Annotated in this window: 53 protein-coding genes and 2 pseudogenes (1 of these 55 only partly in view); 31 read left to right on the top strand and 24 right to left on the bottom strand. The window is 67.9% G+C overall.

What is annotated here, in order from left to right; genetic code table 11:
- Positions 1-286 (bottom strand): annotated as a pseudogene (locus KBZ13_RS02725) (photosystem II q(b) protein); the annotation flags it as partial.
- A 169-nt stretch (positions 287-455) separates the two neighbouring features.
- Positions 456-1,841: a YcjF family protein gene (locus KBZ13_RS02730; protein WP_255005916.1), complete on the bottom strand. Its 1,386-nt coding sequence runs from the start codon at positions 1,839-1,841 to the stop codon at positions 456-458.
- A 232-nt stretch (positions 1,842-2,073) separates the two neighbouring features.
- Between KBZ13_RS02730 and KBZ13_RS02735 the strand changes: the two genes are divergently transcribed.
- From KBZ13_RS02735 to KBZ13_RS02750, 4 genes are all read left to right on the top strand, one after another.
- Positions 2,074-2,598, top strand: coding sequence for a hypothetical protein (locus tag KBZ13_RS02735; RefSeq protein WP_255005919.1), 525 nt, complete (start codon positions 2,074-2,076; stop codon positions 2,596-2,598).
- A 15-nt stretch (positions 2,599-2,613) separates the two neighbouring features.
- Positions 2,614-3,315 carry a hypothetical protein gene (locus tag KBZ13_RS02740; protein ID WP_255005920.1) on the top strand — a complete coding sequence of 234 codons (702 nt, stop codon included), beginning with the start codon at positions 2,614-2,616 and terminating at the stop codon, positions 3,313-3,315.
- Positions 3,316-3,318: 3 nt separating this feature from the next.
- Positions 3,319-4,332: a tryptophan--tRNA ligase gene (trpS, locus tag KBZ13_RS02745; RefSeq protein WP_255005921.1), complete on the top strand. Its 1,014-nt coding sequence runs from the start codon at positions 3,319-3,321 to the stop codon at positions 4,330-4,332.
- Between the two features lie 302 nt (positions 4,333-4,634).
- The gene (locus KBZ13_RS02750) at positions 4,635-5,264 is read left to right on the top strand and encodes a glycoside hydrolase family 104 protein (RefSeq protein ID WP_255005923.1); all 630 of its coding nucleotides are present in this window, start codon (positions 4,635-4,637) and stop codon (positions 5,262-5,264) included.
- A 42-nt stretch (positions 5,265-5,306) separates the two neighbouring features.
- On the opposite strand, the gene KBZ13_RS02755 is transcribed toward KBZ13_RS02750, so the two are convergent.
- Positions 5,307-5,687, bottom strand: coding sequence for a DUF2752 domain-containing protein (locus KBZ13_RS02755; RefSeq protein WP_315859593.1), 381 nt, complete (start codon positions 5,685-5,687; stop codon positions 5,307-5,309).
- Positions 5,688-5,868: 181 nt separating this feature from the next.
- On the opposite strand from KBZ13_RS02755, the pseudogene thrS reads away from it, so the two are divergent.
- The 5 genes and pseudogenes from thrS to KBZ13_RS02780 form a co-directional block, all read left to right on the top strand.
- Positions 5,869-7,638: pseudogene (gene thrS, locus KBZ13_RS02760) on the top strand (threonine--tRNA ligase); the annotation flags it as partial.
- Positions 7,639-7,645: 7 nt separating this feature from the next.
- Positions 7,646-8,662, top strand: a complete 1,017-nt coding sequence (gene glk / locus KBZ13_RS02765) for a glucokinase (protein WP_255005924.1) — start codon at positions 7,646-7,648, stop codon at positions 8,660-8,662.
- A 64-nt stretch (positions 8,663-8,726) separates the two neighbouring features.
- On the top strand, positions 8,727-9,677 hold the full coding sequence (thrB, locus tag KBZ13_RS02770) for a homoserine kinase (RefSeq protein WP_255005926.1): 951 nt from the start codon (positions 8,727-8,729) through the stop codon (positions 9,675-9,677).
- A gap of 91 nt (positions 9,678-9,768) precedes the next feature.
- Entirely contained in the window at positions 9,769-11,346 is a 1,578-nt protein-coding gene (locus KBZ13_RS02775) for an NAD(P)H-quinone oxidoreductase subunit 4 (protein WP_255005928.1), read from the top strand.
- 86 nt (positions 11,347-11,432) lie between these two features.
- Complete coding sequence (locus tag KBZ13_RS02780; protein WP_255005929.1) at positions 11,433-13,598, top strand: M3 family metallopeptidase; 2,166 nt, start codon at positions 11,433-11,435, stop codon at positions 13,596-13,598.
- 33 nt (positions 13,599-13,631) lie between these two features.
- Here the strand turns inward: KBZ13_RS02780 and KBZ13_RS02785 are convergent, their stop codons facing one another.
- From KBZ13_RS02785 to KBZ13_RS02805, 5 genes are all read right to left on the bottom strand, one after another.
- Positions 13,632-14,246: an esterase/lipase family protein gene (locus KBZ13_RS02785; protein WP_255005931.1), complete on the bottom strand. Its 615-nt coding sequence runs from the start codon at positions 14,244-14,246 to the stop codon at positions 13,632-13,634.
- Positions 14,246-14,629 (bottom strand): dihydroneopterin aldolase, encoded by a 384-nt coding sequence (locus KBZ13_RS02790; RefSeq protein ID WP_255005932.1) that lies wholly within the window; start codon positions 14,627-14,629, stop codon positions 14,246-14,248. The genes KBZ13_RS02785 and KBZ13_RS02790 overlap by 1 nt, the downstream gene beginning before the upstream one ends.
- The gene (locus tag KBZ13_RS02795; RefSeq protein ID WP_255007102.1) at positions 14,626-15,867 is read right to left on the bottom strand and encodes a glutamate-5-semialdehyde dehydrogenase; all 1,242 of its coding nucleotides are present in this window, start codon (positions 15,865-15,867) and stop codon (positions 14,626-14,628) included. The genes KBZ13_RS02790 and KBZ13_RS02795 overlap by 4 nt, the downstream gene beginning before the upstream one ends.
- 88 nt (positions 15,868-15,955) lie before the next feature.
- On the bottom strand, positions 15,956-16,879 hold the full coding sequence (locus KBZ13_RS02800; protein WP_255005943.1) for an ROK family protein: 924 nt from the start codon (positions 16,877-16,879) through the stop codon (positions 15,956-15,958).
- 9 nt (positions 16,880-16,888) lie between these two features.
- Positions 16,889-21,223, bottom strand: a complete 4,335-nt coding sequence (locus tag KBZ13_RS02805; protein WP_255005956.1) for a translocation/assembly module TamB — start codon at positions 21,221-21,223, stop codon at positions 16,889-16,891.
- 151 nt (positions 21,224-21,374) lie between these two features.
- Here KBZ13_RS02805 and KBZ13_RS02810 point away from each other — a divergent pair, with 151 nt between their 5' ends.
- The 9 genes from KBZ13_RS02810 (at position 21,375) to KBZ13_RS02850 (ending at position 29,919) form a co-directional block, all read left to right on the top strand.
- Positions 21,375-21,857, top strand: a complete 483-nt coding sequence (locus KBZ13_RS02810; protein ID WP_255005958.1) for a Ycf51 family protein — start codon at positions 21,375-21,377, stop codon at positions 21,855-21,857.
- Between the two features lie 16 nt (positions 21,858-21,873).
- Entirely contained in the window at positions 21,874-22,266 is a 393-nt protein-coding gene (locus KBZ13_RS02815) for a DUF4332 domain-containing protein (RefSeq protein WP_255005961.1), read from the top strand.
- 117 nt (positions 22,267-22,383) lie between these two features.
- Positions 22,384-22,659, top strand: a complete 276-nt coding sequence (locus KBZ13_RS02820; RefSeq protein WP_255005962.1) for a hypothetical protein — start codon at positions 22,384-22,386, stop codon at positions 22,657-22,659.
- A complete protein-coding gene (locus tag KBZ13_RS02825; protein ID WP_255005969.1) occupies positions 22,660-24,258 on the top strand; it encodes a CocE/NonD family hydrolase in 1,599 nt (532 codons plus the stop codon).
- Complete coding sequence (locus KBZ13_RS15695; RefSeq protein ID WP_255005971.1) at positions 24,255-24,995, top strand: DUF3887 domain-containing protein; 741 nt, start codon at positions 24,255-24,257, stop codon at positions 24,993-24,995. Before KBZ13_RS02825 ends, KBZ13_RS15695 begins: the two co-directional genes overlap by 4 nt.
- Positions 24,996-25,041: 46 nt before the next feature.
- Positions 25,042-27,354 (top strand): 1,4-alpha-glucan branching protein GlgB, encoded by a 2,313-nt coding sequence (glgB, locus tag KBZ13_RS02835; protein ID WP_255005979.1) that lies wholly within the window; start codon positions 25,042-25,044, stop codon positions 27,352-27,354.
- A 26-nt stretch (positions 27,355-27,380) separates the two neighbouring features.
- On the top strand, positions 27,381-28,439 hold the full coding sequence (hemE, locus tag KBZ13_RS02840) for a uroporphyrinogen decarboxylase (RefSeq protein ID WP_255005981.1): 1,059 nt from the start codon (positions 27,381-27,383) through the stop codon (positions 28,437-28,439).
- On the top strand, positions 28,436-29,461 hold the full coding sequence (locus tag KBZ13_RS02845; protein WP_255005983.1) for an NAD-dependent epimerase/dehydratase family protein: 1,026 nt from the start codon (positions 28,436-28,438) through the stop codon (positions 29,459-29,461). The genes hemE and KBZ13_RS02845 overlap by 4 nt, the downstream gene beginning before the upstream one ends.
- 116 nt (positions 29,462-29,577) lie before the next feature.
- Entirely contained in the window at positions 29,578-29,919 is a 342-nt protein-coding gene (locus KBZ13_RS02850) for a c-type cytochrome (RefSeq protein WP_255005986.1), read from the top strand.
- A gap of 47 nt (positions 29,920-29,966) precedes the next feature.
- On the opposite strand, the gene KBZ13_RS02855 is transcribed toward KBZ13_RS02850, so the two are convergent.
- Positions 29,967-30,197, bottom strand: a complete 231-nt coding sequence (locus KBZ13_RS02855; RefSeq protein ID WP_255005988.1) for a hypothetical protein — start codon at positions 30,195-30,197, stop codon at positions 29,967-29,969.
- 55 nt (positions 30,198-30,252) lie between these two features.
- On the opposite strand from KBZ13_RS02855, the gene KBZ13_RS02860 reads away from it, so the two are divergent.
- The 3 genes from KBZ13_RS02860 (at position 30,253) to KBZ13_RS15700 (ending at position 34,854) form a co-directional block, all read left to right on the top strand.
- Entirely contained in the window at positions 30,253-30,531 is a 279-nt protein-coding gene (locus KBZ13_RS02860) for a hypothetical protein (protein ID WP_255005990.1), read from the top strand.
- Between the two features lie 185 nt (positions 30,532-30,716).
- Positions 30,717-33,335 carry an ATP-dependent chaperone ClpB gene (clpB, locus tag KBZ13_RS02865; protein ID WP_255006001.1) on the top strand — a complete coding sequence of 873 codons (2,619 nt, stop codon included), beginning with the start codon at positions 30,717-30,719 and terminating at the stop codon, positions 33,333-33,335.
- A gap of 4 nt (positions 33,336-33,339) precedes the next feature.
- On the top strand, positions 33,340-34,854 hold the full coding sequence (locus tag KBZ13_RS15700) for an AAA family ATPase (protein WP_255006003.1): 1,515 nt from the start codon (positions 33,340-33,342) through the stop codon (positions 34,852-34,854).
- On the opposite strand, the gene KBZ13_RS02875 is transcribed toward KBZ13_RS15700, so the two are convergent.
- Both KBZ13_RS02875 and KBZ13_RS02880 read right to left on the bottom strand, forming a co-directional pair.
- Positions 34,820-35,122, bottom strand: coding sequence for a 4a-hydroxytetrahydrobiopterin dehydratase (locus tag KBZ13_RS02875; RefSeq protein WP_255006005.1), 303 nt, complete (start codon positions 35,120-35,122; stop codon positions 34,820-34,822). The two genes, KBZ13_RS15700 and KBZ13_RS02875, sit on opposite strands and share 35 nt — an antisense overlap.
- Positions 35,123-35,133: 11 nt before the next feature.
- A complete protein-coding gene (locus KBZ13_RS02880; RefSeq protein ID WP_255006007.1) occupies positions 35,134-35,451 on the bottom strand; it encodes a hypothetical protein in 318 nt (105 codons plus the stop codon).
- 121 nt (positions 35,452-35,572) lie between these two features.
- On the opposite strand from KBZ13_RS02880, the gene KBZ13_RS02885 reads away from it, so the two are divergent.
- Together KBZ13_RS02885 and KBZ13_RS02890 are read left to right on the top strand one after the other, a co-directional pair.
- Positions 35,573-35,812: a hypothetical protein gene (locus KBZ13_RS02885; protein ID WP_255006009.1), complete on the top strand. Its 240-nt coding sequence runs from the start codon at positions 35,573-35,575 to the stop codon at positions 35,810-35,812.
- On the top strand, positions 35,809-36,564 hold the full coding sequence (locus KBZ13_RS02890) for a type 1 glutamine amidotransferase (protein WP_255006011.1): 756 nt from the start codon (positions 35,809-35,811) through the stop codon (positions 36,562-36,564). The genes KBZ13_RS02885 and KBZ13_RS02890 overlap by 4 nt, the downstream gene beginning before the upstream one ends.
- A gap of 27 nt (positions 36,565-36,591) precedes the next feature.
- On the opposite strand, the gene KBZ13_RS02895 is transcribed toward KBZ13_RS02890, so the two are convergent.
- Positions 36,592-37,035, bottom strand: coding sequence for a DUF2721 domain-containing protein (locus tag KBZ13_RS02895; protein ID WP_255006013.1), 444 nt, complete (start codon positions 37,033-37,035; stop codon positions 36,592-36,594).
- 54 nt (positions 37,036-37,089) lie between these two features.
- On the opposite strand from KBZ13_RS02895, the gene KBZ13_RS02900 reads away from it, so the two are divergent.
- Positions 37,090-37,500 (top strand): OsmC family protein, encoded by a 411-nt coding sequence (locus KBZ13_RS02900; RefSeq protein WP_255006016.1) that lies wholly within the window; start codon positions 37,090-37,092, stop codon positions 37,498-37,500.
- Here KBZ13_RS02900 and KBZ13_RS02905 read toward each other — a convergent pair.
- Positions 37,490-37,891, bottom strand: coding sequence for a hypothetical protein (locus KBZ13_RS02905; RefSeq protein WP_255006019.1), 402 nt, complete (start codon positions 37,889-37,891; stop codon positions 37,490-37,492). The genes KBZ13_RS02900 and KBZ13_RS02905 overlap by 11 nt on opposite strands.
- Between KBZ13_RS02905 and KBZ13_RS02910 the strand changes: the two genes are divergently transcribed.
- From KBZ13_RS02910 to KBZ13_RS02925, 4 genes are all read left to right on the top strand, one after another.
- Positions 37,890-39,452, top strand: a complete 1,563-nt coding sequence (locus KBZ13_RS02910; RefSeq protein ID WP_255006020.1) for a carboxypeptidase M32 — start codon at positions 37,890-37,892, stop codon at positions 39,450-39,452. The genes KBZ13_RS02905 and KBZ13_RS02910 overlap by 2 nt on opposite strands.
- A gap of 55 nt (positions 39,453-39,507) precedes the next feature.
- On the top strand, positions 39,508-40,098 hold the full coding sequence (locus tag KBZ13_RS02915; RefSeq protein WP_255006022.1) for an inorganic diphosphatase: 591 nt from the start codon (positions 39,508-39,510) through the stop codon (positions 40,096-40,098).
- A complete protein-coding gene (locus tag KBZ13_RS02920; RefSeq protein WP_255006024.1) occupies positions 40,095-40,733 on the top strand; it encodes a L,D-transpeptidase in 639 nt (212 codons plus the stop codon). The genes KBZ13_RS02915 and KBZ13_RS02920 overlap by 4 nt, the downstream gene beginning before the upstream one ends.
- 154 nt (positions 40,734-40,887) lie before the next feature.
- A complete protein-coding gene (locus KBZ13_RS02925; RefSeq protein WP_255006026.1) occupies positions 40,888-41,061 on the top strand; it encodes a hypothetical protein in 174 nt (57 codons plus the stop codon).
- Here the strand turns inward: KBZ13_RS02925 and KBZ13_RS02930 are convergent.
- The 7 genes from KBZ13_RS02930 to rpoD form a co-directional block, all read right to left on the bottom strand.
- Positions 41,037-43,022 carry a chloride channel protein gene (locus KBZ13_RS02930; RefSeq protein ID WP_255006028.1) on the bottom strand — a complete coding sequence of 662 codons (1,986 nt, stop codon included), beginning with the start codon at positions 43,020-43,022 and terminating at the stop codon, positions 41,037-41,039. The two genes, KBZ13_RS02925 and KBZ13_RS02930, sit on opposite strands and share 25 nt — an antisense overlap.
- 34 nt (positions 43,023-43,056) lie before the next feature.
- Positions 43,057-44,010: a hydroxymethylbilane synthase gene (gene hemC, locus KBZ13_RS02935; RefSeq protein ID WP_255006037.1), complete on the bottom strand. Its 954-nt coding sequence runs from the start codon at positions 44,008-44,010 to the stop codon at positions 43,057-43,059.
- A 70-nt stretch (positions 44,011-44,080) separates the two neighbouring features.
- A complete protein-coding gene (locus tag KBZ13_RS02940; protein WP_255006039.1) occupies positions 44,081-44,488 on the bottom strand; it encodes a DUF1824 family protein in 408 nt (135 codons plus the stop codon).
- On the bottom strand, positions 44,485-45,180 hold the full coding sequence (locus KBZ13_RS02945) for a phosphatase PAP2 family protein (RefSeq protein ID WP_255006041.1): 696 nt from the start codon (positions 45,178-45,180) through the stop codon (positions 44,485-44,487). Before KBZ13_RS02945 ends, KBZ13_RS02940 begins: the two co-directional genes overlap by 4 nt.
- The gene (locus KBZ13_RS02950) at positions 45,177-46,955 is read right to left on the bottom strand and encodes an ArnT family glycosyltransferase (protein WP_255006042.1); all 1,779 of its coding nucleotides are present in this window, start codon (positions 46,953-46,955) and stop codon (positions 45,177-45,179) included. The genes KBZ13_RS02945 and KBZ13_RS02950 overlap by 4 nt, the downstream gene beginning before the upstream one ends.
- Before the next feature lie 75 nt (positions 46,956-47,030).
- Positions 47,031-48,158, bottom strand: a complete 1,128-nt coding sequence (locus tag KBZ13_RS02955; RefSeq protein ID WP_255006043.1) for a glycosyltransferase — start codon at positions 48,156-48,158, stop codon at positions 47,031-47,033.
- 27 nt (positions 48,159-48,185) lie between these two features.
- Positions 48,186-49,670: an RNA polymerase sigma factor RpoD gene (gene rpoD / locus KBZ13_RS02960; RefSeq protein WP_255006045.1), complete on the bottom strand. Its 1,485-nt coding sequence runs from the start codon at positions 49,668-49,670 to the stop codon at positions 48,186-48,188.
- A gap of 413 nt (positions 49,671-50,083) precedes the next feature.
- On the opposite strand from rpoD, the gene priA reads away from it, so the two are divergent.
- Entirely contained in the window at positions 50,084-52,372 is a 2,289-nt protein-coding gene (priA, locus tag KBZ13_RS02965) for a primosomal protein N' (RefSeq protein WP_255006047.1), read from the top strand.
- Here priA and KBZ13_RS02970 read toward each other — a convergent pair.
- The 3 genes from KBZ13_RS02970 to KBZ13_RS02980 are packed head-to-tail and all read right to left on the bottom strand — an operon-like array spanning position 52,369 to position 54,915.
- A complete protein-coding gene (locus tag KBZ13_RS02970; protein WP_255006049.1) occupies positions 52,369-53,472 on the bottom strand; it encodes a DUF3153 domain-containing protein in 1,104 nt (367 codons plus the stop codon). The two genes, priA and KBZ13_RS02970, sit on opposite strands and share 4 nt — an antisense overlap.
- A complete protein-coding gene (gene argB, locus KBZ13_RS02975; protein WP_255006050.1) occupies positions 53,465-54,358 on the bottom strand; it encodes an acetylglutamate kinase in 894 nt (297 codons plus the stop codon). Before argB ends, KBZ13_RS02970 begins: the two co-directional genes overlap by 8 nt.
- On the bottom strand, positions 54,355-54,915 hold the full coding sequence (locus KBZ13_RS02980; protein WP_255006052.1) for a DUF2854 domain-containing protein: 561 nt from the start codon (positions 54,913-54,915) through the stop codon (positions 54,355-54,357). The genes argB and KBZ13_RS02980 overlap by 4 nt, the downstream gene beginning before the upstream one ends.
- A 57-nt stretch (positions 54,916-54,972) precedes the next feature.
- On the opposite strand from KBZ13_RS02980, the gene KBZ13_RS02985 reads away from it, so the two are divergent.
- The gene (locus KBZ13_RS02985) at positions 54,973-55,191 is read left to right on the top strand and encodes a hypothetical protein (protein ID WP_255006054.1); all 219 of its coding nucleotides are present in this window, start codon (positions 54,973-54,975) and stop codon (positions 55,189-55,191) included.
- Between the two features lie 28 nt (positions 55,192-55,219).
- On the opposite strand, the gene KBZ13_RS02990 is transcribed toward KBZ13_RS02985, so the two are convergent.
- Positions 55,220-55,789: a single-stranded DNA-binding protein gene (locus tag KBZ13_RS02990; protein WP_255006056.1), complete on the bottom strand. Its 570-nt coding sequence runs from the start codon at positions 55,787-55,789 to the stop codon at positions 55,220-55,222.
- Between the two features lie 32 nt (positions 55,790-55,821).
- Between KBZ13_RS02990 and KBZ13_RS02995 the strand changes: the two genes are divergently transcribed.
- Positions 55,822-56,139, top strand: partial view of a precorrin-6A/cobalt-precorrin-6A reductase gene (locus KBZ13_RS02995; protein ID WP_255006058.1) — the 5' portion only. The gene runs 525 nt beyond the window's last position; only the first 318 of its 843 coding nucleotides appear in the window; it begins with the start codon at positions 55,822-55,824; the stop codon falls past the right edge of the window.

Consider the following 56,139-nt stretch of genomic DNA (forward strand, 5'->3'; position numbering starts at 1 on the left):
AGATGGGATAGAAGTGCAGGCCGATGGCGTTGCTGGAAGGAACGACAGCGCCGGAGATGATGTTGTTGCCGTAAAGCAGGCTGCCGGCAACGGGCTCACGGATGCCGTCGATGTCGACGGGGGGAGCAGCGATGAAGGCAACGATGAAGCAGGTGGTGGCCGCCAGCAGACAGGGGATCATCAGCACACCGAACCAACCCAGATAGATGCGGTTGTCGGTGGAAGTGACCCACTGGCAGAAGCTTTCCCAGCTTCCAGAGCGGCCGCTGCGGATGGCAGTGGTCATGGGACCTTATGAGGACGGGATGGATGCCGAGGTTTCGCTACCCACAACAGGCAGGGAACATCAGCCTCCAGAGGCTAGGAAACAGTGAACGATCAGCCGAGGACAGGGATACGAAACTTTCAATCCCTTCAAGCAAATTCATGGTTTTATCCGTCAACATTGCAATTCGTTACACGCCCTCGGGAAGGTACGCGGCTGGGCCGCCGCCCCCCTGGCGCAGCCACCAGTCACGGCCCTGTTGCAGAAAAGCGGCCCAATCGAGCCTCTCCGCCTCGGCTGCCCTCGCCACCAGCAGCGGAGCCTGGTGCCGCAATTGCTCCAGATCCGCCGCCTCCACGCCGACGGAAAGAGCAAGCACATCGGCCATCGCATGGCTCACCACCCGGGTCAGATAGGCGGCGCTGAGGGCCTGGATCGCTCCCCCAACCAGCCAGGTGGCGCCATGGAGCTTGATCACCCCGGCCAGGGCCTGGGTGCTCCACTCCACCAATCCCATCGCCAGGGCGGCCTTGGAGAGCTCCAGGGCCGTCTCCTTGAGCTGATCGCTCGACCAGGGGCAGTCCCAGAGTTGGGCCATGTCCCTGAGCATCAGCCCGTTGGCAACGCCAAGCACCAGCAGATCGAGGCTGGGGAGGGGTGCGGCGAACACGCCGGCGGCCACCACCCATTGGGTGCGTTGCTGGAGCTGCTTCCAGTGGCGCCTCCGAACCGCCTCCAGATCCCCCTGGAGCTTGCCGTGAAACTGCTGCAGGCAGCGCAGCTGTGTGGATTCGAGCTGCTGACGGCCGGCTTCCGCCAGGCAGCGCCGCAGGGGTTGCAGAGCCGCAGCGAGCGTCGCCGTTTCGCCATTCCAGAACAGAAGTTGCTTGGCGAGACCCTCCGGCAGCTGGGCCAGCAACTCCTGGCGCAGGGAAGGATCGCCCCCACCGGCCGCCTGCTCCACCAGCAACCAGAGGGGCTGATCCTTCGGTAGCGATTCCAGCCAGCGCAGATCTGCGGCCTGCAGAGGCAGCTCCAGTCGATAGAGGAGTTGGTCGCAGCGCAGAAAAGATTCGGGCCAGCGCCAGTCAGCACTGGCCCGGTCCAAAGGCGCGGTGCCATGGACACGGAGCGGCAGGGATCCCCTCAGGGCGTCTGCCAGAACAGGCAGGCGTGCCGCATCCGGCGGGACAAGACCCACCAGAGCGACCTCCAGGGCGGAGCGCTGCTGCCGTTGACGCAGGGCTTCCAGCGTGCGGCGATGCCCCTCGAGGGCGGGATGCCCTGGGGCCTCCAGCCGAAGGAACTGCTCCAGCAGACCCTCGCAGCGCAGCATCCAGGCCGCAGAGGTGCGGGGCAAGCGCGCCCGGGGCGACTGACGCCGCCTGGAGAGGAGCCACAAGCCGGCGGTGACGGCCCCCAGGGGCACCACCGCCGACAGGTGAAGGTGAAGCGCATCACCGACCACCCAACCCCCCGCCAGCACGCCGGCCAGCGGCCACCAGCGCGGCAGCCGCTCCAACGGGGTCGATCCCGGCGTCGGATCGAGAACCGGCGGGGCGGCGGGAGGTGTCAAGGACGGGCCGCGGATCGGTGCATGTTTAGCTCAGCTCCCACGGGCTGCCCAGGCGTGCGTCAGCTCTGACACCTGCTCGACTCGATGGCTCGGCTGGAAGGCTCCGCCTAAAATCAAAGAATGCAGCAGCTGGGGGCCATGGACGAAGGAGTGTCCTGCGCCGCAGGTCAACGGTCCATGCAGCCCCTCGCACTCGCCCGCGGCAAGAACGGGGGTCACGGTTACGGGATCCATGGTTGACGCAGAGTTCCTATCGGTCCTGCTCCCTTTGGAGCGTCAACGCCAACGGGCCAGCGAGCAGCTGGCGTTGGTGCGACAGGCCGAAGAATTCCATGGTGACCTGCCCGTCCTGGTGCTGGATCGTTGCTGGCTGCGGCTTGATGTGGTGGCGGTGAAGGATCTCGCCGGCCAGCTGCCCCCCGACACCAGTGCCGAGGCCCCTGAACTGGTGCGCTTCCGCCAGCTGCGGGCCGAGGGCGTCGGGGCCCTGGGGGCTGAGCAACGCTGCTGGGATGAATTCGGTCGTCAGGCCTGCCAGGGGGCCCTGCGGCGTTACTGGCACGCCCAGGACAGGGGCAACCACGGCTGGACCCTGGAGCGCTACCTGGCCTTCCTGGCCGCTTACCGCCAGACCTTCGAGGATCCGCAGCGAGCGGCACTGCCCCTGATTGTTCTGGCGCGCCCCGGCGACGGGATGACCCATCGCTTGCTCTGGTTAGGCCAGGCCTCGACCCCCATGCGTCACACTTGCGCCTGAGTGCAGGCTGTGGCAATGGCCGAACAGATCAATTCCGCCCAACCCCAGGACCAGGACCGGCCGGAGGGTGAGCCCCAACCGAGCGGCGAGAACCCTGCTGGCGAGGGCAGCAGTGTCGAGCCCAGTGCTGGAACACGACGTGGTGCAGCACGAATTGTTGGACGGGGCAGTGGAGACCGGGGTGGTGGCGAACGTGGTGGAGCCAGCCGTGAAGCCGGTGGCTTCCGCATCCGCCTGAGCGACAACGAACTGCGGGCGGCCCAGGCCGTGCAGGAGGCCTTCCAGCTGCGCTCCACCGTGGCCGCCCTGGGGCTTTCGATCCGCACCGTCGCCCAGTTGCTCGAGCAGGGCCAGCTCGATGCGTTGGTGGCTCAGCACCACGCCGGCGGCGGCGGTGCCGGTGGCGGCGGTGGAGTTCGAGCCGAGGGTGGCCCGTCGGAGCGCCGCGGACCCCGCCCGGAGCGCTCGGGTGAGGGACGTGGTGAGCGCCCCTCGTCGCGGCCCAATCCTTTCGCGCGGCCCAGCCGCCCAGCCCCCCCCGTGCCGATCCAGAGCGAACCGGCGCCCCCTGAGGCCGAGGAGTCCGCTCCCGAGCTGGCCAGCGATTCAAGCGAGATCCCCAGCACCAGCAGCGAGCCAAGTGAGGCCGTTCAGGCCAGCGAGGCCAGCTCAGAAACCAGCCACGATTCCAACCCCGAGAGCGCCAGCGAGGGCTGAGCGATGGCACGGCCCAGGGTTCTCTCCGGTGTCCAACCCACCGGTGCGCTCCATCTCGGCAACTGGCTGGGGGCGATCCGCAACTGGGTGGAGCTGCAGGATGACCACGACACTTTTTTCTGTGTCGTCGATCTGCACGCGATCACCGTGCCCCACGACCCGGCGCTGCTGGCGGCGGACACCCGCCGCACGGCGGCCCTCTATTTGGCCTGTGGCATCGATCCAGGGCGATCCACCGTCTTCGCCCAGAGCCATGTGAGCGCCCACAGCGAACTCTGCTGGCTGCTCAACTGCGTCACGCCGCTCAACTGGGTGGAGCGGATGATTCAGTTCAAGGAGAAGGCGATCAAGCAGGGCGACAACGTCTCGGTGGGCCTGCTGGATTACCCGGTGCTGATGGCCGCCGACATCCTTCTCTATGACGCCGACCTGGTGCCGGTGGGGGAGGACCAGAAGCAGCACCTGGAACTGGCCCGCGACATCGCCCAACAGCGCATCAACAGCCGTTTCGCCCCTGAGGACGCGCCCTTGCTCAAAGTCCCCGAGCCGCTGATTCTCAAGGCCGGCGCCCGGGTGATGAGCCTCACCGACGGGCGCAGCAAGATGAGCAAGAGCGACCCCAACGAGGGCTCCCGCATCAACCTGCTGGATCCTCCGGAGTTGATTCTCAAGAAGATCAAGCGCGCCAAGACCGATCCGACCATCGGCCTGGTCTTCGACGACCCTGAGCGCCCTGAGGCCGACAACCTGCTGGGGCTCTATGCCCTGCTGGGCGGCCGCAGCCGTGGGCAGGCGGCGGCGGACTGTGCCGCCATGGGGTGGGGAACCTTCAAGCCCCTGCTGGCGGAGCTGGCGGTGGAGGCACTCAGGCCGTTGCAGGAGCGCTACCGCGAGCTGGAGGCTGAGGAGGGCTACATCGATCAGGTGCTGCGCCAGGGCCGCGAGCGGGCCAGCGCCGTGGCTGGGGCCACCCTGGAGCGCGTGCGCGCCGCCCTGGGCTTCCTGCCCGTCGCCTGAGCGAGAGCCACCCAACGGCTTTTTGCGCGATCTACCGCCCTTGGAGCCCTGATCCCGAACCGGGGCAATGATCAGCGCCGCTAATGGTTCAGCCTGAGCAGACAGCCTGGAGCGCTGCTGTTGCGTGGCGGCCGCCAGCGGCGCCGAGCCCCTGCCGTCCCAACGGTCTTGGCCGTGTCTGATCCTGAAGGGCTTGACAACGGCACAGTGCGTCGCATTTGTCCAGTTCGGCTCGAAGGGTCTCGCACCCGGGCTCGCCCAGAGGCCAACGTCTTGGCAACTCTTCCTCTGTCTGGCTGCCCATGCGTCTGTTGCCCCAGCTGCTCTGCTCCTGCGCCCTGGTGCTGGTACCCCTGGTGCCGGCCGCCCACTCCGAACGCCAGAGCCAGGCCAAGCCGTCGGCACCATCCGTGGCGACCGACGCCGCAGAGCGGCCGACCCAGCAGCGCTGGCTGGCGCCCTTCGCCGTGACAGCGGAGCGCAAGGCTCTGCTCAACACGATCCGCTTCGCGGAGGGCACCTGGCGCAATGGCAGCGCCGATGGCTATCGGATGATCTACGGCGGTGAGCTGGTCACCAGCCTCAACGCACACCCCGATCGGGTGGTGGTGCGCCGCTACGCCAGCGCCGCAGCCGGCGCTTACCAGTTCATGCCTGACACCTGGCAGGCCGCAGCGGGATCGTTGAAGCTCAAGGGGTTTGGTCCTGCCAACCAGGACCAGGCGGCCCTCTACCTGGTGAAGCGCAGCGGCGCCCTGGAGGCCATCGACCGCGGCCAGCTCACCCCGGAGCTGATGGCCCGGCTGGCCCCCACCTGGGCCTCGTTTCCCGACCGTTCGGGCGCCAGCGTCTACGGCCAACCCGTGCGCCGCGGGGACGAGCTGGCGCGTTTCTATGCCAGCAACCTGGAGCAGATCCGCGCCACCAGCTGAGACCGGGACGGGCTTGCTGGGGGGCACCCCAGGGCAGCGTCCTCAGCCGGCCGGGAACGAGAAATCGCCAAGCCCATGGGCCCCCAGCAGACGCAGCAGCCAGTAGATCAACAACGCCACGGCCACGGCCAGAGCCAGCCGGCCCCAGCGCCAAGCTGGCAGCGGCCGGCCGAGCAGCCCCTGCACCAGGGCCAACCACAGCCCAGTCGCCACCAGGGGCGGGCCGAAGAGATGCAGCTCCAGCGCCTCCCCCAGGTCCCCGTGCAGGGTGGCCAGGGCTGAACGGGTCAAGAAGCAGGTGGGGCAGGGGACGCCCGTGAGCGCCCGCAGGGGGCAGCCCGGCAGGGGCAAGGGCAGTCCGTGGCTGCGCAGGGCCAACGCCACCATCAGCGCCAGGCTGCTCCAGCCGAGCTGTCGGGTCACAGGAGCGCTCCGGCGGCGCTGGGGAGCAGCGGCTGGTCCCACGGGAGGCTTCAGAGGGGAAAGAACGGGCTCATAGAATGGCTCCTCCTGGGGATCGATGGTGTCAACAGTGCTCGCAGGGACGGTGTCGGACCAGCAAGGCAGCGCCCACCTGCCAGCCAGCATCGACCCGCAGGCCATCGCCCTGCCCAAGACCAGCGAGAGCGACCAGTTGCTGCGCATCCGCCACTCGATGAGCCACGTGCTGGCCATGGCGGTGCAGACCCTTCATCCCAAGGCCCAGGTCACCATCGGACCCTGGACCGAAACGGGCTTCTACTACGACTTCGACAACCCTGAACCCTTCACCGAGGCCGACCTCAAGGCGATCAAGAAGGAGATGGGCAAGATCATCGGCCGCCGCCTGCCCCTGGAGCGGATCGAGGTGAGCCGGGAGGAAGCCGAGCGCCGCATCAGCGCCTTGAACGAGCCCTACAAGCTGGAGATCCTGGCCGGGCTTCAGGAACCGATCACCCTCTACACCCTGGGCAAGGAGTGGTGGGACCTCTGCGCCGGCCCCCACGTGGCCCACACCGGTGAACTGAATCCCAAGGCCTTCGATCTCGAAAGCGTCGCCGGGGCCTACTGGCGCGGCGACGAGACCAAGGCCCAGCTCCAGCGCATCTACGGCACCGCCTGGGAAACGCCCGAGCAGCTGGCCGAACACAAACGCCGCAAGGAAGAAGCTCTGCGCCGCGACCACCGCCGCCTTGGCACCGACCTGAACCTGTTCTCGATCGAGGACGAGGCCGGTGCCGGGCTGGTGTTCTGGCATCCCCGTGGCGCCCGCATGCGCCTGCTGATCGAGGAGTTCTGGCGTGAGGCCCACTTCGAGGCGGGCTACGAGCTGCTCTACACCCCCCACGTGGCCGACCTCAGCCTCTGGAAGACCTCCGGCCACCTGGACTTCTACAAAGAGAGCATGTTCGGCGCGATGGAGGTGGACGAGCGCCAGTTCCAGCTCAGGCCGATGAACTGCCCCTTCCACGTGCTCACCTACGCCAGCACCCTTCGTTCCTACCGGGAGTTGCCGATCCGTTGGGCCGAGCTGGGCACCGTGTACCGCTACGAGCGCCCGGGGGTGATGCACGGGCTGATGCGCGTGCGTGGCTTCACCCAGGACGACGCCCACATTTTCTGCCTGCCGGAACAGATCAGCGACGAGATCCTCGGGGTGCTCAACCTCACCGAGACGATCCTCTCCACCTTCGATTTCCACTCCTATGAGGTGAACCTCTCCACCCGCCCGGAACAATCGATCGGCGAGGACGCCGTGTGGGAGCTGGCCACCCAGGGCCTGATCGATGCCTTGAAGCGCAAGGGCTGGAGCTACAAGATCGATGCAGGTGGTGGCGCCTTTTACGGGCCCAAGATCGACATCAAGATCGAGGATGCGATCGGCCGGATGTGGCAATGCTCCACGATCCAGCTGGATTTCAACCTGCCCGAGCGCTTCGAACTGGAGTACGTGGCCGCCGACGGCCACCGGGCGCGGCCGATCATGATTCACCGGGCGATCTTCGGCTCCCTGGAACGCTTCTTCGGGATCCTGGTGGAGAACTACGCCGGTGATTTCCCCTTCTGGCTGGCGCCCGAGCAGGTGAGGTTGTTGCCGGTCACCGATGAGGTGCTCGGCTACGCCGAATCCCTCCTGAGCCAGCTGAAAGCGGCAGGCGTGCGTGCCAGCCTCGATCGCAGCGGCGAACGCCTGGGCAAGCTGATTCGCAATGGCGAGCAGCAGAAGATCCCCCTGCTCGCTGTGATCGGAACGACCGAGGCCGAAGCCGGGACGTTGAACCTGCGCAGCCGCCGGCAAGGGGATCTGGGCAGCGTGGCGGTGGCCGATCTGCTGAGCGCCGCGATCCACGCCAACGGCCAGCGGGCCGCTGGTCTCCAGCTGGCCAGCGCCTGAGCGTTCCATGGGCACCTTGCTGGCCGGCGACATCGGCGGCACCAAGACACTGCTGGCCCTCTACAGCAGCGGTCCGGGCGGGCTCGTGCAATCCCATGCCCAGCGCTACTCCTCCGCCGACTGGGACGACTTCGCCGCTCTGCTGAACCACTTCCTGGGCGAAGCGGAACAGCGGCACCCTGACCTGGGCCGACCCCGGGTGGCCTGTCTGGCCATCGCCGGCCCCGTGCAGGCCGGGAGGGTGAAGCTGACCAACCTGCCCTGGGACCTGGAGGAAACGGCCCTGGCCAGCAGCACGGGCCTCGAGCGGCTGGAACTGGTGAACGATTTCGCCGTGCTCATCTACGGGCTGCCCCATCTGGAGACCCACCAGCAGGCCGACCTGAGGGTGGGTCAGGCGGTGTTGGGGGCGCCGGTGGCCATCCTCGGCGCGGGAACCGGTCTGGGGGTGGCGATCGGAGCCCAGGGCCCCGGCGGACTGATTGCCCTGGCCAGCGAGGCGGGCCACGCCGACTTCGCCGCCCGCACACCCCAGGAATGGGATCTGAAGCAGTGGCTGCAGGCCGATCTCGGCCTTGAGAGGCTCTCGATTGAGCGCATCGTCAGTGGCACCGGCCTCGGCCATGTGTTCCGCTGGTTTGTGGCCACAGGGCAGCTCCAGGGCCGCCATCCCCTGGCTCCCACCGATCCCGACCTCCAACCCGCCGATCTGCCGGCGGCGGTGGCGGCCGCCGCCGGCCATGGTGATCCCCTCGCCGGCGCCGCCTTGGAGCTCTGGTTGGGGGCCTACGGAGCAGTGGCCGGTGATCTGGCCCTGCAGAGCCTCTGCCGAGGCGGCCTCTGGCTGGGGGGCGGCACCGCCGGCAAATTGCTGAGCCAGCTGCGTTCAGCGGCCTTCTTTGCGCCCTTTCAGGCCAAGGGCCGTCTGGGCACGGTGTTGGAGGCGATCCCCGTCAAGGCCCTGATCGATTCGGAGGCAGGGCTGTTCAGCGCCGCCTGCCGGGCGCGAGCACTGCTGGGGTGAGCCGCTGGCGCACCCATGGGTTGGGCCCGGCGGGTGGGACACTGTGCCGAACAGAACACAGGTCATGACCCGGCCCCAGATCGGCCAGGGGGTTGTGGTGGATGTACCGGCCACCACCGCGAACCTCGGGCCCGGATTCGATTGTCTCGGCGCCGCCCTTGATCTCAACAACCACTTCGAGCTGCGCTGCATCGAAGGAGATGGTGAACACTTCGACCTGATCATCGAAGGCAGCGAAGGATCCCACCTCCGCGGCGGCCCTGACAACCTCGTCTACCGCTCAGCCCAGCGGGTCTGGAAGGAGGCGGGTGAAAAGCCCGTGGCGATCGAAGCACGGGTGCGCCTGGGGGTGCCACCGGCCCGGGGCCTGGGCAGCAGCGCCACGGCGATCGTGGCCGGCCTGATGGGCGCCAATGCCCTGGTGGGGGAACCCTTGAGCAAGGAAAAGCTGCTGGAGCTGGCGATCGACATCGAGGGCCACCCGGACAACGTGGTGCCCTCCCTGCTCGGGGGCCTGTGCATGACCGCCAAGGCCGCTTCGCACCGCTGGCGGGTGGTGCGCTGCGAGTGGTCGGAGCAGGTGATCGCGGTGGTGGCCATCCCCACGATCCGGCTCTCCACCAGCGAGGCCCGGCGGGTGATGCCCAAGCTGATCACAGTCGCCGATGCGGTCACCAATCTGGGGTCGCTCACGCTGCTTCTCCAGGGCCTGCGCACGGGCAACGGCGACCTGATCGCCGACGGCATGCACGACAAGCTGCACGAGCCCTACCGCTGGGGATTGATCCAGGGGGGCCGCCAGGTGCGCGAGGCGGCGATCAAGGCCGGGGCCTGGGGCTGTGTGATCAGCGGCGCCGGCCCCAGTCTTCTGGCCCTGGCCCCCCGCAGCAGCGCCGAGAGTGTCAGCCGGGCCATGGTGCGGACCTGGGAGAGCGAAGGCGTGGCGTCGCGGGGCTCGGTGCTGGCGTTGCAGCAGGAGGGAAGCCGCTGGCACAACCTCCCCGATCGCCCCTGAGCAGGTGTATCTGAGTACAACTACCTAACTGATACATTCAGTGCCCAGTTGCCGGCCCACCCGGCTAAAACCAACCCTTCCGCAGCCCTGAATGGACGCCAATCTGCCCCTGTCGGCCGCGTCCAGCCTCTCTGGAGAAGCGTTTCCCTGGCTCAGCCTGATTGCCCTGCTGCCGGCGGCGGGTGCCCTGCTGATGCCCTTCCTGCCGGGCGATGGCACCGACCCCCGCGGCCCCCGCACCCTTGCCCTGGGGGTGCTGCTGGCCGATCTGCTGCTGATGCTGTGGGTCTTCAGCCAGCAGTTCGACGGCGCTCTCAGCGGCCTGCAACTGGTGGAACGGGTGCCCTGGGTGCCCCTGCTGGGCCTGGAATGGTCCCTGGCGGCCGATGGACTTTCCACTCCTCTGGTGGTCCTCAGTGGTCTGGTCACCCTGCTGGCCGTGGCCGCCAGTTGGAACATCAACCGCAAGACCCAGCTCTACTTCGGTCTGCTCTTGCTCCAGGCCTCAGCGCAGTCGCTGGTGTTCCTCTCCCAGGACTTTCTGCTCTTTTTCCTGGCCTGGGAACTGGAGTTGGTGCCGGTGTACCTGCTGATCGCCATCTGGGGCGGCCAGGCGCGCCAGTACGCCGCCACCAAATTCATCCTCTACACGGCCACGGCATCACTGCTGATCCTGATCAGCGGCCTGGCCCTCGCCCTGGGCGGAGACAGCTACACCCTCAACATGCAGGAGCTCAGCCAGCGCTCCTACGCCGGCAGTTTCGGCCTTCTCTGTTATCTGGGATTCCTGGTGGGCTTCGGTGTGAAACTGCCGATCTTCCCCCTGCACACCTGGCTGCCCGATGCCCACGGTGAGGCCAATGCGCCGGTGTCGATGTTGCTGGCCGGGGTGCTGCTGAAGATGGGCGGCTATGCCCTGCTGCGCTTCAACGTGCAGATGCTGCCCGACGCCCACCTGCAACTGGCGCCGGCCCTGATCGTGCTGGGGATCGTCAACATCGTCTACGGGGCCCTCAACGCCTTCGCCCAGGACAACGTCAAACGAAGGATCGCCTGCAGTTCGGTGAGCCACATGGGCTTCGTGCTGCTCGGGATCGGAGCGGTGGACAGCCTCGGGATGAGTGGAGCGATGCTGCAGATGATCAGCCACGGACTGATCGCCGCCGCGATGTTCTTCGTGACCGGGGTCTTCTACGAGCGCACCAAGACCCTCTCGATTCCCAACATGGGCGGCCTGGCCAAGGTGCTGCCGATCACCTTCGCCTTCTTCCTGACCAGTTCCCTGGCCTCCCTGGCGCTGCCGGGCATGAGTGGGTTCATCAGTGAAATCACGGTGTTCCTGGGCATCACCAGCAACGCCGATTTCACCACCGGATTCCGTGTGATCACCGTTCTGTTGGCGGCGATCGGCCTGGTGCTCACCCCGATCTATCTGCTCTCGATGTGCCGGCGGGTGTTCTTCGGCCCCAGGATTCCTGCCCTGGCGGTGGTCGGTGACATGAGGCCCCGGGAACTGGTGATCGGCCTGAGCCTGCTGGTGCCCACCCTGGTGATCGGCTTCTGGCCCCGGGTGGCGATCGACATCTACGAGGCCACCACCACGGCCCTCTCCTGGGAGCTGGCCAACCACGCCCAGATCGCCCTCGGCCGGATCTCCACCCTGGGCTGAACCGCATCGGGCGTTGAAGCTCCGCTGAAATGGAGTGAATCCGGTCGTTGCTTCCCCGGCACCCGACCAGCCCGATGCTTGCAGCGATGACATCCCGTTCCGAAGTCCCCATTCCCGGCGCCGCCTCTGGGGCGACCACTGCCCCGTTGCTGAAAAGCCACGGACTTCCCGACTTCAGTGCCATCACCGCCACCCAGGTGAATGAGGGCATTCCCCTGCTGCTGGAGGCTCTTGAAGCCGATCTCACCGCCCTGGAGGAGAGCCTCGACACCCGGATGGAGGGCCAGGAGCCCCTGGATTGGCACGACGTGTTCGATCCACTCCATCGCATCGGTGAACGGCTGCGCTGGAGCTGGGGGGTCGTCAGCCACCTCAATGGGGTCTGCAACTCCAGCGAACTGCGGGACGCGCACCAGCGCCAGCAGCCGGCTGTGGTGCGCTTCGGCAACCGTCTGGGCCAGAGCCGGGCCATCTACCTGGCCCTGGCGCTGCTCAAACTTCAAGACAGCGAAGAACCCCTCGATGGCACCCGGCGTCGCATCCTGGAGGCGGAACTGCGGGACATGCGCCTGCGCGGCGTGGGGCTCAAGGGCGAAGAGCAGGAGGCGTTCAATGCGGCCAACCAGGAGCTGGCGGAACTCTCCACCCGCTTCGGCAATCAGCTGCTGGATGCCACCAACGGCTGGTCGCTCACCCTGCGCACCCCTGAGGAGGTGGAGGGCCTGCCCGCCAGCCTTCTGGAGCTGCTGGCCCAGGCCGCCCGCGAGGCCGGTGGCACCGCTGGAGACGGCAGCGAGGCCACGGCCGAGGCCGGCCCCTGGCGCCTCGGGCTGGACTTCCCACGCTTCGGTCCTTTTCTCAAATACAGCCGCCGGCGCGACCTGCGCGAGCAGGCCTACAAGGCCCATGTGAGCCGGGCCGCCAGCGGCGAGCACGACAACAGCCCCGTGCTCGAGCGAATTCTGGAGCTGCGTCAACTCCAGGCCCAGCGCCTGGGTTACGCCAACTGGGCCGAAGTAAGCCTGGCCTCGAAGATGGCCGACTCGGAGGCGTCCGTGGAGGCGCTACTGGAACAGCTGCGGGTCGCGGCCCTGCCGGTGGCCACGGTTGAGCTCAAGGCCCTCGCAGACCTGGCGGCCGCCGAAGGTGCGCCGGAGGCCAGCGATCTCAAGCCCTGGGATGTGAGCCACTGGGCCGAGAGGCTGCGTCAGCGCAGCTTCGATCTCGACAGCGAAGCGCTGCGGCCCTGGTTCCCGCTGCCCCGGGTGCTCGATGGGCTGTTTTCCCTCTGCGGCAGGCTGTTCGGCCTCCAGATCGAGGCCGCCGATGGCGAGGCCCCGATCTGGCATGGCGATGTGCGCTACTTCCGGGTCAGCGATGCGGCCACGAACACGCCCCTGGCGGCCTTCTACCTGGATCCCTACAGCCGGCCCGGCAGCAAGCGGGGCGGCGCCTGGATGGACGATTGCCTGGGGCGCTCGCTCGCCCCGGATGGCACGCCGGTGCTGCCGGTGGCCTACCTGATCTGCAACCAGAGCCCGCCGGTGGGAGACACCCCCAGCCTGATGACCTTCGAGGAGGTGGAGACCCTCTTCCACGAGTTCGGCCATGGGCTGCAGCACATGCTCACCACCGTCGAGCGGCCCCAGGCGGCGGGCATCAACAACGTGGAATGGGATGCGGTCGAGCTGCCCAGCCAGTTCATGGAGAACTGGTGCTACGACCGCGCCACCCTGCTGGGCATGGCCCGCCATTGGCAAACGGGTGAGCCCCTGCCGGAAGACGTCTTCCGCAAGCTCAAGGCCGCCCGCACCTTCATGGGTGGTTGCGCCACCCTGCGCCAGGTGTTCTTTGCCCTCACCGACCTGCGGCTGCACAGCCAGTGGCAGAGCGGCAGCGGCCGCAGCCCCGAGGATCTGCGTCGCGAGATCGCCCTCAGCTCCACGGTGCTGCCGCTGATCCCGGAAGACGCCAGTCTCTGCTCCTTCGGCCACATCTTCGCCGGGGGCTATGCCGCCGGCTACTACTCCTACAAGTGGGCCGAGGTGCTCAGCGCCGATGCCTTCAGCGCTTTCGAGGAGCTGGGCCTGGAGAACGACGACCAGATGCGCGCCACCGGACGACGGTTCCGCGAGACGGTGCTCAGCCTCGGTGGCAGCCGCCATCCCTCGGAGGTCTTCGCCGATTTCAGGGGCCGTGAGCCCAACCCTGAGGCGCTGATCCGCCATTCGGGGCTGCTGGCGACCGCCTGACACCTGTTCAGGGGCTTGACCAGGAGATCCTGCTCAGGGCTCCAGCAGGGCCCTGGTCAGGATCATCACGGCGGACTCCCCACGCACCAGGTTGCGGTGGTTCCAGATCGGCAGGGGATAGGCCTTGCCCACGGGCAACCGCGCCGAGCGACCCGGCACCACCATGTGATCCGTGACGCAGTAGTAGCTGCGGCAGTCGATGCCGGCGAGGGCCGAGGGATCGTCGCCGAGGCGGCGCATCAGCGGGCTGCCCAGCTTCAGATCGGCGATGCCGGCCATCAACCAGGTGGGGCAGAGCTGGGCCGTGAGGGTGCCCTGCTGGGGGCTGCCCACGCTGATGAAGCGACGGGTGCGGGAGGCCCCACCCAGCAGCTGGATCCAGCTGCGGGCAATCACTCCCCCCATCGAGAACCCCAGCAGGTCCACAGGCTGCTCGGCACCAAAGGCGGCTTCAATCGCCTGGCCAAGGGTCTCGGCCAGCTCCAGGATCGGGGTGGCCCCGAGCCGGTGGAGCAGGTGGGGCATCAACAGGGGATCCCTTCGACCATTGAGGCTTTCCACCAGCTGGCGGAAAAGTTGCGGCGAATCCCAGAGGCCGTGCACCAGCACCAGCGGTGGAGCCGCCGATCCGGGCGCAGCAGGCTCCATCAGCGCACCACCCGGCGGAAGCGCTCCACCGCCACCCTGCCATCGAAACCACTCACCGGAGCGCGGCACTTGATCACCTGCACCCGCAGGGGCAGCGGGCCGTAGAGCCGCTCCAGCTCATCCAACGCCCGCTCAGCGAAGTGCTCCAGGGTGAGGCAGCGCAGAGCGGCCGCCAGGGCCTGGAGCGCCGCGATGGCCTGGGCGTAGTCGTAGCTGAGCGAAAGATCGTCGCTGCCGCCAGCGGCGGCCAGGTCCGCCCAGAGGCTGAACTCCAGCTCAAACCACTGACCCAGCTGCCGCTCGGCCTCCAGCACCCCCACATGGGCCCACAGCCGCAGACCACGAACGTGAATGGCATCCGGCTCCGGGCGCTCGGCGTTCACAGGGGCAGGGGCCGGTGGCTGTAGGAGCGGCCACCGCTCCCATAGTCAGCGGCAATCTGGCCGTGGCCCCTGAGCCGGTAGCGGTAGGTGACCAGGCCTTCGAGGCCCACGGGCCCCCGGGGCGGCAGGGTCTGGGTGCTGATGCCCACCTCGGCGCCGAAGCCGTAACGAAAGCCATCGGCAAAGCGGGTGGAGCAGTTGTGATAGACCCCGGCGCTGTCGACGCTGGCCAGAAAACGCTCGGCCCGCTCGGGGTCGCGGGTGCAGATGGCGTCGGTGTGGCGGGAGCCGTGGCAGGCGATGTGGGCCAGGGCCGCTTCCAGGCTGTCCACCACCTTCACCGCAAGGATGAGTTCACCGTATTCGCTGTCCCAGTCAGCGTCGGTCGCCGCCAGGGGCACACCGGCGGCCCTGGCTTCGTCGTCACCCCGCAGCTCCACCCCCGCGGCATGGAGGGCCTCGATGGCCACGGGAAGAAAGATGGCTGCGGCCTGCCGGTGCACCAGCAGGGTCTCGATCGCGTTGCAGGCCGCCGGGTAGTGGGTCTTGCTGTCCACGGCGATGCGCACCGCCGACGCCACGTCCACCTCCCGATCGACGTAGAGGTGACAGATGCCGTCGGCATGGCCCAGCACCGGGATGCGGGTGTGGTCCTGGATGAAACGCACCAGGGCATTGGAGCCCCGGGGGATGATCAGATCGACCAGGCCATCGAGCTTGAGCAGCCCGAGGCTCTCCTCCCTCGAGGTGAGCAGCTCGAGCACCTCCGGCGCCACGGCGCTGGCGGCCAGCCCCTTGCGCAGGGCGCCATGGATCGCCCGGCAACTGGCGTTGGCCTCGCGGCCCCCCTTGAGGATGGCGCCGTTGCCGGAGCGCACGGCCAACGAAGCGATCTGAATCACCGCATCGGGCCGGGCCTCGAAGATCACCCCCACCACCCCTAGGGGCACGGTGACCCGTTCCAGCTCCAGGCCGGTGTCGAGTTCAGTGTGCAGCTGGCGGCGCCCCACCGGATCGGCCAGCTCCGCCACCTGACGCACCCCTTCGATGGCGGTCGCAAGTTTGGGGCCATCCAGCTTGAGGCGGGCCACCAGGGCGGGCACCAGCCCCTCGGCAGCGGCCGCCTCCAGGTCGCGGCGGTTGGCGGCCACGATCGCTTCGGCATCGGCCGCCAGGGCTTCCGCCATGGCCAGCACCGCCGTGCGGCGCTGCTGCCCATCAAGGCGCCCCAGCGCCATGGCGGAACGCCGCACGGCGGCGGCACGCTGCAGCAGTTCAGGGGTGGGATCCGGAACGCTCAAGGCCAGCCAGGTCGTGCGGCATGCATCATCCCAAGCCACCGGGCCCGAAGCGCTCGAGCGCCAGCCAGGCGGCTCCCAGCCGGCCGGCGCCGTTGCCAAGGGCACAGGGCTCAAGGCGCAGACCCTCCCGGCTGACCGCCAGCACCCGTTGCTCCACCTCGGCCCACACCGCCGGCAGGAAATGGCGGCTGGCCCCGCTCAGGCCACCCCCCAGCAGCACCAGCTCCGGGGTGAGCACGTAAAGCAGGGAACTCAGGCCTATGCCCAGAAAGCGTCCGTAGCGGCGCCAGACCTCCAGGGCCTCAGGATCACCGGCTTCGGCGCGGCGATCGAGTTCCTCGGGATCCAGGGGGCTGAGGCGGCCCAGCCCAGCGATGCTGCAGAACTGCTCTAGGGAGCCCCGGTTGCCACTCCGGCAGGGGGGACCTTCGGGATCGACCCCGATCAGTCCAGGCTCGGCCGCCGCCCCGTTGGGACCGGTGAACAGCTTGCCCTCAATCAACACGCCACCGCCCACGCCCGTCCCGAGGGTGAGCAGCAACACGTTGGCCTCACCGCGGGCGGCACCCTGCCAGGCCTCCCCCAGCAGGGCGCAGTTCGCGTCATTGGCCAGGGTGACCCGCCGCCCCAGGCGGGGCTCCAGCCAGGCCGCCAGCGGCACCTCCCGCCAACCTTCGAGATTGATCGCGATCCGCGACACCCGGCCGCCCCGGTCGGTGGGTCCCGGCAGGCCGATGCCCACCCAGGGGGCCAGACGATCGGGATCGAGCTGCTCCACCCCTGCGGCGATCGCCATGGACACGGCCCCGGGCATGGCCGGCTGGGGGGTGGGCAGCTCCAACTCCGCCACGGTCCGACCTGAGCCATCGAAACGGCCGAACTTGATCGCCGTTCCTCCGAGATCGACGCCGATCAGCTGGGGCAGGGGGCGGGGGATGGAAACCGGCAAGGGAGCCACTCAGAAGCGCAGGAAGAGCTGCAGCTGGCTCTTCCAGCGTCCCTGGCTGTCGAGCGATCCCTGCAGACCGAACTTGTCGCTGGCCTGGTAGCGCAGGGTCACCTGGGGGGGCACATCGCTGCGGTTCGGGGCGGCCAGCACCGAGAAGTTGAAACGCTCGCTGAGGTCGAGGCCAATCTCGGAGCCCAGCACCAGCTGGGAGGGCACCCGCCTGGAGCGGTTGCTGGCCAGGGGCCCGTCCACATTAGGAGCAACATAGGTGGGGTAGAGGGCAAAACTCACCCGTTGGCCGAGGGCATCGGTCAAGGTGCCCACGACCGGTGAGAGCAGGGATTGACCCAGCACCGTGGCGAGGGCGGCACCGGCATTGCCTCCGGTGAGGCCCGCCAGGGAGTTGCCGCCGATCAGGGCCACGAGGCGTTCACGCGAGAGCGGCGGCGTGCTGCGCAGTTCGATCGATTCGCCCAGACGATCGGCCGGACCGCTCACTTTTACTACCACCTTCACCAGATTGAGCTGGTCAAGGGCGGAGTCGGTGCGGTTCTGGTTGAAGTCGTAGATGGAAGAGTTGCCGACACCACCGACCGCGGAACCGAGGCTGTCGGAGACGCGGGTGCGCAGGGCCACGTCGAGGTAGGGGATCAGGCCGAGTGACGGCGTGAACACGGCCACGTTCGGAGCATCGGGATCGAGGCTGAAGTTGGTGGTGAACAGCCCAAGCCTTCCGCTCTTGAGCCGCACGACGCCGGTGGCCCGCAGGGAGGCATCCACCGGCCCGTTGAGGGTGAGCAGACCGGCGGTGTTGAAGTTGAGCACATTGGGCACCACCACACGCAGGTCGGGGCCGAACCGCAGCCTCAGCCGATCGAGCCGCAGGAAGGGAAGGTCGGGAACGTTCGCGCTCACGGCCTCCGAGCCGGCGCTCGGCACCTCAGGGCCCAACAGCACCAAGGGTTGCTGGAAGTTCCAGCTCTCCTCGAGCAATTGACTGACACTCACCGGCCGCACCGCCGGGGCGCCCTCCAGCGCTGAGCCGGCGCGCATGGCTCCAGGATCAGGCTTCTCAGGAACAGTTGTGGCCAACTGGCCGGGGCGGATGTTCACCGTGCCCTTGCTCAGCTGGATCTCGCCGCTGAACACGGGCCTCAGCAGGCTGCCCCCCAGCAGCACTTCGCCATCGGCCAGGGCCGTGATCCGAGGCTGGCTGAAGCGCGCCTGGCGCAACTTGATCGTCAGCGGTTTCGGCTGCTCTTCAGGCTCGAACAGGCTGAGTCTGCCGGCGGCCGTGAGGCTGCCTTGGTCCCCCAGCCGCGCCTGAAGCTGCTCAACGTCCAGCGCCTGGAAATCAAACAGCACCGTGGCCTGCAGGTCGCGCACCTCCTGGTCAACCAACTTGAGCTCACCGTTCTGGATGCGCAGAAAGCCATTGGCCACGGGTTTGAGCAGGCTGCCCCGCACGAGCAACTGCAGATCGCCGCTGCCTTTGCGCCACACCAGACCATTCCCCCCCAGGGCGGTCAGGAAGGTCAGGCCATCCCCCCTGCTGGCCAGGCGCAACTGCAGCCCCTCGGCCGTGGGATCGAGCGGAACACGGCCGCTCAGATCAATGCTGTTGCGCGCCTCGCCGACATGGAACGAGAGATCGCCGCTCAAGCCACCGCTCGCCAGCCGCAGCTCCCCACGGGTGAGATTGAGGGGCTCATCGCGGTAACGGGCGTTCTCCAGAGCGAGCGCGAGCTCCAGGCTGGGGGCACCGCCCCCCAGTCGATAGCGACCCTTCAGGCTGAGCCCACCGCGCAGCTCTCCAGGCACTGGGGTGGCGAGCACCAGCAGGCTGAGGGGCAGATGCTCGAGGCTGAAGCGGCCAGGACCCTCCGCCAGGGGACCCTCCAGCCTTGCCACGAAGGGCTCCAGGCCAAGGGCCACGTCCTGGTCAGCCCCATCAAGCCAGAGGTGCCCCTTGGCGGCCAGATCAAGGTTGAGCCGCTGAATCGACGGGCCCGCGATGGTGAGATCCGCATCCACCAGGCCCTTGAGTGGCTTCAGGTTGCCAGTCCGCGGCCGTCCACCGAGCCGCTGCTCGACCGTGGCGAGCCGTTGCTTGGCCAGGTCGAGGGCCAGCAGCTGGTCCGCGACCGTGCCGCCGAAGGTGTCGATCATCAGGTCACCCAGATCGCTGGCGCGGCCCCGGTCGGGCTCAGGTTGACCGCGCCAGAGGGGCCAGGCGGAGGCCAGTTGCTCAAAGAAGGGGCCCGACAGCTGGCGGCCCTCGAAACGGCTCCAGAGGCTGCCGCCCCGCTCACCTCGGATCCGCACGGCCACCTGGCCTCCCCCCTGGGGCAGGGCCTGGCCGGTGAGGTTGTAATGGCGATCGTGGAAGCGGCCCGTGGCCGTGAGCTGCTTGAGGGCCAGGCCGGCCACCGATGGGGACGTCACCCGGGCCTTGCCCTCGATCAGCAGCGGCTGAAGCTCCAGCACTCCCTTCCCCGCCAGGAGGCCGCCCAGGGGCTGGAGGCGTCCCCTGGCGCCGAGGGCCAGGTGGAGCCCGTCGAGGGGGAAGTCCCTGGAGTCCCAGTTGTAACGGCGGGGGCTGCCCTGAAAACGCAGGCGTCCGCGACCACGAACCAGCTGCGCCTCCTTGGGCAGCCAGCGGGGATCCAACAGGGCTGCGATCCTGGCCTCTCCCCCGGACCCCACCTGGGTCAGGGCCAGGTCGCCGCCACCGCCGGTTCGGGCCTTGAGTGTGCCGGCCCAGGTCTGCCAGACCCGCAGGGGGCCGGCGCCGGGCGATTCCACCCTCAGGGCCAGATCCGGGCGTAACTGGTTCAGGGGGCCGCGCAGGTGACCGAAGGCCTGCAGCTCACCCATGAGGTGGGTGCCGAGCAACGGGCTGAGTCGGGCCAGGGCATAGCGCAGATCCAGCGCCAGATCCGCCTCCCCCATACGCAGCCCCCCCTGAGGCGGGGTGCCTCCCGGCGGGGCGGGCGGTCGCCCCCAGCTCAGGGGCATGGTTCCGTGGGCACGCAGGCCAGCACCGGTCAAATCCTTGAGCGTGAGCAGGCCGCCGCTCCAGGCCAGGTCGAAGGCGACTCGATCCAGCAGCGGCGTGCGCGGATGCACCAGCTCGGCCCGCAGCCGGGGCTGATCCCAGCGGCCGCTGGCCGTGGCCACACCCGTCACAGGGGCACCCGTGCCCAAGAGGGTTGGGCCCCAGGCCGTGCGCCGCCAGAGATCGGGCGTCAGGGCCAGCTGCTGGGTGCGCAGGTCGAGCTTGGGCAGAATCTCCCCCCGGACCCGAGCCGTGGCGTCGCCGGAGCGCACCCGCAGGTCGCGCAGGGCCAGCCGGAAGCCCCGGCGGCCATCGAGATCGAGCTTGGCCTGCAGCTGAATCGGATCAGGGGCCAGCGACCGCGCCGCCGGTGGAGCCTGAACGGCCTCAAGGTTGGCGCTGGGGTGCCGCCAGGGTCCGGCCAGGTCCACCGTGCCCCGCCAGCTGCCCAGCCGCCAGGGGGCGCGCGCCATCGCAAGGGTGGTCCCGGAGCAGCTCAGGTCCACCCGACCCGCCTGCAGGACCTCCGGCGCCAGCGACGGCGGGCGCAGGGCGAGATCATCGAAGCGGACCTGGCCGGTGCAGCGGGGCGCCAGCCCACGACCACTGAGCCGCAGCTCCCCACCCACCTGGCCACGGACGGTGCTCGTGAGTCGACGCACCTGCGGCCAGGGCAACAAACGAGAGAGGGGTGCCAGGGCGAGCCGCTGGAAACGCAGTCGAGCCCGCCAGTCGCGGTTCGCCCAGGAGCCAGCGCCGACGAACTGCAGCACGCCCCGATCGGCCAGGCCGGCGTTGCCGCTCAGCTTGAGGCGGCGCCGATGCAGGTTGAGATCCAACCGAGCCGCCAGGCTCGCGGGCACACCGGCGGGCTCGACGCGCACGCTGGCGGGCTCAGCCACGGCGATCGACAGGGCCAGTCGCGGGGGGGATCCTGTTGGCTCCTGGGGGCCAAGCACCCAGTACTGACCACGGGCATTGCGCCGCATCTGGGCCGAGGCGCCCTCCAGGCGCAGGGCCAGCACCGGAACCCCCTGGCGCAGGCTCTCGAGGGGCATCAGGCGGACGATCAACCGCTGGACAAGGACACTGGAGCCGTCCTTGGGTCCAGGAAGGAAGCGGCTTGGACCAACCTCAAAGCCCCAGGGTCGGAGACCCTCGTAGGGGCCCAGGACGAGGGGATGACCCATGGCCCGGCTGACCGGACGCTCGATCCGCGGGCGCCAGAGCTCGTAGAGGCCAGAGGCCAGATGATCGGCGCCCCACCAGGCCCCGGCGAGCCCCAAGAGCCCGATGGCAAGGGGAACGAGGTGGCGACGGGGGCCCCGGTTCGCAACGCCCCCAGGCGATCCATCCCTCTCTAACCCCATCGACCCGTGGCTGTCACCGTCTGGGGCGGGCGCAATATAAAGGGCTCAATCCGCAGCGCCAGACCCCATGACCGCCGACCCACTGCTGCTCAGCGCCGGCCGATGGCTCGGGGTCGCCGGGGGGGTTCTGGCGCTGGTCACCGTGGTGTCCTTTGTTGCCCGTTGGGGGACCCGCTTCCGCCTGGTGGGGATCACCAGCTTCACCCTGCTGCTGGCGTTCTCCTGCGCGGCCTTCGCGATCAGCTACAGCCCGCGCGTTGTGGTGCCCGGGGCCGTGACCGTACCGATCGTGTTTGACAACGGCACCGATCTGGTGGTGGCGGCGGCCCCGTACCAACTGGAGGCCGAAGCCATTGCCCCTACCGTCGAGCAGGTGGCACGGAACCTGCGCGGGAACGCCCGCAACACCGGCAGCGGCCAGGTGCGGGTGCGCCTGCGCCGGATCGAAGCGCTGGAGCCGGGTCTCAGCCGGCCGGTGGTGCTCGCCGAGGCCGTGCGCACCCTGGCCGACGGCACAGTGGAGGTGACCGTCAGCGCCCCTGGAGCCTGAGACAACCCCGAGAGCGATGCTGGAGCTACCGGCCCATTTCCGCGCTGAAGTGCTGCGACTCCAGGCCGATGGCCTCGATGACTGGGCCAGCTTGGCGGGCCTGAGTGACGGCCAGCTCAGGGCGCTGGCGGCCTCCGGCGCCGCCTCGGAACAACGGCTCCGCCGCCTGCGCGGTCAGGCCAGGCTGGTGGTGGAGCTTGAGTTGGCCCCCGCGGAGGCGGCGCTGCTGCTGCACGGGGGCATCGCCAGTGGCCAGGCCCTGGCCGAGGCAACACCGGAGCGACTGCTGCTGCAACTGGGGCGCCTGGAGCGAAGCCTGCTCGGCCCTGGTGTGAACCGGATCGACCAGGCCACCGTGCAGGGCTGGATCCAGCGGGCCCGCCGGGTCACCGGTCGCCCGGGGAACTGACCCTGGCCCCCACGGAGGCGGCAGCGGCGACACTCAAATGGAGTTGTGAGCTTGGGAGGAGGTCCGATGCCAACCGTCACCACCCCCGCACAGGGTCATTCATCTCTTCTGGGTTTGATGCTCCGACGAACGGGTTGGCTTGGTCTGTGGGCCCTCTCGGCCAGCCTCGCCCTGCCGGCACTGGCCGCTTCACCCCTGCTGGAATCGGTGAAACAGAACCCCCAGATCGCACGCAACCTCTGCGGCGAGCTGAGGGGCCTCAACGCCAAGGGCGTGTCGGCCACCTCGCCCCAGGCGGTCGCCCTGGTGGCCAGCCGCCAAGGCCTCAATTCCACGGACGCCGAAATCCTCACCACCTATGTGGTCGGTCTCCACTGCCCCGACGTGCGCTGAGTGGAGGTCGAGGCCGTCGAGGAGCGGCTGATCTGCCCGGACGGGATTGAGCTGGTCGCGCGCGTCTGGAAGCCCAGCGCGCCGGGATCCTGGCCCGTGTTGCTGATGCGCCAGCCCTACGGCCGGGCGATCGCCTCCACCCCCACCTACGCCCACCCCCACTGGTATGCGTCCCAGGGCTACGCGGTGGTGGTGCAGGACGTGCGTGGCTGCGGCGATTCGGGCGGCAGATTCCGGGGCTTTGCCCAGGAGGCCTTCGACAGCAGCTGGACCCTGGCCTGGGCCCGCACGCTGCCCTACGCCAACGGGCGTTTGGGCTGCTACGGCTTCTCCTACCAGGGGCTGACCCAGCTGCTCGGCAACGACGCAGCCGAGCAGCCCGACTGTCTGGCCCCGGCCATGGCGGGGCTCGATGAGCGCCTGCACTGGGCCTGCAGTGGTGGGGCTCACCGCTGGGCCCTTGGCCTGGGCTGGGGCCTGCAGCTGGCGGCCGAGCGCTGCCGGCGGCGCGCTGATGCCGAGGGCTGGCGGGAGATCCGCCGCAGCCTGGAGTCGAAACGTTTCCTGGTGGAGGGCCTGGCCCTGCTCGAGCGCCTGGATCCAGAGTCGATGGTGCTGGGCTGGTTCCGCCACAACCCTCATCAGAGCGAAGGTTGGACGCTGCACCGCCCCCCAGCTGGGCTGATGCGGCGGCCGATGCTGCTGGCCGGCGGCTGGCACGATCCCTTCCTCGATGGGGTGCTCGATCTCCATGGCCGCTCCCTCCTTGAGGGGGGCGCGCCGTTGCTGCGCCTCGGCCCCTGGACCCACCTCGACTGGGGTGGCGGCATCGACCCGTTGCAGCTGGCCTTCTTTGATCACCACCTGCGCGATCGTCCCGCCCCCAGCGAACCCCGGGAGTGGCTGTTCGATTCAGGCACCGGCCACTGGCTGGAGCGATCGCCCCAGCAGTGCCATGGCGGGCCGTGGGGACTGAGTTCCTGTGGCCTGGCTGCCATCGACCCGGAGGAAGGACGCCTGGTGCTTCCAGGAGAAGGTGGCGGCGAGGTCTGCTTCGTGCACGACCCCTGGCGCCCAAGGCCCGCCGAGGGGGGGCATCTGGGCCTGGACGCCGGGCCTCTGGACCGCCGGCACCTGGACCGCCGTAGCGATGGGGCCTGCTTCACCAGCGCACCGCTGGCGGCCGCGCTGGAGCTGCTGGGCCGCCCGGTGCTGGAGCTGGAGCTCGAAGCTGACCAGCCTGGTTTCGACCTCTGCGGAGCCCTCTCCGTTCTGCGCGGCGGCAGCGGGGCGGTGGAGCAACTCTCCACCGGCGTAGCCCGATTCCTGGGCACTGATTGCCTGCGTCGCCAGCGGCGCCGGCTGGAGCTCCAACCCCTGCTGGCCACCCTGGCGGCCGGCGATCGGCTGCGGCTGTCGCTGGCGGCCGCCGCCTGGCCCCAGATCAGCGTGAACCCCGGCACGGGTGCCTGGCCGCTGGGCGCCTGCGGTCCCGATCACCGGGTGATCACCCTGCAGCTCCAGCTCGATTCAGCCCTGCTGGCCCTCGAGCCGATGGCCTCGGGCACACTGGCCCCACTCGTTACGACCCCGCCGTGATCCGACCCGCCCAGTTGATGCGTCCCGCCCTGGCCCTGGCCCTGGGCTTGAGCCTGGGCGGCGGGGCGGCGCTGCTTTCCCTGGCGGCTCCAGCGGCCGCCCAGGGCGGGCCATCGGCCCTGGGGGTGGCGGAGTCCCGCTCTCGGGCCGAAACCTTGCTGGAGGCCCTGCGCCAGCGCAATGGCCAACGCCTCTTCGCCAGCCTTGCCCCGGAGGTGCGCCGATTCACCACCGCCCAGGCGGTGCAGGCACGGATCGACCAGCTGGCCCCGTTCCAGAGCGCTCGGGTGCTGGAGGTGGAAAGCGGCGCTGATGACAGCACGATCAAAGCCGAGCTGATCGCCGGAGAGCAGCGCCGGCCGCTGACCCTGGTGATCGATCCCATGGGGCAGTTGATCGCCTGGCGCTTCGACAGCTCCCAATTGCCGATCGAAAGCCTGGCCAGGAACTTCGTGGCGGAGGTAGCCGCCGGGCAGGTGCTGACCGCCCGCAGCCGACTCTCCCTGCGTCTGCAGGAGGAGTTGCCCCCAGCCACGATCACCGCCCGCTGGCAGGGACTGGAGCGACGGGTGGGCGCCTTCAAGGACATCAAAGGCACCGTGGTGGCCCACGCGGGCGGTGAGCAGCAATTGGTGCTGGTCACGACCCGCTTTGCCCGGCTCACCGACAACCTGTTCGTGATCTTCGACGACAGGAACCGAATCGTGGGGATTGATTTCCCGAACGACGCCCGGTGAGGCGGCACTAGGGCGCCTAACCTCAACCATCGACAGTCCTCACTCCATGGTCCTCAGCCGGCTCGATTCGATCGCGGAGGACGCCCAGCGGCTGGCGGACTGCCGTCACGATGACCCGTTCGCTCTCCTGGGTCCCCACCCCCTGGCTGATGGTTCCTGGGTGGTGCGCGTCTGGATGCCTGAGGCCGAACGGGTGGAACTGCTGCTGGCAGGCCAGCGGCTGCCCCTGGACAACCCCCACCATCCCTGGATCTTCGAAACGGCTCTGGCGGCCGATCCCGGCAGCAGCTACAGGATCTGGGTGCGGCGCGGTGGCATCGAGCACGAGCAGCACGACCCCTGGGCGTTCCGGCAGGAATGGATGGGCGAGGTGGATCACCACCTGTTCAGCGAGGGCAACCACCACCACATCTGGCGGCGCATGGGGGCCCATACGCTCGAGCGCGATTGCATCAGCGGAGTGCAGTTCTGCCTGTGGGCACCCCATGCCCGCAGCGTCGCGCTGCTCGGTGACCTCAACGGCTGGGACGGCCGCCATCACCCCTTTCAAAAGCGACTGGGGGGCTGCTGGGAACTGTTCGTGCCGGGGCTCAAGCCTGGCGATGTCTACAAGTACGAAATCCGCAGCCCAGAGGGGCACTGTTACCAGAAGGCCGACCCCTATGGCTTCCAGCACGAGGTGCGTCCCAGCACAGGCTCGGTGGTCGCCTCCCTGGAGGGATACAACTGGAACGACTTCGGCTGGATGGAGGAGCGCGACCAGCGCGATCCGCTCGATCAACCGATTTCGGTCTACGAACTGCACCTGGGAAGCTGGATGCATGCCGCCGCCGATGCGCCCTTCATCGAGGCCGATGGTCGCGCCCGGCCGGTGGTGCCCGCCGCCGACCTCAAGCCCGGTGCCCGCCTGCTCACCTATCCCGAGCTGGCCGACAAACTCATTCCCTATGTGAAGGCCCGGGGCTTCACCCACATCGAGCTGATGCCGATCAGCGAGCACCCCTTCGATGGCTCCTGGGGCTATCAGGTGACCGGCTGGTACGCCCCCACCAGCCGCTTCGGCACCCCCGACGAATTCCGCGCCTTCGTCGACCGCGCCCACGCCGAAGGCATCGGTGTGATCCTCGACTGGGTGCCGGGCCACTTCCCCAAGGACAGCCATGGCCTGGCCTTCTTCGATGGCGTGCACCTCTATGAGCACGCCGATCCGCGCATCGGCGAGCACAAGGAATGGGGCACGCTGATCTTCAATTACAGCCGCAACGAGGTGCGCAACTTCCTCGTGGCCAATCTTGTCTATTGGTTTGAGCAGTTCCACATCGATGGCATCCGCGTCGATGCGGTGGCCTCGATGCTCTACCGCGACTACCTGCGGCCCGATGGCGAATGGGTCGCCAATGAGCATGGCGGCCGCGAGAACACCGAGGCGGTGCGCTTCCTGCAGCAGGCGAACCACGTGCTGTTCGAGCACTTCCCAGGAGCCCTTTCGATCGCCGAGGAATCCACCACCTGGCCAATGGTCACCCAGCCCACCTCCATCGGCGGCCTGGGATTCAACCTCAAGTGGAACATGGGCTGGATGCACGACATGCTCGATTACTTCGAGCTCGATCCCTGGTTCCGCCAGTTCCACCAGAACAACGTCACCTTCTCAATCTGGTACACCTACACCGAGAACTTCATGCTGGCCCTCAGCCACGATGAAGTGGTGCATGGCAAGAGCCATCTCCTGCACAAGATGCCTGGCGACGACTGGCAAAAATTTGCCAACGTGCGCGCCCTGCTCGCCTACATGTGGACCCATCCGGGCAAGAAGACGATCTTCATGGGCATGGAGTTCGGCCAGCGCAGCGAATGGAACGTCTGGGGTGACCTGCAGTGGGAACTGCTGGAGCACGGCCCCCACCAGGGGCTTCAGCATCTGGTCGACGACCTCAACCGCTTCTACAAGGAGGAGCCTGCCCTCTGGCGCGACGACTTCGATCAGTACGGGTTCCAGTGGATCGATTGCAACGACAACCGTCATTCCGTGATCAGCTTCATGCGGCGGGAGAGCACCACCGGCCGCTGGGTGGTGGTGCTCTGTAACTTCACACCCCAGAGCCACTCCCACTACCGGATTGGGGTGCCGATGGAAGGCTTCTATGAGGAGGCCTTCAACACCGACAGCAGCCGCTACGGCGGCAGCAACCTGGGCAATCTGGGGGGCAAGTACAGCCAGGAATGGGGCATCCACGGCTATGAGCACAGCCTCGATCTCTGCCTGCCGCCCCTGAGCGTTCTGGTGTTGCGCCGCGACGATCGCCGCAGCCAGAGCCTCACCGGCGCTGGCCCAGAAACCGACAGCCCCCTCAGGTAGGTTGCCCGCTGGCATCGCACGTCCCCATGGTCGACTCCCTCCCCCTGCTGCTGCGCGCCGCCCGAGGCGAGCAGGTTGAGCGTCCGCCGGTGTGGATGATGCGCCAGGCGGGCCGTTACATGAAGGTCTACCGCGACCTGCGTGACCGTCATCCGGGCTTCCGGGAGCGTTCGGAGAACCCCGATCTCTCCTATGAGATCTCGATGCAACCCTTCCGGGCCTTCGGGCCCGATGGGGTGATCCTGTTCTCCGACATCCTCACGCCACTGCCTGGCATCGGCATCGATTTCGACATCATCGAGAGCAAGGGCCCGATCATCGAACCCCCCCTGCGCAGCCAGGCCCAGGTGGATGCCCTGCGTCCCCTGGACCCCGCCGAATCCGTGCCCTTCGTCGGTGAGGTGCTGGGGCGACTGCGCCAGAGCGTGGGCAACGAGGCGGCTGTGCTCGGCTTTGTCGGTGCCCCCTGGACCCTGGCGGCCTACGCGGTGGAGGGCAAGAGCAGCAAGAACTACGCCGTGATCAAGGCGATGGCATTCCGTGAGCCGGCGCTGCTGCACCAGCTGCTGGGCCACCTGGCTGAATCGATTGCCACCTACGTCAACTACCAGATCGAGAGCGGTGCCCAGGTGGTGCAGCTGTTCGATTCCTGGGCTGGCCAGCTGAGCCCGATCGACTACGACGTCTTCGCTGCCCCCTATCAGAAGCGGGTGATCGACCAGGTCAAGGCCAAGCACCCAGACACCCCTTTGATCCTCTACATCTCCGGCAGCGCCGGCGTGCTGGAGCGCATGGCTACCACAGGAGTTGACTTCATCTCGCTCGACTGGACCGTGGACATGGCCGACGGCTGTGCCCGGCTGCCTAAGCACCTCGGCGTCCAGGGCAATGTGGATCCCGGCCTGCTGTTCGGCACCCCCGAGGCGATCCGCGCCCGGATTGTCGACACCGTGATCAAGGCCCGGGGGCGCCGCCACATCCTCAACCTCGGCCACGGCATCCTGCCCGGCACGCCCGAGGAGAACGCCCGGGTGTTTTTCGAGGCCGGCAAATCTGTGAATGAACTGAGCGGAGCGGCCGTTTGAGCGCGGCGGCTCCAGCTGCGGGCTCAGGCGGGCCGCAACGGATCCTGATCACAGGAGCAGCCGGTTGCGTCGGCCAGACGATCGCCGAGCAGCTCTACCGCCACAGCGATGCCCATCTGCTGCTCTGGCTGCGGGATCCCGCCAAGCTGGCCACGGTGCCCAGGGATGATCCGCGCATCACCCTGCTGGTGGGTGACCTGCGCGATCAGGAACCCCACGCCGCCGCCATCGCCTCGGCCGAGCGGATCATCCACACCGCTACGGCCTGGGGCGATCCCCAACGCGCCCGTGCGGTGAACGTGGTGGCCGTCAAGGAGCTGCTGGGCCGGGTGGATCCCCAGCGGCTGCAGCAATTGATTTATTTTTCGACCGCGAGCATCCTCGATCGCCAGCTCAAGCTGCTGCCGGAGGCGCTGGTGCACGGCACCGAGTACATCCAGACCAAGGCCCAGTGCCTCGGTCAGTTGGAACGCCACGGTCTGGCGGAACGGATCGTCGCCGTCTTCCCCACGGTGGTGTTCGGGGGCTCGATCCAGGCGGGCGATCCCCATCCCACCAGCTACGCCACCGCCGGGCTGAAGGAGGCGGTGCGCTGGCTGTGGCTGGCCCAGTGGCTGCGCACCGACGCCAGCTTCCACTTCATCCACGCCGAAGACATCGCGCGGGTGTGTGTGCACCTGGCCACCACCCCCCATGGGGTCAACCCGGAGCCAGGCCAGGGTGCCATGCGCCGGCTGGTGCTGGCCCAGGAAGCGGTCACGGTGAATCAGACCGTGGCCAGCCTCGGGCGATGGCGCCGGAGCTGGCAGGCACCCTTCGGCATCGATCTGAACCCATGGTTGGTGGAGGGTTTGATCAAGCTGCTGCGCATCGAGATGACCCCCTGGGATCGCTTCTCGCTTCGCTACCGCCATTTCGTGCACGACACGATCAGTCCACCGGAGCGTTTCGGCCTGGTGAGCCATGCACCCAGCCTCGAGGCCCTGTTTGAAACGGCGGGTTTGCCCCACCGTGGGCGCTGAGGGGCGCCTCACGCCACCAGCCCCGAAAGGAATCACAACAACTGTTTCGATCCCTCGGCAACGACCGGCTGGTCGGGCCGCCGCAGTTCTAACTTTGGACGGTTGCACGAGCATCGATGCGCCGTCTTCTGTCCCTTTTCGCCCTCTGTCTCGCGCTGGTTCTCGGTGCAGCTCCGAGTTTCGCCGCCGACGCCGCCCATGGCGCCCAGGTCTTCTCCGCCAACTGCGCCGCCTGCCACATCGGTGGCGGGAACGTGGTGAACGCCGAGCGCACCCTCAAGCAAGGTGCTCTGGAGTCGTACCTCGCCAATTACGCCGCTGGCCATGAAGAGGCCATCGGCTACCAGATCGCCAACGGCAAGAACGCCATGCCCGCCTTCGGCGGCAAGCTGAGCCCCGAGGACATCGCTGATGTGGCGGCCTACGTGGAAGCCCAGGCCGGTAAAGGCTGGGCCTGATTGAGGCCTGTTCCCCAAAGCCCCCTTGTCGATGGCAGGGGGGCTTTTCATGGGGTCAGCCCTTCGTCCGTCCCGCCTGAGGCCCTCGACCACTCCAGCACCGCCAGGAAGAGCTCCTCGGGCACCTCGCGGATGTCGTATTCGCTGGGAAGCACCCCATGCACATGGCGGTGGGCGACCCTCCAGCAATTTCGCTCCAGATCGCGGCTGGTGGCCTCAAGCTGGCGAGCCTCAACCCCAAGGCGCTGCACCAGTTCCACGGGGTAAGGCGTGCCCATTGCCTGCGGCCAACGCAGCTCGAGACGGCAGACTAAGGGCAGCGCCGCCGATCCCGTGACCCTGACTCCCCACCTGCACCAGGCCGCGCTGATGAGCGCCTTGGTGCTCATGGCGGGTGCGGCCCAGGCCCAGTCGCTGCTTCCCGAGCGCTACGCCAAGAGTTGCCCCCTGCTGGTGCCCGTTGATGCCCCCTACCTGCAGCCCAAGCGCCTCAAACCCAGTGAAGTGCCGCTGAAAAACGCGGCCGGTTGCCTCTCGCCCGCCGATGCGGTCTACGGGCCCGACGGTTGCCCCACCAAGCTCTGTCCCAACCCCAAGGGCCTCAACCTCTGAGCGAACGTCGCCAGGGCCAGCATCAGAAACCATCGGATTCCCCAGGGGGCCAGGCCGCGATCGGGGCCTGGAGGGCTGAACCGAGAAGGCCGGTTCCCCCGCTATTTCGATGCGGTCTGCCCAACCTGTGAAGGGGGCCGTTCCCCATAGCGTTCAAGTAGTGCTGAATCGCTGGAGTTGCCCCCATGCATCCCACCGCCGAACTGTTCACGGAAAAGGCCTGGGGCGCGATCGTCGCGGCCCAACAGCTGGCCCAGCAGAAACGCCAGCAGCAGATGGAGACCGAACATCTGCTGGCGGCACTTCTTGGCCAGGACGGCCTGGCCGCCAGGATCCTCGACAAGGCCGGGGTGGATCCCCAGGACCTCTCGGGCCGGGTGGAGGCGTTCATCAATGGCCAACCCAGCCTGAGCACGCCGGCCGAGAACGTGTACATGGGCAAGGCGCTCAACGCCACGCTTGATAGTGCCGATGGCCTCAAGACCAGTTTCGGTGACAGCTACATCTCGATCGAACACCTGCTGCTGGCCCTGGCCAGCGATCAGCGCTGCGGACGCCAGCTGCTCTCCCAGGCCGGCAGCGATGCGACCAAACTGCGCGCAGCGATCGAAACCGTGCGTGGCAGCCAGAAGGTGACCGACCAGAACCCCGAGGGCACCTACGAATCCCTCGAGAAATACGGCCGCGATCTCACCAAGGCGGCCCGCGACGGCAAGCTCGACCCCGTGATTGGCCGCGACGAGGAAATCCGGCGCACGATCCAGATTCTCTCGCGCCGCACCAAGAACAACCCGGTCTTGATCGGTGAACCGGGCGTGGGCAAGACGGCGATCGTGGAGGGCCTGGCCCAGCGCATCGTCAACGGCGATGTGCCTTCGGCCCTGCAGAACCGTCAGCTGATCTCCCTGGACATGGGGGCCCTGATCGCCGGCGCCAAGTACCGCGGCGAGTTCGAAGAGCGGCTCAAGGCGGTGCTCAAGGAGGTCACCTCCAGCGAGGGCCAGATCGTGCTCTTCATCGATGAGATCCACACCGTGGTGGGGGCCGGCGCCACCGGCGGCTCCATGGATGCCAGCAATCTGCTCAAGCCGATGCTGGCCCGGGGCGAACTGCGCTGCATCGGTGCCACCACCCTCGATGAGCACCGCCAGCACATCGAAAAGGATCCGGCCCTGGAGCGCCGCTTCCAGCAGGTGTTCGTGGATCAGCCCACGGTGGAAGACACGATCTCGATCCTGCGCGGCCTCAAGGAGCGCTACGAGGTGCACCACGGCGTGCGCATCGCCGACAACGCCTTAGTGGCCGCCGCCGTGCTCTCCAGCCGTTACATCGCCGATCGCTTCTTGCCCGATAAAGCGATCGATCTGATGGATGAATCGGCCGCGCGGCTGAAGATGGTGATCACCTCCAAGCCCGAGGAGATCGATGAACTCGATCGCCGCATCCTGCAGCTGGAGATGGAGAAGCTCTCGCTCGGCCGTGAATCCGATCCCGCCAGCAAGGACCGGCTGGAGCGGATCGAGCGGGAACTCGCTGAGTTGGGGGAGCAGCAGAGCAGCCTCAATGCCCAGTGGCAGAAGGAGAAAGGCTCGATTGATGAGCTCTCAGCGATTAAAGAAGAGATCGAGCAGGTGCAGCTGCAGATCGACCAGGCCAAGCGCAGCTACGACCTCAACAAGGCCGCGGAGCTCGAATACGGCACCCTGGCCGAACTCAACAAGAAGCTGGGCGCCAAGGAGGTCGAACTGAATGCGGGCGACGGTGAGAAATCCCTGCTGCGTGAGGAGGTCACCGAGGAAGACATCGCCGAGGTGATCGCCAAGTGGACCGGCATCCCCGTGGCCCGGCTGGTGCAGTCGGAGATGGAGAAACTGCTCCACCTGGAAGCTGACCTGCACCAGCGGGTGATCGGCCAGGGTCAGGCGGTGACGGCGGTGGCCGATGCGATCCAGCGCTCCCGCGCCGGCCTGAGCGACCCCAACCGGCCGATCGCCAGCTTCCTGTTCCTCGGGCCCACCGGCGTGGGCAAGACGGAACTCTCCAAGGCCCTGGCCGCCCAGCTGTTCGATTCCGAAGAAGCGATGGTGCGTATCGACATGTCCGAATACATGGAGAAGCACGCCGTCAGTCGCCTGATCGGCGCCCCTCCGGGCTACGTGGGCTACGAGGAAGGCGGCCAGCTCACCGAGGCGGTGCGGCGGCGCCCGTACGCCGTGATCCTGTTCGATGAGGTGGAAAAGGCCCACCCGGATGTGTTCAATGTGCTGCTGCAGGTGCTCGATGACGGCCGCGTCACCGATGGCCAGGGACGCACGGTGGATTTCACCAACACCGTGCTGATCCTCACCAGCAACATCGGCAGTGCCTCGATCCTCGATCTGGCCGGCGATCCCGCCCGCCACGGCGAGATGGAGAAACGCGTGAACGAAGCCCTGCGCGGCCACTTCCGGCCCGAGTTCCTCAACCGCCTCGATGAATCGATCATCTTCCACAGCCTGCGCAGCGATGAACTGCGCCAGATCGTGGAGCTGCAGGTGAAGCGCCTCCTGGGGCGGATGGAGAGCCGCAAGCTGGGGCTCGAACTGGAGGAGGCCGCCCTCGATTGGCTCGCCAACGTGGGCTACGACCCCGTGTATGGAGCCCGGCCCCTGAAGCGCGCGATCCAGCGCGAACTGGAAACGCCGATCGCCAAGGCCATTTTGGCCGGCACCTTCCCCGAGGGCAGCGTGATTCAGGTCAAGGTGGAAAACGAGCGCTTGCGCTTCGATGCGGCCGAACCGGCCCGGCTGCCCGCCCTGGTTTGAGCCGGTGACGGCGCAGACCAGGCCCCGGGAGGTGATCCAGACCCACATCAGCGTCGTCACCCTCACCCCGCGGCACGCCTTCAAGCGCAAGAAGCCCCTGGCGCTCTGGGGCCTGCTTGATTACTCCACGCCCGAGCGGCGCCTGCACTGGTGCCAGGAGGAATTGCGGCTCAACCGCCGCCTGGCCAGCGACCTCTACCTGCGGGTGGCGCGGCTGGGCCCCGGCCGGGAGCCGGTGGTGGTGATGCGTCGCTTCGCCGCCACCGACACCCTTGAAGCCCGGCTCGCCAGCGGCCGGGCCGGAGCCGTGGACCTGCGACGGCTGGGTGAGCGGATCGAGCGCTTCCATCGGGAGCATCCCCTGGTGGACGCGGCCCCCCGCCCCATGGCCCGTGCCTTCGCCCGGGTGCTGCACGGCAACCTGCGCGCCACGGCCAGCTTCTGCCCGGGACTGTTTCCCTCGCCGGTGCACATGCTGCTGGAGCGGACCCTGGCGCGGCGCTTGAGGGGGCAGCGGCGGGAGCTGGTGCGGCGGATCGCCGCCGGCTGGGGGGTGGACGGCCACGGCGATCTGCGCCTGGAGCACGTGGTGCTTGAGGACAGCCCAGGGGCTGATGAACCGCCGAAGTTGTCGATCGTCGATTGCGTTGAATTCAACCCGGCCCTGCGGCATCTGGATGGACTCTCCGATCTGGCCTTCCTGGTGATGGAGCTCCAGGCCCGTGGCCATGGTGATCTGGTGCCCGCGTTGCTGGAGGGGTATGGCCGGCCGATCGATCAGGAGCTGCTGGCGTTGTTTGGCGCCTATCGGGCCCACGTGCGCGCCAAGGTGGCGGCGGTGTCCACGGCCGAAACGGAGCTGCCGGCCAAGCAGCGAAAGCAGGCGGCGGTCTCGGCTCGGCAACACCTCAGCCTGGCCCTGGCCTACGCCCACCCGGGGCCGCCGGCCCTGATCCTGCTGCGGGGCCGCTCGGGTTCGGGCAAGAGTCACCTGGCCAGGCAACTTGCCCCCTGGCTGCTGGCGGACCACCACCGCAGCGATGTGATCCGCAAACAGGAGCATGGCTTTACGCCTCTGCAACGGCCCACGGCGGCGCAGCGCGATCAGCTCTACTCGAGCGAAGCGAACGCTCGCACCGAAGCAGCGTTGCTGGCGGCGGCCCGGCGCAGCCTGGAGCAAGGCCGCACCGTGCTGCTGGATGCCACCCACCTGGGCCAGGCCAGCCGGCAGCGGGCGATTCAGATCGCCGCCGAGCGAAGCACACCCTGGCTGATCCTCGATCTGCAAGCCTCCGAGGCGCAGCTGGCGGCGCGGCTGGAGCAGCGCCAGCGCAGCGATGACGACCCCAGCGACGCGGACCTGGCGATCGCCCGCCAGCAGGCGGCATGGGCCGAACAGCTGGAGGTCGAGGAACGGGCCCATGCTTTGGAGCACCAGGCCGGTGATGACCCAGCGCAGCTGTTGATGGCGATCTGGGGAGCGCTCAGCGCTGGGGCGGCGTCGCTTCGAGCGCATTGATCTGCTCGGCCAGGGCCACATCGAGGTTGGAGAGACCGCCCGTGTCATGGGTGGTGAGCTCGATCACCACGCGCCCATAGACGTTGAACAGTTCCGGGTGGTGGTGGAGCGACTCCGCCAGCAGGGCCACGCGGCAGATGAAGCCGAACGCCTCAACAAACGAAGCAAAGCGCCATTCCCGGTGCAGCTTGCCCTCCACCACGCTCCAGAGCGGCAGGGTCTGGGGCAGGTCGGCGATCACTTCAGCGCTCAGGGGTTGGGCCGCCATGGTTGTTGGGGTCAAAGGGGGTCCACCAGATCATGGAGACGATCGATCAGCAGATCGACCTCGGTGTCGCCCTCGGGATCGAGGCCAGCGGCGGTGCGGCGGAGCACCTCGTCGTTGAGCCGCTGGGCATTGCGGCGGGCCAGCAGCGTGGTGGTCGGGGTGGCCGGTGGAGCCGGGGGTGCAGCCGGGGGATCTCCGGGTGTGTTCGGCACTCCAGAAGCTGGCGACTCCAACTGGGGAGCCAGTAACGGAAGAAGGGCTGCGAGCACCTGGCGCAAGGCACTGATCTCGCCCCGCAGGGCAGCAAGTTCAGCCGTGAGCTCGTCCATAGCCCCCATGCCTCAGAGCAACCACACCATGCTGCGCGACGCCCTCTCCATCAAGCTGTGGTCGGCCAAGACGGCGACGCCCAGAAGTCTGCTTACGCTTGGCTCAGCTGAGCTGTTCTCCATGGCGCACCGCGCCTTGCCCCTGCTGGGCGCCCTGGCCCTGACGGCGATGACCACCCCGGCGATGGCCCAGAGGGTGGTGCCCAAGCTGGGCAACATCTGCCCCCTGGGCTACGTCGACATGCTCAACGGCAGATGTTCCACCCTGGGCCTGATGACCTATACCGTCACGCCGACCCACGGCAAGGCCTGCCTCCCGGGCTGGATGAACGTCGGAGGGCGCTACTGCCGCCGCAAATGAAACTCCAGATCCTGCAACATCTCGATCGGGAAGGGCCCGAATTGATCGCCGGCTGCGCGGCCGACCGGGGCTGGGAGATCAGCGTCGTGCGCCACGACCGGGGCGAGCCCCTGCCCACCACCAACCACGACGATCCATCGCTGCTGGTGGTGTTGGGTGGATCGATGGGGGTAGGCGACCTGGCGGATCCGGCCTTCGCCTGGCTGGCTGGGGAATCCAACTTGATCGCCACCCGTCTGGCCGCCCGTCAACCGGTGCTCGGCATCTGCCTGGGCGCCCAGTTGCTGGCCCATGCCGCCGGCGGCGGCGTGGTGCCGCTCACCGCCGGCGATCCGCCGCTGCCGCTGCGGGAGGTGGGCTGGGGGGCCGTCCACTGGCTGGCGGACACCACGGAGGAGCCCGTGCTCGACGGACTGGCCGCCAGCGAACTGGTGCTGCACTGGCACGGCGACCGCATCCAGCTGCCGCCCGGGGCCACCCTGCTGGGCTCCAGCCTCCACTGCCCGGAGCAGTTCTTCCGGCTCGGGCAGCACGCCTGGGGGCTGCAGTTCCACGTGGAGGTGGGCGCTGGGGCTCTGGAGCGTTGGCTCGAGGAAGACCACGACTACCTGCGCGGCGCCCTGGGGCCGGGCGGGGCCGACCGCCTGCGCGACGGGCAGCAGCGTTGGGGTGCGGCGGTGGCGCGCACCGGCCGGCGCCTGATCCAGAACATCTTCGATCGCATCGAAGCGGACCAGAGCCAGGTGCACTGAACGGCCCACTCAGAAGGAACGGCCCACTCAGAAGCGGCGGTTGACCTGGTTAGTGGCCAACTGCACCTCCCGCAGCAGCTGCAGCAGGGCGCCCATCAACGACAGCATCGCCACCACGAACAGGGGCACGACGATCGGCGCCAGATCGATCGAGGCCACCGCACTGATGAACACCACCGCCACCACCAGCGACACCAGCAGCGCCGTGACCGTGCAGCAGGTGATCGCCCCATTGATCAGTCGGATCCGCTGCTTCTGCACCCCCAGCTCCAGCCGCAGCCGCCGGCTGCCCGACACATCGCTGTGCTCACCGGTCTCCTGGAGCACGTTGGCCCGGTCGATGATGCGGGCGAGGCGATTGCTGAGCACCCCCAGCAGTCCGGAGATGCCCGTGAGCAGGAACACCGGTGCCACCGAAAGCTGAATCGCCTTCGCCAGGCCGATCACGGGGGCATCAGGCGAGGTCAGCAACACATCAGGCCTAGTCGACGCCTGATGTCAGCCTATGGGTTCGCCACCGGACCCATGACCACGATCGCCTGCCACTACGACGGCCAGCTCCGCTGCCACGCCCTTCACGGTCCATCCGGCAGTGAGCTGGAGACCGATGCCCCCACCGACAACCAGGGCAAGGGGGAGCGCTTCTCCCCCACCGATCTGGTGGCCACGGCCCTGGCCACCTGCATCCTCACGATCATGGGCCTCACCGCCGACCGCCACGGCTGGAGCATCGACGGCAGCACGGCCCGGGTGGAAAAAATCATGACCAGCGCCGGCGTCCGCCGGATCGAAACCCTCAGGGTCTGGATCACGGTGCCAGGGGAGTTGGACGCCGAAGCCCAGCGGCGGCTGCGGTTGGCCGGCGAGGGCTGTCCGGTGAAGCGCAGCCTCGAGGGCGCGGTGGCCATGGAACTGCACTGGGACTTCAGGGCTTGAACGTTTCGGCCGCCCGTTTCGAGGCCTCCTGCACGTAGACGTCGCTGATCTCGCAGGTCGCATTGAGACCCTTGTAGAGGTCGTCGGCGAGGCTCTCGGTGGAGGGTGCCACCACCACCCAGGCCCCATCGGGATCAAAACCCGTCTTGATGAGAATCTCCCGCGCCAGGCTGCGGGAGCGGTTCAGCCCCATGGCCAGCCGCGTGGAATAGCAGAGGGTCAGCGCCCGCGCCATGGCGAAGCCCCCCAGCTCCTGGGCCGTGGGCTGCAGGGGCGACGCGGCCAGGGGGCTGGGCGCCAGAGTCTGAATCGCCGTGGCCAGGGCAATGGCGAAACCAGCCGCTCGCCTGGAACCCCGGGCGAGCTGCGGCCGTGGCAGGTTGAGCGCCATGGGCAAGGCCATCGACCAACTCCGCTCCCATCTTCATGGCACCCGGCTGCTGGGGAGCATCCAGAGCACGCTCTATTTCGACCAGAACACCCTGATGCCCTCTGCTGGGGCCGACTGGCGAGGCGAGCAACTGGCCCTGCTGGCCCGCCAGCTCCATGGCCGCCAGAGCAGCGACGCCTACGCCGAGCTGATCGAAGCCGCGGCCCAGGAACTGGAGCGCGCGCACCAGGCCGATCCAGCGGCCGCTGAAGCCACCGATCCGCTCTGGCCCCGCAACCTGACGTTGCTGCGCCAGGACCTGCGGCGCCAGCGGAACCAGGACCCGGCCCTGGTGGGCCGCCTGGTGGAAGCCCAGTCACGGGGGTACAGCCTCTGGCAGGAAGCGCGTTCGCGCTCCGATTTCGCGCTCTTCGCTCCCGCCCTCACAGAACTGATCAGCCTGCGCCGCGAACAGGCCGCCCAGCTGGCGGTGGGTGAATCAGCTCCTGATGGGCAGCCCCGCAGCAGTTGGGAAACCCTGGCCCAGCCGTTCGAGCCGGAGATCAGCAAGCCACGGCTGAACGCCCTGTTCACGCCCCTGCGCCAACGTCTTCCAGCCCTGTTGGAGCGGGTCCGGGGGCGCCTGCCGAATGGGAAGGGGGGGCGAGCGCCGGTGGAACTGCCCGAGGCGATTCAGCTCGAACTCTGTCAGACCCTTTTGCAGGACTGGGGTTTCGACGGACGCATCGCCGCCCTGGCCCGCTCGCCCCATCCCTTTTCCTGCACCCTGGGGCCCTCGGATTTCCGGCTCACCACCCGGATCGTGCCCGGTTCGCCCTATTCCGCCTTCCTGGCCACCGCCCATGAATGGGGCCACTCCCTCTATGAGCAGGGGCTACCCCGCCGCGCCGACCAGTGGTTCGCCTGGCCCCTGGGGGATGCCACCTCCATGGGCGTGCATGAGAGCCAATCGCTCTTCTGGGAATGCCGGGTGGCCCGCAGCGAAGCCTTTGCGCGGCGATGGCATCCGCGCTTTGCGGCTGCGCTGGGGGCCGACCCCTGGGGATCAAGCGCCGGCTTCTGGCACGCCCTGAACCCGCTCAAGGCCGGTCTCAACCGCGTCGAGGCCGACGAACTCAGCTACGGCCTGCACATCCTGCTGCGCTACGAGCTGGAGCTGGCCCTGGTGGAGGGCGACCTGCCCGTGGAGGCCCTGCCCAGCGAATGGAACCGGCTGATGCAGGAGCTGCTGGGGCTCACCCCAACGGGCGACGGCGAAGGCTGCCTGCAGGACGTTCACTGGAGCGAAGGGCTGTTCGGCTACTTCCCCTCCTATCTGCTGGGGCATCTGATCTCCGCCCAGCTCAGCGCGTCGATGGAGGGCGACCTGGGGCCGATCGAGGCCCGGGTGGCCGCCGGCGAGGAGCCGGTGTTGCTGGGCTGGTTACGGGAGCAGGTTCATCCCCTGGGCCGCAGCCTCGATGGCGCAGAGCTGGTGGAGCGGGTGAGTGGCCAAGCATTGAGCGCCGATCCGTTCCTGGCCTACCTCGAAGACAAGCTGGAACGGCTGGAGGCCGCCTGAGGGCCCAGCCCCAGGCTCCGTAGGATGCCGGCCGGCGCCCGAACCGCATTCCTTCATGGCCAATATCGATCATCCCCCCAGCCGCTTCCAGCTCAACCTCCTGCACGTGCTGCCGGCCTTTGCCGATGAAGCGGCCGCTCGCCTGAACGCGATCGTGGAGCTCAACTCCAACACGATCAACAAGTACGAACTGATTACCGAGACGGGCCAGCTGAAGCTCGATCGGGTGGGGTTTTCTTCCCTCGCCTACCCCTTCGCCTATGGCTGCATTCCCCGCACCTGGGACGAGGACGGCGATCCCCTGGACATCGAGATCGTCAACGTCACCGAACCGCTGGTGCCCGGAAGCCTGGTGGAAGCCCGGATCATCGGCATCATGAAATTCGACGATGGCGGCGAGGTGGACGACAAGGTGATCGCAGTGCTGGCCGATGACAAACGCGTCGATCACATCAGCAGCTACGAGCAACTCGGCGAGCACTGGATCAAGGAAACCACCTACTACTGGGAGCACTACAAGGACCTCAAAAAGCCCGGCACCTGCAAGGTCAACGGCTTCTTCGGCCTTGCGGAGGCTGTCAAAATCATCAAAGACTGCGAAAACCGCTACCTCGAATTGATTGACCCCCAGCTGGTGAACGGATGACCTTCTCCCCCCTCCAACCCCGCGCCATCGCTCTGGGCCTCGGCGCCACCGCCGCCTGCCTCACCGCGGGGGCCTTCATGGCGATCCCCCTGCGGGCCGCCGAGCCGGCCACCGCCTCGGCACTGGCACCTGCTCTGGCACCTGCAGAGGCCCCCCCCGCCATTGCGCCGCCATCAACGGCGCCCATCCCGGCAACGGTGCCCCCCAGGGCCAACCCGCCCGTGGCGGCCGTCACCAGCACCAAGGTGATCATTCTTTCCCTGGGTCGCCGGGAGATCAGCCTCAAGAACGACGGCAAGCTGGTGGGCAGCTGGCCGGTGGTGATCGGCGCCCCGGAAACGCCCACCCCCACGGGGACGTTCAAGGTGCAGAACAAGGTTCTCAACCCCAAGTACCAGAGCACCAGCAGCGGCAAGATCAACCACACCACCGGACCCTCCGGTCCCCTGGGTGATCGCTGGATGGGTTTCCACTCCAAGGGCAAGAACGATTTCGGCATCCACGGCACCCCCTGGCCCTGGTGGGTGGACGCCCGCGCGGCCGTCAGTCATGGCTGTGTGCGCATGAAGAACGAGCACGTGAGGGTGCTGTTCGACCAGGTGGAGATCGGCACGCCCGTGGTGGTCAAACCCTGAAGCAAATCTGCAAATCAGTGGCAGGCAGCCCCCAAAGCTGCGTCCAGCCCTGATCAGAAGCCCTTCAGCTCGCTACATTCTCAGCATCTAGGGGGTCCTCAGCGACCCTTTTTTTCTTGTCCACCTCCTCCACCAGCAACGCGGGAGTCCGCGCATGAATCAAGACATCCCGCGGCCCCAGGTCCATTCGGTGGTGAGCACCAGCCTCAAGTGGGGCGAAGACGGCGAACTCTCACGGGTCGATCGAGATCGGCTGCTGGAATTGCTCTGCGCCGTTGATCCGGTGGCCACCGTGATGATCGATCAGCTGGGCAGCGGCAAGGCCTGAAGCTCTGATCTTGCGATCACCCGTCGGGCGATCGCCCGGGCCATGCCATCGCGGCTGGCCATTCCCTTGAGATCGGCCAGGGGTAGACCCAGAGTCGGCAGCCCATGGGGCAAGGGCGAACGCTGGGGCGCGTGCTGGAGGGCAAAGACCGGCAACTGTCTCAGATCATTGGGGAGCAGTTGATCCTCCAACTGGGCCAGGTTGGCCTCCTCGCTCAGCCACACCAGGTCGGAGCGGCGGCACTCCTCGACGCTCAGTTCACCCTTGTCGCTGCTGAGTCCCAGCTGCAGATCAATCAAGGTCACCAGAGCGATCACCTGGTCATCGCGTTCGACGATCAGGCAATGGCCATGGGCCGCCACCAATTGAGCGAGGGCTTCCCGGGCGGGGGTGTCTGCGGCGAGCACCAGTGGAGCCTCTGGATCGAAGGCCTCCTGCACGGGCAGGGCACGCAGCTTCCGTCGGCGCTCCTGCTCCACCGGATCGGGGCCGAGCAGACCTGGATCCACCAGACCCTGCCAGCGCTCGACCAGCAGGGCGCTCAGACCTGCGGCCGCCATCAAGGGGAGCACGATCCGAATGTCGCGGGTGAGCTCGAACAGCAGCAGCAGGGCAGTGAGCGGGGCCCGGGCGCTGCCCGCCAGCACCGCGGCCATGCCCACCATCGCGTAGGCCGGAGGTTCGGCCACCGGCAGATGCAGGCCGCTGTCACCGAGGATCTGGCCGTAGCAATTGCCCAGAACCGCCCCGAGAAAGAGGGAGGGGGCAAAACCGCCGCCGACGAATCCGGTGGCGTTGCTGAGACCCGTGGCCAGCAGCTTGACGACCAGCAACGCCAACAGGGTGGTCAGGGCCACCCCTCCCTGGTTGCCCAGCAGCGCTTCGATCGTGTCGTAGCCCACCCCCAGCACCTGGGGGAAGCCGAGGGCCATCAGCCCCACCCCGAGGCCCCCCAGGGTGGTGATCAGCCAGCCCGGCAGTCGGCCCAGATGGCGCTGAACCCGCTCGCTGCGGCCGGCCGCCAGCAGGCTCACCAGGGCCCAGGACATCAGGCTGGCCACCACCCCCAAACCCAGGTAGAGGGGCAACTCCAGCAGTGAACGCACCTCATAGGAGGGCAGACGGAAGATCGGATCGTCCCCCAGGGCCAGCTGGGTGACCAGGGTGCTGGCAATGGCCGCCACCAGCACGGCGCGCAGGCTGGGGCGCCCGGGAATCGAGCTGTAGGAGCCCTCGAAGGCGAAGAACACGCCGGCGATCGGAGCCTTGAACCCGGCCGCAAGGCCCGCCGCCACCCCCGCGGCCACCAGGGCCTTCTGGGACTGGGGCGCCAAGGCTCCCTTGAGGCCCACCCATAAACCCAGATTTCCGCCGCTTTCCACGCTCGGACCCTCCGGCCCGAGGGAGGCGCCACTGCCCAGGCTCAAGGAGGCCGCCACCAGCCGCAGCAGCGGCAGACGTGGGGCGGCCTTCACCGCCCCGTCGGCCATGGCCATCAAGCTGGGCAGGCTCGGACCCAGGTTGCCGCCCACCTGCCTGAGCAACCCCACCCCCAGGCCGCCGATCATCGGCACCACCACCACCGGCCAAAGGGCCAGCCAAGCCAGCGGCCCAACCGGCAGCGGCGGCGGCAGCGGCAGCGGTTCCGGTGGTGGCGGTGGTGGCGGCAACAACCCCAGGCCACCCAAACCAAGTTGCAGCAGGGCCTTGAGCGGGGTGCCGTTGTCAAGGGGCACCAGAACCTCTACGGGCAGCGGTGGCGGAGGCTCCGGGTGCCCGGCGATGCCCAGCAACAGATCGACCACCGGGCCGAACAGGACATTGTTGATGAAGCCGAGCAGTTCGTGAAAGCCCACCACCGCAGCACCGGTGAGCACCCCCACCAGGGCCGCCCAGGCCAGCAGACTCCACTGGAACGGCAACGTCAGGGACTCACCCTCAAGCTCCGGCTCCGGCTCCATTGCCGCAGCTGGAAGGGAGGGGGCGGTGACGAGCTCAGGCCTCGGGTCGGACGATTGCAAAGATCTCCTCCAGGATCGCTCCTGCCCCCTGGCGCTTAAGGGCATGGGCCAGCGAAATCCCGATGGCCTCCGGGTCGTCCTGGGGGCCGCGGGCCTCGTCGCGAATCAGGCGCAGACCATCGAGGCTGGCCACCATGCCGGTGAGCACCAGGTCCTCGCCCTCGAAGCGCGTGTTCACCCCGATCGGCACCTGACAGCCCCCCTCCAGTTCGCGCAGGAAGGCCCGCTCCGCCAGGCAACGCCTGGCCGTGGGCAGGTGCTCCAGCACTTTGATGCACTCGAGCACCGTGTCATCACCCTCGCGGCACTCGATACCCAGGGCCCCCTGGCCCACCGCATGGAGCGAAACGGCTGGGTCAATCAGTTCATGGATGCGATGGCCCAGTCCGAGGCGGCCCAGGCCCGCCGCCGCCAGGATCAGGCAGTCGTAGTCGCCCGCATCCAGCTTCTCCAGACGGGTGATCACGTTGCCGCGCACGTCCTTGAAGGCGAGCTGGGGGTAGTGATGGCGCAACTGAGCCAGCCGCCTGAGCGAGCTGGTGCCCACCACACTGCCGGCCGGCAGGGTGGCCAGGGTCTTGTCCCGATGGCGTTCATGCACCACCAGGGCATCGGCGGGATCCTCCCGTTCGGTGATGCAGCCAAGGATCAGGCCCTCCGGCAGGTTCGTGGGCAGGTCCTTGAGGCTGTGAACGGCGATGTCCGCTCGATCCAGAAGCATCTGGGCCTCCAGCTCCTTGGTGAACAGGCCCTTGTCACCGATCTTGGCCAGGGCCACATCGAGGATCTTGTCCCCTTGGGTGGCCATCGCTTCGATGCTGATCTCCAGGCCCCCATGGGTCCTGGCCAGCTCATCACGCACCCAGTGGGTCTGCACCATCGCCAGCTGACTGCGGCGAGAGGCGATGCGCAACATGGAGCCAGCCATCAGATCAACCTCAACCCGGCAGCGACTGCCCGACACAGCCGTCCAGCCTAGGGACTGACCGGTCCTGAGATCAGGCGAAGAAATCCAGAGGGAAGGGGCCCCAGGTGTCCTCGGCCTCAGGCGCCACGGAGCTGTGCCCGCTGATCAACACTCCCAGGCCGAGCCCGGCTTCCTGGCGCAGGCGAAAGCGGCCGGTGTTCTGGTTTCCCTTGAGGAACACACCACCGCTGGGGGTCCCAGCCGCCTCGCTTGGATCGGCCTCAAGGGGAGACCAGCCGTGTTGACGCTCAAGTTGGCGCAGGGCGGCGATGGCGGTGGCGCCATCGGCGGCCATCACTCCGATGGTGAACCACTCGCAGGCCGCCAGCTTTTCGTCGAGTTCAGCGCGCAGCCCCTGGCGCTCGGTGGCTCCCAGGGTGGGGGCAGTGCGCAAGCCGCGCAGGGCCATCAGCGACGGAAGCGAGGCAGACGTGCTCAAGAGGATCGGCCCAGGGAACAGTCAGTCTGTCGGGCCCCAAAGAAGCGGAGACTCACCGAGCAGAGGCTGAGCCAGATGAAGCCCACGCAAGCACCCGCAACGATGTCGGTGGGCCAATGCACCCGGCAATAGAGCGTGCTCAGCCAGATCACAGCGACCCAGAGGGCCGAACCCAGGTAGAGGGGGCGCCGCAGCTGGGGATAGCGGGCCACAAGGATGGCGCACATCAGGAAATAGAACACCACCGCACCGGCGGCATGGCCGCTGGGGAAACTGCGGCCGAAGGCCTGCACCAGCTTGTCCTCAGGGCGGTGGCGATCGAAGAGCGGCTTGAGCCAGCGGTCGACGATCAACAGGATGCCACCGGTGCCCACCACCAGCCAGCGCAGCTCATTCCACCAACGCTTCCACCCCAGGTAGATCAGGGCTGCCGTCACCAGCACGGCGGTGAACTGAATGCCGCTCACCTTGTAGACCCTCACCAGCCAACGGCCCATGCCGACGGGGATCACCTGACCAAGCCAACTGAGCAGAGCGTTGTCGAGGGGGGGAAGCTCGAGGGGCACCACCGTCAGCGCGATCAGCAGCACCAGTGCCAGGGCCGCCAGGCAGGCCAGCAGGCGCCAGGGGCCGAACAGCCGCATCCAGTCCTTCAGCCCTCCCAACAGCTGGAGGGACAGCGCACGCTTCATGGCCTTGATTCTGCGCCCTGGGGGGGGGCGAATCGGAGCCGCCAGAGAGCCTGGCTGCCGCGGCTGGCCAGCTGCTCGATCCGCTCAGGCGGCAGGGAAAACTCCCGCAGCTTGCGCTCCTCTCCCACCACCAGAACCGATGGCGGCAGCGGTGTCCCCGGCTTGGTCTCAGCCCTGAGCTCCTCCTCGGCGCTGGCGGCGCTGTCGAAGAACCGGGCCGGATGGCCGCTGTAGAACACGACGCTGTAGCGCTTGTAGCCCACCACCAGCAGCGGTTCGCCGGGGCGGATCCACTGGCCGGCCAGGGCGGCCACCTCCCGCACGGGCTGTTGCCGTTCGCGCTCCATCAGGGGGGCCAGTCCGGGAACGACCAGCAGCAGCACCCCGGCGAAGGCCGCCAGATTCGGAAGCCACAGAGCCTGCGGCGGCCCGCCGCGGCTGAGCCGAACCACCATCGCCAGGGCGGCAGCCGCGAGCAGCGCCGCAAAGATCAAGGGCAGACCTGAGCGGGACAGGGCAGCAGCAAAGCCTGGATAGGCCGGATCACCCGCGGCCCAGCGTGGGGCGATCGCCGCCGCCACCGCCATGGCCGCCAGCAGCAGCGCGTTCAACCAGCCATAGAACCGCTGCCAGCGATCGTCCATCAGCGGGGCCTGAGACACCGACAGTGGCGCGGCCGGCAGTGGCATCCAGAACAGGGCCACCACCAGGGCGCCGGCGGGAACAAGAGGGAGGATGTATCCCGCCAACTTCGTGCTGGCGGCCGAGAAGAACAGCAGCACCACCAGAAACCAGACCAGGCAGAAGGGTGCGAACTGCACACTGCGGGGCTGCTGACGCCAGCGCTCGAGCTGCCAGAAGCGCAGTCGCAGGGCGGCCAAGGGCAGAAACAACGACCACGGCAGGAGCAGGATCAGGCACCAGGGCAGGTAGAAGTACCAGGGGCCGGAATGGCCATAGAGCACCGAGGTGTAACGCTGCAGGTTGCTGAAGCCGAAGAAGCCCCCGAGGAATTCGGTGCCGTTCGCCCGTGCCGCCAGCAGGTACCAGGGGCTGGCCAACGCAAGGAAGGCGACCGCCATCGGCAGCATTGGCATCTGGCGGAGCACGGAGCGCAACTGGGCCGAGCCGAGCAGGAACACCACGATCACCGCCCCCGGCAGCACCAGACCCACCGGGCCCTTGGCCAGCACCGCGATGGCGCTGAAAAGAGGCATCGCCACGTAGCCGCAGCGGCGCAGGCCAGGCCGGTCCACCTGGCTGTAGGCCAGAAAGAATCCGAACAATGACAGCGTGATCGCACTGGAGAGGAACATGTCGGTGACGGAACTGCGCCCCCAGCCCACCCAGCCAGGGTTGAACGCCAGAAGCGCGGCCCCAAGCCAGCAGCGTCGCCAACGGCTCCCGGTCGCTTCGCCCTCGGACAGCACCCAGAGCAGAGCGAAGCCCGCCACCACCACCGCGCTGGCCATGAGTGCCACGGGCAGCCGCGCCGCCCAGGCGCTCACACCGAAGAGGCGAAAGCTCAGGGCCACCATCCAGTAGCCCCAGACGGGATAGTCGAAGAACGGCTCACCGTTCCAGTGGGGCGTGATCCAGTCGTTGCGCTGCAGCATTTCCCGGCCCACCTCCACGAAGAGGGCTTCGGTCTTGTCCATCAAACTGAGCGTGCCCAGTTGGTTGAAGAAGGCCACCCAGCAGAGCAGCAGCAGACCAGCGGCTGAAAGCAGAGCCAGACGGGTGGAGCGCGCCTGCGGGATTGAAGTGAAAGCCATGCGATCAGTGCACGGGAGGGGGAGAAAAAGACAAAACCGTACGTTCAGCAAAGAACGAGCGGCACAAAGATCAGCTCAGGGGGTGTTCCAGACGAAACGGGAGGAGGCGGCGTAATTCCATACGAACACGACGGTAATGCCGGCTATCTGAGCAAAAAGGGTGTCTTTGGCCACGCTGGAATAAAAAACACTGGCCAGACCGATGTTGGCCAGCATGGGCAGAGATGCGACGATCAGAAACTTGATCAGGCCTGCCAGCAATGGGAATCCCTTTAAGCGCAGATGGCGAAACGTGAGCGTGTTGTTCACCAGATAATTGCTGCATGCTGAAACAATCACAGCCGGAGGTAATGAGGCGACAAAAGAAAAGCCCAGCAGCATCAAAATCTTGGAGGCCAGCAACTGGACCCCGATTCCCGAAACACCGACCAAGGCGAAACTCACCGCACGCCGGGGAACCATGCGTAACAGCAGCGTATGGATGATCGACACACCAAAGTCCCAGAGGATGGAGACATCCAGCTTGGAGCTTCCGAAGCTGCGGGATTGGAAGGTCAGCGGAGTCTCAACGGCAACAAGTTGCCCCCGACTGATCGAAAGGAGTTCGTAGAGGAACTTGAAACCCTGCGCATCCACCTGTCGAATCATCGGCATGCAGCGATCGAGGCGCAGGGCAAAGAAGCCACTCATGAAGTCAGTGAGATGCCTGTAGCGAGGCAGGGTGAAGCGCGCCAGCTGGTTGGCCATCACAGAACCTCCTTCGCGCTTGCTGCTCAAGCCCACAATTGAGGCAGCGTGGTGAAAGCGGCTGCCGATCACCAGATCGGCGTTCTGGGCCTGCAAGCTGTCGAGTGCCTCCGCAACGGCCGCCGGTTCATGCTGGCCGTCGCAGTCCATGACGACTGCCAGGTCGCCGGTGGCATCGAGGAGTCCCTCCTTGATCGCACTGGACAAGCCGGATCGCCCCACCCTCCGGATCAAGCGGAGGGCGGGTTCCTGATGGGCCAGTTCCTTCACGAAATCGGCGGTTCCGTCCGCCGAGTCGTCATCAACGACAATCAGCTCCAACTGGAACCGGTTGCGAAGGGCCAGCAACTGCTGGAGGATCGGCTGAATGTTCTGCCGCTCGTTGAAGGTGGGCAGAACGATGGTGACCCTCGCTGCCGGAGAGGTCCCGGCAGACGCGACGACCGATTCGGGCAAAGGGGAGATGCCTCAGACGCTCGGAGGTTACTTGATGTACTCCTTGAGCACGCCGTTGCGGTTGGGGTGACGGAGCTTGCGCAGGGCCTTGGCCTCGATCTGGCGGATGCGCTCACGGGTCACATCAAAGATCTGGCCAATCTCCTCGAGGGTCTTCATGCGGCCATCATCAAGGCCGTAGCGCAGGCGCAGCACGTCGCGTTCGCGGGGGCTGAGGGTGGCCAGAACCCCCTCAAGATCTTCCCTCAGCAGGTTCTTGGCGACATCTTGCTCTGGGTTCTCGATGTCGGCTTCGATGAAATCACCGAGGCGTGAATCTTCCTCTTTACCGATCGGTGTTTCCAGCGAGATCGGCAGCTGGGCTGATTTGGCGATGAAGCGCAGCTTCTCGATCGTCATCTCCATCGATTCAGCAATCTCCTCCTCGGTGGGTTTGCGGCCGAACTCCTGGCTGAGCACCTTGGTGGTCTTCTTGATCCGAGAGATGGTTTCGTAAAGGTGCACCGGCAGGCGAATGGTCCGGCTCTGGTCAGCGATCGCCCGGGTGATGGCCTGGCGGATCCACCAGGTGGCATAGGTGGAGAACTTGTAACCCTTTTCGTGGTCGAACTTCTCGGCGGCACGGATCAGGCCGAGGCTTCCCTCCTGGATCAGGTCCTGGAAGGAAAGACCCCGGTTCATGTATTTCTTGGCGATCGACACCACCAGCCGCAGGTTGGATTGGACCATCTTTTCCTTGGCCCGGCGGCCGAGCATCAGCCGGCGACGGAACTTGACCAGGGGCATGTCCAGGAGGACGGCCCATTCCTTGTTGTCGGGGGCATGGCCGTTGTCCTGCTCGAACTGCGCGGCGAGTTCCTCGAGATGGAGCAGGTCGGCGATCTTGCGCGCCAGCTCGATCTCCTCATCGGGCCGCAACAGGCGAATGCGGCCGATCTCCTGCAGGTACACCCGGATCGAATCCTCGGTGTAAACGCCCTTGGGGCCGACCTTGATGCTGGCCAGGACCTTGGCGGCCTTGGGGTCCTTGCGCTCTTCAGCGCTGGCGGCCAGGAGCTCGTTGGCGGCCAGATCGAGATCCACAGCGCTCTCGGCACTGCCACTGGGGTCGGCCTTCGCTCCATCGGCCTTGCTGGCGGCAACAGCCTTCTTGGCCGTGGCCTTGGTCGTGGCGGCCTTGGCAGCCACCGCCTTTGAGGCCGCTGCCTTCGAGGTGGTTGCCTTGGTGCCGGTGGTCTTTGCCGCTGCCGACTTGGCTGCCGCGGCCTTGGGGGTCGCCGCCTTGTGGCTGCGGCTCGGGCTCACCTTGTTCGCCGGATCAGGCTGCTCAGCGGTGTCGTTGGCGGGAGACGGCTCGGCTGCGGTGGCGTCGTCGGCCATGGGGGGGGCGATCTGCTTGCGGCTGCGGGTGCTCTTGGGCTTGGTCATCGTGACCTCGTCGCCGATGCCGTTGGCGACCAGCAGGATCTCAGACACGGGCTTGGTGACGTTGGCAGCGACAGCAGGACTCATGGCGGACAAGAACAGGAAAGGGGGGGCGCGTGTACACGCAAAACGGACAGCCCGGAAAGGGCGGTGACATCCGATCAGGCCAGAGTGCAGACCAGACGAACGCTGCCGACAACGGCCTGGCGATCGACCATCGCCCAGAGACCGAAATTCATCGACGGCATCAAGCGTCCGAGGAAAGCAAACCCAACTTGAAAACGACGAGCACGGTGATCGGGGCGAAAGCCCAGCAGTGCTGTCAGGGGTGGTCTCAGACCGGGAGGACCGATGGGGAGGGAGACTCCTCCTGGCACTCTCTTCAGGTCTTCCCTCTGGACGGAACTCTGCGGGGTTCCGACAGCAGCTTTAGCAGCTGCTCAACATGGTCATTCTAAGAAATCGATGTGGGCTTTGCAAGGTTGGAGGAATCTGAGCCGGTGCCCCCTGGCCCCACCTGGCTTCAAATCTGGCTGGAGGCGGGACGTGAGGGACGAATCTTCACCTATGCCAACCCGCTGGGGCTGCCCCTTGCCAGCGGTGATCTTGTGCGACTGAAGCTGCGGGGCCGGCGTCATGTCGGCCTGGTGGTGGAAGGGCTCGAGCGACTGCCGCCGGAGCTGGACCCCGATCGCCTTCAACCGGTGGAGGGGCTGCACCAGAGCGCCGCTGTGGACCCCCACTGGCGGGCCCTGCTCAGTGAGGTGGCGGCGGACTGCCACACCAGCCTGTTCAAGACCTTGAAAACGGCCCTCCCCCCCGGCTGGCTGGGGCAAAGGCCCGAGCGCCAGGGTGGGCCGGCCCGCAACCGTTGGCTGGTGGAACTGACGCCCGGCGCGGATGCCACAGGCCCATCCTCCTCCGCCCTCACCCCCCGTCAGCAGTCGCTGCTGGAGCTGCTGGAGCAACGGGGTGGCCGCGCCTGGCTGAGCACGCTCACGACCGCGGAGCGCTTCAGCCGCTCGGTGGTGGAAGGGTTGGAGCGCCAGGGGCAGCTGCGGCGCCGGGCCGTGGCCGCCGGCAGCGCTGAGTTCATGACCCTGCAGGCCGCCGGGGTGGCCGCGGTGGATGGAACCGCCGGGACCCTTGAGCCACCTCAGGCACCCAGCGCAGCCCAGCGCCAGGCTCTCGAACGCCTGGCCGCCACTCCGCCAGGCGGTGCCCTGTTGCTCTGGGGGGTGACCGGCTCGGGCAAGACCGAGGTGTATCTGCAGGCCTGCGCCCTGGCCCTGGCCGAGGGCCAGAGCGCCCTGGTGCTCACCCCCGAAATCGGACTGGTCCCCCAGCTGCTGGATCGCTTCAAGGCCCGTTTCGCCAGTTCGATCGTGGAGTACCACAGCGGATTGAGCGAAGCCCAGCGCATCGCCAGCTGGCGCCGCTGCCTGGAGGCTGACCGCGCCCAGCCGGTGGTGGTGGTGGGCACCCGCTCAGCGGTGTTCCTGCCCCTGCGGGACCTGGCGCTGATCGTCCTTGATGAGGAACACGACAGCTCCTACAAGCAGGACGCTCCGATGCCCTGTTATCACGCCCGCGATGTGGCCCGGCACCGGGCCCGACGCAGCGGCGCCCGGTTGCTGCTGGGCAGTGCCACCCCATCGCTGGAAACCTGGCTCGCCTGTCAGCAGAGTGGCCCAGGGGCCACCGCCCTGGTGCGACTCCCCGAACGCATCGGCCAGCGCCCCCTACCGCCGGTGCGGGTGGTGGACATGCGCCAGGAACTCGCAGAAGGTCACCGCCGCCTGATCAGCCGGCCGTTGATGGAGCGACTGGAGCGCCTGCGCGAGCAGGGGGAGCAGGCCGTGGTGCTGGTACCTCGGCGCGGTTACAGCAGCTTCCTGAGCTGCCGCAGTTGCGGTGAGGTGGTGCAGTGCCCCCACTGCGATGTGGCCCTGACGGTGCACCGCTCCGTCCGTTCCGGTGACTGGCTGCGCTGCCATTGGTGCGATCACCGTCAGGACATCGAGCCGCGCTGCGGTGCCTGTGGCTCCACCGCCTTCAAGCCCTTCGGCGCCGGCACCCAGCGGGTGATGGAGCAACTCAGCAACGAGCTGGAGGACCTGCGGGTGCTGCGTTTCGACCGCGACACCACCCGCGGCCAGGGGGGGCACCGGCGCCTGCTGGAGCAGTTCGCCGCCGGAGAAGCCGACGTGCTGGTGGGCACCCAGATGCTGGCCAAGGGCATGGACTTGCCTGCGGTGACCCTGGCGGCGGTGCTGGCGGCCGATGGCCTGCTGCACCGCCCCGACCTGCGCTCCAGCGAGCAGAGCCTGCAACTGCTGCTGCAGCTGGCGGGCCGGGCCGGCCGGGGCGAGCGAGCGGGGGAGGTGCTGGTGCAGACCTACTGCCCCGACCACGCCGTGATCCGCCACCTGGTGGATGGCCGTTATGAACGCTTTCTGGAGCAGGAGCTGGAGATTCGTCGCCAGGCGGGCCTGGTGCCCTTCAGCCGGGCGGCCCTGCTGCGGCTGGTGGGGGTCTCGGCCAGCGCCACCGCCACCGCCGCCACCACCCTGGCGGAGCGCATCGCCCCCCAGGTGCTGAGCGCCGGCTGGGTGATGGTGGGGCCGGCCCCAGCACCGATCACCCGGGTGGCGGGCCGCAGCCGATGGCAACTGCTGCTGCACGGCCCATCGGGCAGCCCGCTGCCTCTGCCGCCGGAGGCGGAGCTGCGCCAGGGGTTGCCCAAGGGGGTGGGTCTGGCGATTGATCCCGATCCCCTGGAGCTCTAGGCCGGCAGCTCCGGTAGTCGGAAGCCCACCTGCCAGCGCAGCCGCTGCAGGATCAGCACCAACGCCAGCACCAGCGCGATCCCCACACTGCCCAGGCCGAGGCGGCTCCAGCGCCAGACTCTCAGCTCCAGGCGATTCACGGCACCGCTGCGCAGGGGCCAGACCACCCCCCCTCGCCCAGCAGTCAGCTCAGCGCGGGGCGCCAGGGGCTGAGCCAGGCGCACGGAGCCCAGGGCCAGGGGTTCGAAGCGCAGCTCCAGGTCCAGCCCTGGCCAGGCCCGCGTCGCAGCGAGATCCAGCTCAAGCACCAGCTGCTGACGCACGCCGATCAACCAGTTGCGCTCCCGGAGCGACCACCCAGGCGGCGGCAGCTCCAGCCCCCCCAGCCGGGCCGCCACCGCCACGCTGTCCTGGAGCCAGGCGGCGGCGCGATCCGGAGTCAGCACCGGGCTGATCACCCGCAGATCACCACCGCGCCGTTCCAGCCGGTGGGGCAGATCAGCGATTCCCTTGACGTACTGGTCCTGCCACGGCAACCGCTGGCCGGTGGCGCTGGAGAAGCGTTGCTCCAGTTGAATCCTGCCCGGTGCGGGGAAATGCACCGCGGTGCTCACCCGCATGCACCCCCCCAAGAGCGCGGCGAGCAACAGCAGCACGCTCAGCAGAGCAGCGAAGCCCCAGGGAACTCTCGTGGGGCCCACCGGCGGTGGCGGAGGAGCCTCCTGGCGGCGAGGGTCGCTTCGGCCCAGGGAGCCGGCCCTGGCCCGACCCTGGAGTGATTCCACCTCCCCCAGGGCCGGCAGGGTGAGCGACCAGTTGCGCGGCCGCTCCAGCTCGGGGGCCTCCAGCACCATCTCGAGCGCCTTGGCCTCCAGCCGCAGGTCGGGGTCGGCGCAGGCGCGCAGGGAGCGGCAGAGACGGAGCGCCCGCTCACTTTTCCCCTGGCCCATCAGGGCCGTGGCCATCAAGAGCCGCAACCGCCCGCCGATCGCCGTGCGGGGCCCATGGAGCTCAGCCAGGGGCTCCAGCAGGGCCAAAGCGGTGCCGTAGTCGCCACGATCGAGGGCCGCGCGGGATCGATCGAGGAACTCCTCAGCCATGGGGTCGATGGCGACCCGTCACCATCGTGCCGATGCCCGCATCGGTGAACAGCTCCAGGAGCAGGGCATGGGGAACCCGGCCATCGATGATGTGGGCGGCCGCCACCCCTTGGGCAAGGGCACGGATGCAGCATTCGGTCTTGGGGGTCATGCCACCATCCACCACGCGGGTGGCGATCAGATCGCGCGCCTCCGCCAACGAGAGCTGGCGCAGCAGCGAGCCCGGATCGTGGCGATCCCTCAGGATCCCAGGGGTGTCGGTGAGCAGGATCAGCTTTTCGGCCTGGAGGGCCGCCGCCACTTCCCCGGCCACGGTGTCGGCGTTGATGTTGTGGGCGGCCCCCTCGGGGTTAGCCGCGACGCTGGAGATCACCGGGATGTAGCCGTTCTCCAGCAGGGGCTTGAGCACCGCGGGGTTGACCGCCGCCACATCCCCCACCAGGCCATGGGAACCATCACCCCAGGTGCGGGCCTCCACCAGGCCTCCATCACTGCCGGAGAGGCCCACCGCCTTTCCACCCACACGGTTGAGACCGTTGACGATCTGCTTGTTGACACGGCCCACCAGGACCATCTCAACCACATCCATGGTGTCGGCGTCGGTGACCCGCAGCCCTCCCTCGAAGCGGGGTTCGATCGCCAGGCGCGTGAGCCACTGGTTGATCTCCGGCCCGCCCCCGTGGACCACCACGGGCTGGACCCCGACGCAAGCCAGCAGGGCGAGATCGCGGAACACCGCCTCGCGCAACTCCTCGCGCACCATCGCCGCGCCGCCGTACTTGACGACCACCCGCCGGCCTGCGAAGCGCTGGATGTAAGGGAGCGCCTCGCTGAGGACGGAGGCCCGCAAGCTGTCCTGGGCGCTGATGACGGGGTCGTGGCTCAAGGCTCGCTGGGCGGGGAATCAGGAAGGGGCAGCAGCAGCAGCTCGAAGCCATCGGCGCCGCTGGGGTGGATTTCGGCCACCAGGCCAGGGGCGAAGAAGCGCCCGAGCCGCTCGCAGCGATCCTGCCAGCGCTCCAGGGGGACCCCGCCGGTGCGGAATTGCAGGCTGAGGCCGTAGCCACCATTGCGGGCCAGTTCGCGCACGGCGATGAGTTCGGGCGGGGCCTCGTCATCCCAGAGGCGAAGGGCCTGGAGCGACGTTTCCAGGTGAGCCTTCTGGCCGTAGCGCCAGCGGGTGACGTCTTTGAAGAGTTTGCGCAGCGCCTCGGCAGCGGGGAGAGAACCCAGCTCCTGGGCACCAGGTTCGGCCTCGAGCTTGTCCGCCGGGGGCAGTTCAGAGGATTTGAGCGCCAGGCCGCCCAGCAGCACCGGCACGCCATAAAACACCCCCGCCAGGCTGATGTTGGGACTGTCGCTCACGTAGGCGATCGAGCCGATCACGGTGAGGGCCGCACCGGTGATGGTCACCAGGGTGCCGGGGGAGGCGAAGGCATTCATCACGCCATCTTCGGTTAAGGCCGGGCAGGATGGCCAGGATCGCCCTTGAGCTCGGCCATGGCCCCTGACCCAGCAAGCGTTCCCCCTGGCGACGCCCATGGCGCGGCGGCCGAGCCCTCCAACGGCCTGTTGCTCGAGCAACTCTCCGCCGATCGCCTCTGGTTGCTGCAGCAGATCGATGCCGGCGCCTGGCCGGACCTGCGCCTGGACCTGGCCGCACTGGAGCGGGAGTTGGGCCAGTTGCTGGATCAGGCCGCCCAGCGGCTCAAGCTCTGATGGCTGGGGCCACCCAGTGACCCACGGATCAGAAGGGAATGTCGTCGTCCCCCTCGGGGAAATCGGGCACCAGCGGCGAGGTGTTCCAGGCAGGGGCGCTGGCCGATTCCGGGCTGGGGCGGGCGGGGCTGGCCGCCTGCTCGGGAGCGGCTCGGACGGCAGGGTCCCCGCCGGCGCCACTGCCCACCCGCACCGGTGCCGGCACGGAGCCCTGGCGCGGGCGCGGGGGGGCTCCCCCAGCGGCGGACCCAGCCGCCGGCGGGGGCAACACGCCTGGAGCCTCCCCTGCTGGGGCGGCAGCGATCGGGTGCAGGCGCGAGAGGGTGAATTCGGCCCGCTTCTCCTTGATGCCGTCCTGACGGGTGACGGTGTTCATGCGCAGGCGTCCCTCCACCACCAGCCGCTGGCCGGGCTGCACCCGGTTCTGCAGGTCCTGGGCGAGGCTTCCCCAGCCCACCAGCTTCAGCAGACCCGGGGGATCCTCGGGCCGGAGCCCATCGATCTGCACCGACACCTCCGCGATCGGGGTCTGATTGTCCTGGGTGTAACGGATCTGGGGCGCCTCCAGCACCTCCACTTCCAGCACGGCGTGATTCAAGGAGCTGGGTGCTGCGGCGGTGGCCCATCTTGATGCACGAACCCGCCCCAGAGCAGACGCCCCAGCGACATCTCTGGCTGGTGGCGGGCACGGGCGAGGGGCCCCTGCTGGCGGCCGCCCTGCTTGAGCGCGGATGGCGGGTTCAGGTGAGCCTGGTGGCGGCCTCCGCCGGGCGCGCCTATGACCCGCACCCCGACCTGGAGCTTGAGATCGGTGCCCTGGGTGGGGAGGGGGCAATCGAAGCGCGGCTGGAAGCGGCGCGCGGGCGAGGCGCCGCCTTTGCCTGGGTGGTGGATGCCAGCCACCCTTTCGCCCGGGTGATCAGCGCCCAGCTGGCCGCCGCCTGCCAG

It is taken from the genome of Cyanobium sp. ATX 6F1 (assembly GCF_024346315.1).
Taxonomy (GTDB): Bacteria; Cyanobacteriota; Cyanobacteriia; order PCC-6307; family Cyanobiaceae; genus ATX-6F1.

Coding starts and splice junctions, on each gene's coding strand:
- KBZ13_RS02850 (WP_255005986.1), top strand. CDS start 29,578: ATGCGCCGTCTTCTGTCCCTTTTCGCCCTCTGTCTCGCGCTGGTTCTC.
- KBZ13_RS02900 (WP_255006016.1), top strand. CDS start 37,090: ATGACCACGATCGCCTGCCACTACGACGGCCAGCTCCGCTGCCACGCC.
- thrB (WP_255005926.1), top strand. CDS start 8,727: ATGACCCGGCCCCAGATCGGCCAGGGGGTTGTGGTGGATGTACCGGCC.
- KBZ13_RS02795 (WP_255007102.1), bottom strand. CDS start 15,867: ATGGCGCTGGGGCGCCTTGATGGGCAGCAGCGCCGCACGGCGGTGCTG.
- hemC (WP_255006037.1), bottom strand. CDS start 44,010: ATGGCTGGCTCCATGTTGCGCATCGCCTCTCGCCGCAGTCAGCTGGCG.
- KBZ13_RS02750 (WP_255005923.1), top strand. CDS start 4,635: ATGCGTCTGTTGCCCCAGCTGCTCTGCTCCTGCGCCCTGGTGCTGGTA.
- KBZ13_RS02920 (WP_255006024.1), top strand. CDS start 40,095: ATGACCTTCTCCCCCCTCCAACCCCGCGCCATCGCTCTGGGCCTCGGC.
- KBZ13_RS02855 (WP_255005988.1), bottom strand. CDS start 30,197: ATGGGCACGCCTTACCCCGTGGAACTGGTGCAGCGCCTTGGGGTTGAG.
- KBZ13_RS02740 (WP_255005920.1), top strand. CDS start 2,614: ATGGCCGAACAGATCAATTCCGCCCAACCCCAGGACCAGGACCGGCCG.
- KBZ13_RS02890 (WP_255006011.1), top strand. CDS start 35,809: ATGAAACTCCAGATCCTGCAACATCTCGATCGGGAAGGGCCCGAATTG.
- KBZ13_RS02985 (WP_255006054.1), top strand. CDS start 54,973: ATGGCCCCTGACCCAGCAAGCGTTCCCCCTGGCGACGCCCATGGCGCG.
- KBZ13_RS02925 (WP_255006026.1), top strand. CDS start 40,888: ATGAATCAAGACATCCCGCGGCCCCAGGTCCATTCGGTGGTGAGCACC.
- KBZ13_RS02970 (WP_255006049.1), bottom strand. CDS start 53,472: ATGGCTGAGGAGTTCCTCGATCGATCCCGCGCGGCCCTCGATCGTGGC.
- KBZ13_RS02775 (WP_255005928.1), top strand. CDS start 9,769: ATGGACGCCAATCTGCCCCTGTCGGCCGCGTCCAGCCTCTCTGGAGAA.
- KBZ13_RS02980 (WP_255006052.1), bottom strand. CDS start 54,915: ATGAATGCCTTCGCCTCCCCCGGCACCCTGGTGACCATCACCGGTGCG.
- hemE (WP_255005981.1), top strand. CDS start 27,381: ATGGTCGACTCCCTCCCCCTGCTGCTGCGCGCCGCCCGAGGCGAGCAG.
- KBZ13_RS02910 (WP_255006020.1), top strand. CDS start 37,890: ATGGGCAAGGCCATCGACCAACTCCGCTCCCATCTTCATGGCACCCGG.
- glk (WP_255005924.1), top strand. CDS start 7,646: ATGGGCACCTTGCTGGCCGGCGACATCGGCGGCACCAAGACACTGCTG.
- KBZ13_RS02875 (WP_255006005.1), bottom strand. CDS start 35,122: ATGGCGGCCCAACCCCTGAGCGCTGAAGTGATCGCCGACCTGCCCCAG.
- KBZ13_RS02930 (WP_255006028.1), bottom strand. CDS start 43,022: ATGGAGCCGGAGCCGGAGCTTGAGGGTGAGTCCCTGACGTTGCCGTTC.
- KBZ13_RS02945 (WP_255006041.1), bottom strand. CDS start 45,180: ATGAAGCGTGCGCTGTCCCTCCAGCTGTTGGGAGGGCTGAAGGACTGG.
- clpB (WP_255006001.1), top strand. CDS start 30,717: ATGCATCCCACCGCCGAACTGTTCACGGAAAAGGCCTGGGGCGCGATC.
- rpoD (WP_255006045.1), bottom strand. CDS start 49,670: ATGAGTCCTGCTGTCGCTGCCAACGTCACCAAGCCCGTGTCTGAGATC.
- trpS (WP_255005921.1), top strand. CDS start 3,319: ATGGCACGGCCCAGGGTTCTCTCCGGTGTCCAACCCACCGGTGCGCTC.
- KBZ13_RS02885 (WP_255006009.1), top strand. CDS start 35,573: ATGGCGCACCGCGCCTTGCCCCTGCTGGGCGCCCTGGCCCTGACGGCG.
- KBZ13_RS02785 (WP_255005931.1), bottom strand. CDS start 14,246: ATGGAGCCTGCTGCGCCCGGATCGGCGGCTCCACCGCTGGTGCTGGTG.
- glgB (WP_255005979.1), top strand. CDS start 25,042: ATGGTCCTCAGCCGGCTCGATTCGATCGCGGAGGACGCCCAGCGGCTG.
- KBZ13_RS02820 (WP_255005962.1), top strand. CDS start 22,384: ATGCTCCGACGAACGGGTTGGCTTGGTCTGTGGGCCCTCTCGGCCAGC.
- KBZ13_RS02815 (WP_255005961.1), top strand. CDS start 21,874: ATGCTGGAGCTACCGGCCCATTTCCGCGCTGAAGTGCTGCGACTCCAG.
- KBZ13_RS02950 (WP_255006042.1), bottom strand. CDS start 46,955: ATGGCTTTCACTTCAATCCCGCAGGCGCGCTCCACCCGTCTGGCTCTG.
- KBZ13_RS02735 (WP_255005919.1), top strand. CDS start 2,074: ATGGTTGACGCAGAGTTCCTATCGGTCCTGCTCCCTTTGGAGCGTCAA.
- KBZ13_RS02880 (WP_255006007.1), bottom strand. CDS start 35,451: ATGGACGAGCTCACGGCTGAACTTGCTGCCCTGCGGGGCGAGATCAGT.
- KBZ13_RS02905 (WP_255006019.1), bottom strand. CDS start 37,891: ATGGCGCTCAACCTGCCACGGCCGCAGCTCGCCCGGGGTTCCAGGCGA.
- KBZ13_RS02780 (WP_255005929.1), top strand. CDS start 11,433: ATGACATCCCGTTCCGAAGTCCCCATTCCCGGCGCCGCCTCTGGGGCG.
- KBZ13_RS02915 (WP_255006022.1), top strand. CDS start 39,508: ATGGCCAATATCGATCATCCCCCCAGCCGCTTCCAGCTCAACCTCCTG.
- KBZ13_RS02810 (WP_255005958.1), top strand. CDS start 21,375: ATGACCGCCGACCCACTGCTGCTCAGCGCCGGCCGATGGCTCGGGGTC.